We start from the raw sequence: 57,303 nt of genomic DNA on the forward strand, positions 1-57,303 counted from the left end.
TTCGACATCGAGTTTTTTGAGTTCTTCGGCGTAATTGAAGTCCTTGCCCAGCGGATTGACCTTGGTGTCATGCTGATGAAGGATGTCAAAATTCAGCGCATTGGGCCACCAATCGGTAACCGTGGTGCCCAGCGCGGTTTGACCACCGTGCATTACCGGACATTTGCCTGCTGTGTGTTTTCCGTCCATTTCTCTCTCCCGTCGTGGCTTGAGATGTTTTAAACAGCCTCTTGACCCATATCGTGCAGCCGTAAAAGCGATGCGGATTACCCTACGGCACCTTGTGGGGTACCGTATTGTATCGCCTTCTGGTTGGTGTCTCCCGAGATGTTTATGTGACCAAAACCATTGTGAATGCAGTTGTATTTCTACGCTAGGATTTCATCTTCAAAGGTAATGATCAACTCAGAGAGTGCAACAAGACAAGGCCCTTAAATTACGTTCTGACCGTTTTTGCCGTCAGAAACACAAAGGTACCGGTGGAGAATGGATAGGTAAAATAGTTATTTTTGTTATTTTCGATAGTTTCAGTCGATGATTTGCATGGTGGTGTTTGGTGTTGCCTGAGCCCCCGTGACTTTTGGCCCAAAGTGGGTAGACTGCGGGTAACGCCTTTGCCAGTCGGGCTTTTTTCATTTGGGCTTTTTTCATTTTCCATTGTGGCAGGTCGCCGGTTTTCGGCGTTACGCCACACAGAACGGATCGCGTATCAAGCATGTCTCATTCTTCCAAGGGTGCCATCTATATGGCGGCAGCGGCCAATCTTTTGATTGCTGTGGCCAAGTTTGGCGGGGCGGCGATTACCGGCTCGGCCGCGATGATGTCAGAAGGCATTCATTCACTGGTCGATACCGGCAATCAGGGGCTTTTGCTTTTGGGGCTTAAGCTCTCGGCCAAGGAGGCGGATGAAAAACACCCGTTTGGCTATGGCAAGGAAACCTATTTCTGGTCGTTCCTTGTGGCGGTGATGATTTTCGGGCTGGGGGCCGGTGTGTCGATCTGGGAAGGGGTGGATAAGGTGATCCATCCCCATGCGCTTGATGTGCATGTGGTAGCATCGTTTTTCGGGGTTGATATCCGCACCTATCACGTGGTGTTTTCGATCCTTGTGATTGCCATGGTGCTTGAGGGGGCGGCATTCCGCACCGCCTATCGGACCTTCCGCGCACAGCACCCCGATATACCGATCCTAAAGGCGGTCCACAGCAGCAAGGACCCGACCGTATTTGTCATACTATTTGAAGATTCTGCGGCCTTGCTGGGGCTGGTGGTGGCGTGCGTTGGTATTGCGGCGGCCTATGGTTTTGATATGCCCGTGCTTGATGGGCTGGCGTCTGTTGTGATCGGGATTATCTTGGCCGTTACCGCGTTCTTTTTGGCGGTTGAATGCAAGGGGCTTTTGATCGGCGAAAGTGCCAATGTGCCGAGCCGTAAAAAGATCGACAATATTGTCTCGGCCATTCCCGGTATTTTGCAGGTCAATGAGATCATCACGCTGCATCTTGGGCCGCAAAGCCTGATTGTCTGTATCAGTGTTGATTTTCGCGACAGGCTGACCTCGCCAGAGGTTGAAGCAGCCGTGTCGCGGCTTGAAATCGATATTCGCCGGGCGGTTCCCGAAGTATCCAAGGTGTTTATCGAGGCGCAAAACTGGCTGTCGCATCAGGACCTGCTTGATCAGGTGCGTGCGGCCAAGGAAACCCAAAATACGGGCCACCCGGCATAAAGCCGCCGGGGCGGATTGACCAAAGGTCTGGCAAATTGTATGAGGAATAAAATCAAGCAACGATATCACCGGGACAGAACAGGTAGGGAGCCGCGTCACCAATGGAACAAAAGACCTTGCCAAGCTGGATCGCGGTTGACTGGGGCACGTCCAACCTGCGGGTTTGGGCGATGGATGATAGCGCTAACATCCTTGCCACCCAAAGCAGCCCGCTTGGCATGAATGCGATTGCCGGTGACGAAAAACTGTCGTTCGAAGGGGTTTTGATCGACCTGATTGATCGGTGGTTGCCCACAGATGTGCCCGATGGGCAGGCGATCCCGGTGGTGATTTGCGGCATGGCCGGGGCCAAGCAGGGCTGGCGCGAAGCGCCGTACTGCGAAGTGCCAACGGCACCGGCTGATCTGGCGATGGGGGCTGTTCGCCCGGACGTTGCCGATCCGCGTATTTCGGTGTCCATTCTGCCCGGCCTGTGTCAGCGCGGCGATGCCGATGTGATGCGCGGCGAGGAAACCCAGCTTGTCGGCTTTATGGCGCTGCATCCTGATTTTTCCGGCTGGGTCTGTTTGCCCGGGACCCATTCAAAATGGGCGCGGTTGTCGAATGGTCAGATTACCGCGTTTCGCACCTATATGAGCGGCGAGGTCTTTGCTTTGTTGTCGCAAAATTCGATCCTGCGCCATTCGGTGGATGAGACGTGGGATGATGGGGCCTTTGCCGATGCGGTACTGGCCGCCAAGGCCCAACCCAGCGGGTTTCTCCATAGCCTGTTTACGGTGCGCGCCGGTGCCCTTGTTGCCAAGGACGGGGCGGTCGTGCCGCCGGGGGCGTCGGTTCTGTCCGGGGCTGTGATCGGGGCGGAAATTGCCGATGTGCTCGGCCTGCTTAAGGCGGGTGACGAGATCGCGCTGATCGGGGCGGGCAAGCTGGCATCGCTGTATCAGGCGGCCTTGCTGGTTCACCATCATAAGGCCATCCCGATGGATGGGGCGGCGATTACGCTGGCCGGGTTGACCCGTGCGCACCGCGTTGTCATCGGATAAGCCGTTATTACCAGGTCGCGATGACCAGATACGGGCTCAAAAGGGCCTGAAACAGAATTACAGCCCGGTTGACGGGCGTTACATACAGGATGACAGACATGGCATATCCGACATCGGTCAATGATCAGATCACCGACGCAGCAACGCCAAACGGCCATCGCAAACTGATTGCGATCCTGCGCGGCGTGACACCAGACGAGGCGGCGGATATGGCGCGCGCACTGGTTGCCGCCGGGATCACCATGATCGAGGTGCCGCTGAATTCGCCAGAACCCCTTAAAAGCATTGCCCTGATGAAACAGGCGGTTGGCGATGCGGCCCTGATCGGGGCCGGGACGGTTTTGACCGCCGAAGATGTGGCCGCTGTGAAGGCCGCCACGGGGGAGTTCATTGTCTCGCCCAATTGCGATACCGACGTGATCAAAAAGACCAAGGAACTCGGCATGGGATCATGGCCGGGCGTTTTGACCCCGACCGAATGCTTTGCCGCGATCAAGGCCGGGGCCGATGGGCTTAAGATTTTCCCCGCCAGCATCATTGGCGCGGATGGCATCAAGGCAATGCGCGCGGTTTTGCCCGCAACCATGCCGGTCTATGCGGTCGGCGGTGTTGGCACAGATGATTTTGGTACCTATGCCAAGGCGGGCTGTGACGGATTTGGCCTTGGATCAGGCATCTTTAAACCCGGCATGACGGTCGATGATGTGTCCAGGGCGGCTGTTGCCTATGTCGCGGCCCATGACGCGGTGTTTGGCGCCTGAGGACCAATGCGTTTATCTCTGGATTTAAATGAGGGGCGTTTCGGTCAATCACCGACTGTATTTAATTGCTTGTAACTGTGGTTGGGATGTAGGAAATTAGCAGCGTTCCTGTTGACGGAAAAAATTCCAGCATGTGACATCAAATGCATCAACCGGATCCACTCTTTGGGGGAGGAGTGTCTTTTCCGGGGAAACAACAGTGAGCTATCTTCTCAATCATCAGGTGTTTGCATCACAAGACCTGCATCAAGCCCGTGATGTTTTGTCCCATCTGAACAGTATTGACGCCCTTGATGTGATCGGTACGAACCGTGACGTGGATGTTGCCATCCATTTTGCAGAGCTTGCAGATATTGGGCTGATATATGCGTCATTTGGCACCGGGCGCATTCATATCAAAACACCTTCTATTGACGAAGAAGACCTGTTTTTCATGTTTGTGACTGGCGGTTCTGCACAGGTACGCCATGGGGAGCATGAATGCAATATTTCGCCTGACCTTGGGCTGATCCGCAATATGCGTGTGCCGTTGTCCGCGACTGAGGACAACTTTTCGACACTTGGGACGCAATTGTCGATTTCTGTGCTGCGGGCACATGCGCAAGCCTTGACGGGACAAGATATCATCCACAATGATTTGGTTTTTGGTCCAGAACTTGACTTGAAACGACCCGAAACGCAGCACGTCCGCAATACGCTGCAATATGTGGCAAATGCACTGGATGGGCCGCTCACACAGTTTGATAACTCCCAGATCCGCTCCGAATTGCGTGATATGCTTTTGACCAATATCTTGATGTTGCTGCCAAATTCATATTCAGACGTGCTCAATGGCAAGCCCGCAGGAGTGGCGATGCCCCATTACGTCAAACGCGCGCGGGACTATATTCACGCCCATGCGGCGCAATCTATTGGTCTGCAAGAACTTGTGGCATATGCGGGCTGCAGTTATCGCACCTTGCAATCAGCATTCGGAGAGGCATTCGGCATGGCCCCGATGGCCTATGCACGAATAGTGCGCTTGACCGGGGCGCATAATGACCTTCTGACTGCCCAACAAGGCGATACTGTTGCAACCATCGCCCGTAAATGGGGGTTCGGGCATGTTGGCCGGTTTTCCGGGATGTATGCGCGCCAATTCGGTGTTGTTCCATCCGAAACCCTGCGCCGACGTTTGTGAAGTATCGGCTGTCTGGTTCCGCGGCCATTTCGATCTTGCTGTACCGTGTTTTCGGGGATAAACGCACTTTGTCATGAACGGCGTTTGACCCGGCGATCAAGTGCGGGCTAAATTCCTGCCATTGTAAGAATTCCAAAAATGGGAGGATCCATTGGATCTGGGAATTAAGGGCCGTAAGGCGATTGTATGTGCTTCGTCCAAGGGACTAGGTCGTGGTTGTGCGATCAAGCTGGCAGAGGCCGGTGTTGATCTGATCCTTAATGCGCGGTCCGAAGGGCCGTTGAATGAAACGGCGGAATATATCCGTGATACCTATGGCGTAAAGGTCACGACGGTTGCCTGCGACATCACCACCGAAGAAGGCCGCAACAAGGTTCTGGCCGCCGTTGATGCACCCGATATTCTGGTCAATAATGCCGGTGGTCCGCCCCCCGGTATCTGGTCCGATTGGGGACAGGCCGAGTGGGAAGCTGCGGTTCAGTCAAACATGCTGACCCCGATCTTGCTGGCCACAGCAGTCCTTCCGGGCATGATTTCGCGCCAGTGGGGCCGGATTGTCAACATCACGTCAGGGTCGGTTAAATCGCCAATTCCGCATCTGGGTCTGTCGAACGGTGCACGTGCCGGGTTAACCGGTTTTGTCGCCGGGACGGCCCGCCAGGTCGCCAAGGATGGGGTGATCATGAACAACCTTTTGCCCGGTCAGCATGACACCGATCGCATTAATGCCCTGATGACCAACAAATCGAAAAATGAAGGCATCAGCCTTGAAGACGCACGAACCAAAACACAGGCTGGTCTTCCGACCGGGCGTTTTGGTGATCCGCTTGATTTCGGGGCGACCTGTGCCTTTATGTGCAGCGAACATGCGAAATTCATGGTCGGGCAGAATGTGTTGCTGGACGGCGGGGCCTTCAATTCCACCCTTTAGGTGTATTGATCTTCGCTTCGTAGCGGTCTGCAAATGGCCGCTTTCTGTGCTTCCAGTGCTCACGTACGTTACGTACGCTTAAGCGCCGGTTCTCGAAAGCGGCCATTTTCGACACACTACAAAACGAACCTCAACACACCTAACGCTGATGATTTCGATGTGCTTGGGATCGGCAGATGGCATCCTTTACCTTTGTCTATGTGCTGCGCGAGGTGGGATTTGATCCGGCATCAAGTCGTGGCAAACTGCCGCGTACCTATGTCGGGTGGTCCACCGATGTTGCGGTCCGCCTTGCGACGCACAACAGCGGCAAGGGGGCGAAAACCACGCGGGGTCGACAATGGGACCTTGTGTATGTTGAACGCTTCAGGACCTTTGGTCAGGCGATGAGCCGCGAATGGCATCTCAAGCGCGATCGCAAGCTGCGCAAGATGTTGGCGGGTGGATAAAGTCACTGGCTTTATCTCGGTATTTTTGACAGGAACTTTGACAGGACCGTTGTTGAAAACAGGGCTTGCATCATCGCGCCAAGTAACAGATATCTGCTTGCAAATATGTTTTAAAACCGGGGTGACACCAGATCATGGCAATCGTTCGCAAAAATCCACTTAAACTCAATAAACTGCAGCTCCGCACGCTTGTGCTGGCACAGATCGTCGCACGCGATGAAAATTCCGGTCAGATCGACGCGGCAACTGGCGAAGGCACGCTGTTGCGTGTGCCTCATGCGCATGGTGATCATGTCCATGTCGGGCAGTTCACCGTTGCCGCACGCGATGCCAGTGGCTTTGATAACCCCGCCGTCTGGGTTGTGCTGACCCGTAAAGGTCTGGTCAAGGAAGGCTATCCGGGCAGCATCGTTCTGACCAAGGACGGCATGGAATATGATACCGGCCTTGGCGATCATTTCCTTGAAGAAAGCGATCACTAAAACAACACACGTTTAAGCCTGAACGACAAAGCCCCGCATGTGCGGGGCTTTTTGTTGGGCTTTGATGGAAAAGTTACTTTTGGTGAATGAACTTTCCATCGCGAATGGTCACGAAATAAATGTCCCGGTTGCCATCGCCGAACTGGTCAAACATTAGTTCCTGATTAAGGCCAGGGTGCGGTGGCATGGTCACCAACGCATCAGAAAGGCGTTGATCGGGATGTTTGGTTTTGAGCGCCGCAAACAGCACGGTCGCCGCATCATACGTTAAAACCGCAGTATATCCAGGGTGCTCATCAAACATTGCGGTATAATCCGCAACGAATTTCTGAAAACGTGGATTTGAGTCATAGCGATCATAGGCCTGAACAAGTTCCATGCCCTCGACGGCATCCCCGCCCATATCAATCAGTGTTTCCGATCCGGCCCATTCGGCCGCAGACAGCGCAATATCATCGGAAATCTTGCGGATTTCCTTGGATAAACGCGCACTGTCAGCACCATTGGTAATCAAAATGATGCCATCGGGGTTCTCGGCCAGAAGCTTTTGGGCAATGCCGGAAAGCGGTGTGTCATCGACATTGATCCAGACCTTGGAAACAACCCGGCCATTAAGCGCGTCAAATTCCAGCAGAAATTCGTGGTACCAGCTTTCGGTGAAGGCTTCGTTCTCACCGTCAAGCGCGATGGAAATGCGTTTGCGATCATGATCAATATTGTGACGCGCATAGGCACGCGCATTCTGAGTAGTGGTCGAATTCATGCGAAACAGATTGTCACGAAAACCCGCGAATTCAGCCGCCGATACAGTCGGCGAGATCGTGACGATGTTAAGCTCGTTAATCACCGGCAGCATGGCCATCCCGATGGAGCTTATGATCGGGCCGACGATGGCATCAACACCAAGTTCCTTGAATTCCCGGACATGTTGTTGGGCGACATCAGGGCTTTTTTTATCGTCGCGCGGGATGATTTCGATCATCCGGTCGTTGATGCCCCCCGCAGTGTTGATTTGTTGAGCGGCAAGTTTCAACGCATTAAGCGATGCGGTCCCGGTGTCTTCGCCCGCGCCGGATAATTCGGCAATAAACCCGATTTTAACCGGCCCGGATTGATCGCAGGACGCTACGAAAAAACAGCCGATAAACACAGTAAACAGACTTCTGATAAACGTCATTCGGCGCCTTGCCTTATTGATTGATTGTTGCTTTTGTCATCATCAGGAAACGGGTTTTGTCAGACGCACTAAGTTTGAGCGGGCAGGCAGATATCTTTGGATATGGCGTTGCGGCGGCTGTGCTTCAACGGGGATGTGATGTGAAATTAATAGGTCCTTGACCCTACCCAAAGTCGCGCCGGGCTTGTAAAACACGGCCAAAGGTCGTCATCAGGCAAAGTGCGCCAAAGACCGCCGCAATTTGGGGAAACCATTTCGGAAAAGCACACATCAGACACAGAACAAAAATGGTTTCACTGCCTTCGGTAATGCCGGTCAGATAATAGAAACTCTTCTTTCCCTGTTTGTCGTGATTGCGATCCTGTTTGGCGGCAACGATGGCATAGGCCAGAAAACTTGATCCGGTGCCAACGAAGCAGAAAATCAGGAAGGCCGCCATCAACGCATGCTCAGGCCGCCCGATGGCAAAGGCCAAAACGATCCCGGAATAAAACAGAAAATCGGCAACGATATCGTAATAGCCGCCAAGATCACTTTCCTGACTTTTGGCCCCCGGATGGCGCGACCGGGGCGCTGCGTTGCGGGCAACCGCCCCATCCAGACCATCCATGATCCGGCTGGCAAGGATCAGGCCAAGGGCGACGTAATCAAGCTGAAGGGTAAGTGCACCGGCAGCAAGCAGGCCGAGGAAAAAGCCAAACCCGGTGATGACGTTTGGCGTAATACCAGTTCCCGAAAGGGTTCTGGCAACCGCATTAAGCGGCCTATCAATCAGCGGGCGCAGGCGGGCATCAAACATAAGCGGATCATCCGGTTAAACCATTGCGGCGGCAACTATATGCCGAACGTCCGATAAATGAAAATCACCAGATTACAAATCCATCAATAGACATGCGGGCGTCCCGGTTTACTGGCCCGCCGGGATCAGATTGTAATAGGGGCTATCTTCCAAAACAGCTTCATCAACCTGAATGAGCTTATTTTGGCGAATGACGGCCTGGACTTCCTTGACATACACCTCGCCGCGTTCGGAATAGCGGATCAGGGTTTCGGCCAGTGCCATGCCCGACAGCGGCTTGCTTTCCGCGATCATCTTGGCACGCAATGTGCGGAACTCTTTATAAGCCGATCCGGTGTTGAGGTTCATCATATAGGCGCGTACTGACCCAAAGGGTGTTTTGAACGCGGCGATTTTATAATCGCCCAGATGGCTGCGTTGTTCTTCGGGCGTGATGCCTTCCCCGTCATAGGTCCACTGCCCGAACAGCGCATTGCCATGGGCGGCAAACCGCGATGTGCCCCAGCCACTTTCAATCGCCATCTGCGCCATGGCAAGCGATGCCGGAACGGGGCCGATACGGTTTTCAAGTTCGGCTATGGTCGCCGGGTCGTCCGGGGCGGAGGAAATGCGATACTGGCTGGCGAGCTCGCCAATGACAGCGCTATCATTGTTGGAAATGGCGTCTTTCAGGGCTTTTTGCTGAAAGGCGATTTCTTCATTTGCCAGCAATGTCAAAGGTCCAAGCGTGCGGAAGAAAACGCGCTTTTTGGCCGCGACTGTCAGTTGATCGGCAATGTCATCGCGCCATGCCTCTGGGATGGTTTGCAAAAACAGGCGCGGAATGGTGCGCTCCCCGGCGTCCCAGCTTTCCGGCGTGTATCCAAGATCGTTATAGAAACTGTCAAGCTGTTCATAGCCGTGGAGTTCCACACGGATGATATCCGTCGGCGCAGGAACGGGCAGGGTAAGATCGGCGTGGGCAAGCTTTGCACCGCCGGCTGCGATACAGGTCGCAAGGATGGCAGCACTTCCACATTTACGCATGACGGTGTGATACTTCAACATGCCGCGTCTCCTGCTTTCGATGTGTCGTCCAAAGGTGTTTGAAACAAACATACCACTTGGCCACCGGTCGGGTCGATTAATTCCCAAGGGTGGCGGGTATTTGTCATATTCGGCGAAGGAGATGGGCCACGCAAATAGCAGGAGCGTCACCCACATCAGGTTGCAGAAGCGCTTAACCTTGAATGATCTGGGTGACGATGGCGTGCAGGCAGGACACGGGTTACCGGCGCAGGTCTTGCAGACGCTGGCGCTGCGCGCCGTTTTCATCGAAGTTATCGGGTGACATCCATGCCTCAAAACCGGCACGGATGGCCGGCCATTCTTCGGCTGTGATCGAAAACCATGCGGTGTCGCGATTTCGGCCCTTATAGACCATGTGGTTTCGGAATGTGCCCTCATAGGTAAAGCCATAGCGCGCCGCCGCCGCCCGTGACGGGGCGTTCTGATCATCGCATTTCCATTCATAACGCCGATACCCCAGCTCATCAAAGGCACGCTTCATCATCAGATACATCGCCTCTGTCCCGCCGATGGTCTTTGATAGGGCCGGGGCATAGTTGATATTGCCAACCTCAACCACGCCATTGGCGGCATCAATCCGCATGAACGCAGCAACCCCGACGGCGCGGTTTGTCGTCTTGTCGATGATGGCATGCAATATTGGATCTGCATTGGCAGTCATGCCGTCAAGCCAAGCCTTATACGCGGCAAAATCGTCAAACGCATTGGTCGGAAGATAGGTAAAACGCGATCCATCCGTAGCCTTGCTGTTGGCATCAAAGAGCTGCTGAGCATCACGGGCAACATCAAGCGGGCTGACTATCACGTGGCGTCCGGTCATGTCGGTCCGCGGCGGCAGGGCACAGCCCGCCCAGTTGTCAATCGGCTGGCCAACGGGTTTACCAAAGTCATCTTTGTGGGGCGCGGTCATCGGGGAAGTGTCCTGTGTGTGCTAATCAAGGGGCCAGCATGGCCAAAACTGGCCCTATATAAAAGAGCCAGTTTTGCAAAATGAATGGGGCCAATCTTGTGGGGGCGCACCAACAGAAAACCCGGCATTCGAAAATGCCGGGTTTTTTGACGTTGGATCTGATCAGCGATCAGATCGAAAGATCAGATATCGGGATACCACGCACCCAGAACGCCGAATTCTTCGAGTTTGGCAACGATGATCTCAGCAGCCTGTTCGGCACTTTGATCCGCCGTGCTTACTACGATCTCAGCATTCTCCGGCTTTTCATACGGGCTGTCGATACCGGTAAAGTTGGCGATTTCGCCCGCACGGGCCTTTTTATAAAGGCCCTTCACATCACGCTGTTCACACACCTCAAGCGGGGTGTCGATAAAGACTTCGATAAACTCGCCGTCTTCGAGCAGGCTGCGTGCCAACTGACGTTCGCTTTTGAACGGTGAGATAAAGGACACCAGCGTAATCACGCCCGCATCAACAAACAGCTTGGCCGTTTCGCCAACACGGCGGATGTTTTCCACCCGGTCCGCATCGGTAAAGCCAAGGTCCTTGTTAAGACCATGGCGGACATTGTCGCCATCAAGGGCATAGGTATGCTTGCCCATGGCATGGAGCTTTTTCTCCACCATGTTGGCAACGGTTGATTTACCTGCACCCGACAGACCCGTGAACCACAGAACGGCCGATTTCTGGCCTTTCTGATAGGCACGCGCCTGTTTGTTGATGTCCATTTCCTGCCATTTGATGTTGGTCGCACGACGCAGCGAATGGTTGACCATGCCCGCACCAACAGTCGCATTGGTGAAGCGGTCAATAATGATGAAACGCCCGGAATGACGGTTGTCGTCATAGGGGTCAAAGGCCAGTGCCTTATCGGCCGAAATATTGGCAATCCCGACTTCATTGAGCTCAAGCGTCTTGCCCGCCATATGTTCGAGCGTATTGACATTGACCTTGTATTTAAGGTCGCTGATCTGCGCATTGGTGACCTGTGCGCCCATCTTGATCAGATAGGGACGACCGGGCAGCAAATGATCATCATGCATCCAGATGATGCGTGCTTCGAACTGATCGGCAAATTCCGGTTTGGCGTCGGCTTGGGCCAAAACATCGCCGCGCGAAATGTCGATTTCGTCGGCAAGGGTCAGGGTCACGGCCTGACCGGCAATGGCCTCATTAAGATTGCCGTCAAAGGTCACGATCTCCTTGACCGTGCTGGTCTGACCCGATGCGGTGACAATAATTTCATCGCCCGGTTTGATCGTGCCCGATGCAACGGTGCCCGAAAAGCCCCGGAAATCAAGGTTGGGACGGTTGACCCACTGAACTGGCAGGCGGAATGGCTTTTCAATCGCATCCTGTTCGACCTGAACGGTTTCAAGGTGTGCCAGCAACGTCGGACCGGAATACCACGGGGTGTTCGGGCTGGCCTCGATCATGTTATCGCCGCGAAGGGCTGATAACGGAATGGCGGTGATGGAGGCATAGCCAAGGTCTTTGGCAAATTCCTGATACTCGGCAACAATACGATCAAACGTCGCCTGATCATAATCGACCAGATCCATCTTGTTGACCGCCAGCACCACATGCTTGATGCCAAGCAACGAGGTGATAAAGCTGTGACGGCGCGTCTGGGTCAAAATGCCCTTACGCGCATCAATAAGGATCACCGCGACATCGGCGGTCGAGGCTCCGGTTGCCATATTGCGGGTATATTGTTCATGGCCCGGCGTATCGGCGACAATGAATTTGCGCTTGTCGGTCGAGAAAAAGCGATAAGCCACATCAATGGTGATGCCCTGTTCGCGTTCGGCCTGCAACCCGTCAAGCAGCAGCGCAAAATCAATCTCGCCGCCCTGCGTGCCGACCTTGCGGCTATCGGATTCAAGGGCCGCCAACTGATCTTCAAAGATCATCTTGGAATCCCAAAGCAGACGGCCAATCAGGGTTGATTTGCCATCATCGACACTGCCGCAGGTGATGAAGCGCAGCAGGCTTTTTTCTTCCTGAGATTTCAGGTAGCCGAGAATGTCATCGGCAATCAGGTCGGATTGATGCGCCATTAGAAATACCCTTCCTGCTTCTTCTTCTCCATCGACCCGGCTTCGTCATGGTCAATCATGCGACCTTGACGTTCGCTGGATCGGGTCAGCAGCATTTCCTGAATAATATCGGGAAGTGTCGTGGCTTCTGACTCAACAGCGCCGGTCAGTGGATAGCAACCCAATGTGCGGAACCGAACCGATTTCATTTCGGGTTTTTCACCGGCACGAAGCGGCATGCGGTCGTCATCAACCATGATCAGCGTGCCATCCCGCTCAACCACCGGCCGTTTGGCCGAATAATACAGCGGCACAATCGGGATTTGCTCCAGATAGATATATTGCCAGATATCAAGCTCGGTCCAGTTCGAGATCGGGAACGCACGAATGCTTTCCCCCTTGTTGATTCGGGCGTTATAGATATCCCACAATTCCGGGCGCTGATTTTTCGGATCCCAGCGATGGGTTTCGGTGCGGAAAGAAAACACACGTTCCTTCGCACGTGCTTTTTCCTCATCCCGGCGTGCCCCGCCAAAGGCCGCATCGAACTTGTATTTGTTCAGCGCCTGTTTCAGCGATTGGGTTTTCATGACATCGGTATGCAGGCTGGACCCATGGGTGAACGGGCCAATGCCCTGATCAACACCGTCCTGATTGATATGCACAATCAGCTCAAAGCCGTATTCCGCCGCGACTTTGTCGCGAAATTCGATCATCTCGCGGAATTTCCACGTGGTATCGACATGCATCAACGGAAAGGGCGGCGGGGCCGGGTAAAAGGCCTTGCGCGCCAGATGCAGCAAAACCGATGAATCCTTGCCGATGGAATAAAGCATCACCGGGCGTTCAAACGATGCTGCCACCTCACGGATGATATGAATACTCTCAGCCTCAAGCTGGCGGAGATGGGTCAGATTAGGCTGCATTCTCTTTCCTGACGATTAATCAACACAAATTTATGTGTTTATAATTGTATTTCACTTAGCTTTGATGGGTAATATGGAATGACCCGTAAGGCAAGTGTGATTTATATATTTACACAAATTTTTGTAGTCAGACTAAATTCAACATTGAAATATGTGTTTAATATGTCGGAAAGAAGGCTGCAAGTTTAATCGTTCATGCTGGGGGCGAGTTGAGCTTATGGGCGCTTCTGCCGGTTAGTTGCCTTGTTGACTGTGAAAGACGCACCTTGCGCGAATATGCGCAACTGCTGTGCAGAGTTGTATCTTCCGAAACTTGATAGACTAGAGCACAGTGCGCCCGAACACCCGGCTGGGGTGATGTAAGGCGATTTTTGAGGTCACAGTGTTTCGCGTATGGTTCCGGTTTACACAGGCGTCGGGTCTGTTTTTCTCCTCCATGTTTACCGCACGGCTTGCCGATCAGTTTCTTTTATTTGTTGTGCCGCTTGTGGTTTATCAGACAACCCAAAGCGTTTCGCTGTCGGGGCTTGCCTATGCGGTAGAAACATTGCCGCGTGTTTTGTTCTATCCTGTGTGTGGGGTTCTGGCTGATCGGTATGCGCCCTTGCGCCTAATGCAGGTAAGTCAGATTGGCCGTGCTTTGATCTGCGTTTTGGGGTTGATCGGGTTTTCGTTGTTTGGCGGGCTTGGCTGGGTGGTTGGGGTATCCGCCCTTTGCGGGCTTTTAACCACGCAGGGTTTCATGGCGCGTGAGGTCATGCTGCCGCAGATTTTTGCCCATGCGCGATTTGAAAAAGTTCAGTCGATTTCGCAAAGCGTCAATCAAACCAGCATCGTTGCCGGGCCGCTTCTGGCGGCAAGCCTATTTGCAATCAGTGATTGGCAAACAGTTGTCGTGATTGCCGCCATCCTGTTTGTCTGTGCCGAGATTTCCATGATGATCTGGCGACGGGCCAACAGGACGCCGATTGTGGCAACGGATGACCGCAATGCGTCATGGATCGTTCCATTTAAGACGGCATTTTCACATCTGGTTTATCTGCCAGGGTTAAAGCGGGTGATTGCACTTACGGCGAGTGTGAACCTGATTTTCGGTGTTACGCTGGCAACGTCTGCGGCCATGGTTACCGGGCTTTATGCACAAAGCGAAGAACACTATGCCCTGTTACAAACCGTTGGGGCGGTGTTTACGATTGTTGTCCTGATGATGGCTGGTGCCAGTCGCCTTTCGATTGGCATGATCGGATTAGTATCGTTTTCCGGTGTGTTGATCGGTGGCATTGTCACCGCGATCAGCCCGGATTACTGGCTTTATATGGTCGGCTTTGCAATCGTTCTGGGCTTTGACGGGATGTTCAATATCTATATCCGTACCGTGCGACAGAAAATCATCCCGGCCAAGGATTACGGCAAAACGACGGGGGTGATTATCCTGTTTAACAATCTGACCCAGCCATTGGCAGGCGTTCTGGTTGGGCTAACAACCAGTGTGGCGCAAACGGGGGGACTGATTCTCGGTCTATGCATTGTGACGGCGCTCGGCGGTCTTTTACTGTCCCTGCCTCGGCTTTTTGCCCGAACGACTGGTTGATGCCTTTAATGTCGGATTATGGTTTTAAGCCAGTTGGTTAGATGATGTGAGGTTGCGATCTTGGCTTATATTTTCACGCATATTTTTGTAGTAATACTCAATTTAACATTGAACCTGAGCTTTTGGGGCGGGCATACCCCTGACGGATAGGTGTGACAGGTGTCACAGGAAAGCCCGGGCGCTCAAAAGTAGTATTAGGTTGACGTAATTCACATCTATCGGGCTTGGGGGACATGCATGAAATTCGACATCAGTATCTGGGGTGAAGCTTTAGAAGTCATACGTCGAAACTTGGTGGTTTTTCTTGTTGCTATCGGCACGCTGTGGCTTGTTGATATCACAATCTTTGCGATCAAACCCGAAGCCCAGTCGCCTGCATATCTTTCGTTCATCGTGGGCATGTATCTGGCCATAGCCTGTCATGCGACAATTCTGCGGAATGTTCAGGGCTTCAAGGTATTCAATAGTCTGGAAAAGAAAGCTTATACAAGGTTCTGGCTGCGTGCCGGTGCGATTGCTCTTCTGAGTTTTATTCCAACTTTCGTTCTGTCCATTGCTATTTTCCAGTCACTCGACCTTAAAGCGGCAGGAGGAGACGTCGGCTTCATTCTTGCTATGCTGATTGGGGTGATCCTTTACGGTGGGCTCAGCCTGGCTTTGCTAAGTCTGGCCGGAACGTGGCTACCCGCTGCGATCATGGGCGATGGTTCGTCACTGAAGCGCGCCTTTGCGCGGGGGCGAAAAACTGTGGGGTATTCCGCATCCCGTCTGATCATTGGACCGGGGGCGAATGTTGTACTGTTTGCCATCAGCATCTTTGTTCTGCCGCCGCAAATTCCCGAAGCCATTCGAGCATATACCTTCCATGTCGGCAGCTTTCAGTTCATTCCTCTCGATATTGTTTTGAACGGGTTTGGCAATGTGGTTTGGGCGACCGGAACGGTCTTGATCGCTGTTGTGTTGTCGCGCGCCTATCTGCTTGGTGAAGAACGTTGTAAAAACAATGACGTTACAGGTCAGGAACAGATACCGGAACTGCAGAGGGCAGATTGATGCGTTCGTTAAATAATGGGGGGCTTTTTTCCGATTTGGCGCTGCTTCTAGCAGTCAGTTTCCCGGTTTGGTTGGTTCTTTTTGCAAGTGAATTTGTTCTCGGAGAATTTGATCATGTAACAGGTCAATATATCGCTTATCCGTGGGTATATACTTACATTATCCACGGCTTGTTCTGGTTCTTGGCTATGCTGGCGATCCTTAAAGGGCAGCTATTTGTTCCGGTCTCAATGTTGAGATGTTCGGTCGGTGCTTTGTTTGCGGGTTTTCTGTTGGCCCTAAGCGTTGACGTTCTGGTGCGGTTTTTGTTGGTCGGTTATCAAATTCTGGTCCCCCCACTTCCCGATATATCGAGAGTTCTGCTTGAAATTGATCGAAGTGCGACGCTTTTATTCTTCGCCAATATAATTACCAGCAATATCGGCAGTGTTTTGACGATCCCGGTTTACCTATTTCTTGGAACATGGGTGGGAGCGTTCCTAATGAAAGGTAATCGTTCGCCTAAGATGATGATTCGCCGCGGGGCTGCTGCGAGTTCGTATTTCTTACCAAGGTACGTTCTGATTGTTGGGGGACTGTACCTGATATCCGTGGGATCAATCTGGATGGTGAATTTTATACCTTTCCCGCGCGAAATGTATGTTGACCCAATCTATAGTTTTGAGGTCGCCGGGCGGAATTATCATGTCATCAACACTGGCTCCACTCTGGTTGCTACGTTCTTGCTCGAGCTGAAAACAATGATGCTTGGGGTTTTGCTTGCACGCGCCTACTTCGTAGGGGAGGCGCGCTTGGCCGAGAGCAATGGGCGTGATGCACAACTCCCGGATGCGGGGCGAGCCTAATATGGAACATGGTTCTGACGCGACGCATTGGGATCAGAAACATTCCGGAATATGGAAAGAGAGCTATGCCGCTTTTCGCCAAAACTGGCGCATAGCGTTGATTTTGGTGCTGGCGGAGGCCTGTCTGAAAGTGCCACTTTCCATGATGACCGGGGTGGGCGTGGATTGGGTGAAGCTGGTCATTTTTGGCGCTCTGCAAATTTTGGTTTTGTATGTCGGGTGTGGATGGGTTCTTTACGGTAACATCAGGTTTGAGTTGTCAAAGTTACTGAAGTTTGCGCTCAGAGCCTTGATCTTACAGCTGTTGATCATTCTTCCTGCTCAGCTTTATTTCGTGGTTGATGTTGGTTCCATTGCCTTGCTTCCCAGTCATGTCGCAATTGTTTCGCAAGGAGATGAGGAAGTTAGAAAGTCCATCTATTGGATCAAAGTCTTGACGGAGTGGCCGTTAAAGTGCGCGGTGACCCTGTTGTTCGCAACATGGCTACCCGCTGCTTTAACCTCAGGCAGCGATGGAATTGTTCAAGCTTTGCGACGGGGAAGGCGCACGATCTGGTATGTGGCGTCCCGGTCCTTGATTGGTCCTGTTCCGTTCTGGATATTATTTTCCTTCCTCGCAGTCGTATCTGGCGATGCCGTGATTGACCTTCTCATTACATTGGGCGGCGTGGGGGAAGGGATGTATCGGTGGTTCTCGATTGGATTTGTGATGGGACTTGTCGGAAGCATGGCGGGAATTTGGATAATGCTGATGATCGCGATCATTGTGTCGCGCGCTTATCTGCAAGCCGAAGACCAGCATAGAGCGTCCTGTTGAGGGCTGCTCTGGTCGATCGCACAAGGAAGGCTGTTGGTAATTTTATTTCAAAATTAACCTCCATAAGAAAATAAACTTGATTTAGGTCAGTGTTCCTTGCCAAATATGGGCAGTAAGGCTGACCTAAAGAGAGTTGCCATGACCGTCCAGTGGAATGATTTGATTGTGCGCGATGCCCACGCACTGACCGCATCGGAAATCCGTGATTTGCTCAAAGTGGCGGATCGGCCGGAGATTATTTCATTCGCGGGCGGTGTGCCTGATCCGGCCCTTTTTCCGCTTGATGCTTTTCGTACGGTCTATGACGATCTGACGCAGGACGACGCGGCTGGTCGACGCAGCCTGCAATATTCCATCAGCGAAGGTTTGCCCGCCCTTCGGCACTGGATCGCCGATGACCTTGCGTCAAGCGGGGCTGTGCGCAGTATCGACAACATCCTGATCACCAATGGCGCGCAGCAGGGGCTTGATATGCTCGCCCGGTTGTTGTTGGAGCCGGGCCGCGAAATCATTGTGGAAAAGCCAAGCTATCTTGGCGCGATGCAGGCCTTTTCGATGCGTCGCCCAATCTATGTCGGGGTGAATATGGATGTGGATGGTCCGGTGATTGCCGAACTTGATGCGGCCTTTGCCGGTGGTGCGCGCGTGGCCTACCTTGCGCCGGATTTTCAAAATCCGACCGGGCGATCCTATACGCTGGAACGCCGTTTGGCCGTGCTGGAAGTCGCACGTAAATATGGTGCCGTGATCCTTGAAGATGCCGCCTATTCCAAACTGTCTTATGAGGGCGATGTTTTGCCTTCCTTACTCGCCCTTGATGACATCGGGGATGATCAAAACGCTGGCACAGTTATTCAACTGGGCACGTTTTCCAAAACACTTGTGCCCGCCTTGCGTATTGGCTGGGTCTGTGCGCCGCGTCCGGTGATTGAACGGTTGGTTTTAATCACGCAGGCTGGTAACTTGCACGTCTCGACAATCAATCAGGAAGTCGCATTGCGCGCGGCCCGCAAACTGTTCCCCGATCACCTTGATACAGTACGCGATGCCTATCGGGCAAAGCGCGATACCATGCTGGCGGCCATGGGTGAATTTATGCCAGGTACCGTGTCTTACACCCGGCCCGAAGGCGGCATGTTCATCTGGTTGACCTTGCCTGAAAACATCGACAGCCGCCAATTGCTGGAGCAGGCTTTGGAGGATGCCAAGGTTGCCTTCGTCCCCGGACAGGCGTTTTTCTGTGATCATTCCGGGCGCAATACCGCGCGGCTGAGTTTTGCCACCGAAAAGCCGGACCGCATCCGTGACGGGATCGAACGCTTGGCATTGCTGATCAAGCGTGTGCACAATCAGTAACGCGCGATCAACGAAGTCCGGAGGATCAAAATGAACATTCAGCGCAACGCGTCAAAACCCACCGTCAAAGGAAACCCGGATTATTTTACCGGGCACGTGCGCCTTGATAATCCGTTTCAAACAACTGATCCCGCACGGGTTGGCGGAGCCACGGTCACGTTTGAGCCGGGTGCCCGCACCGCATGGCACACCCATCCGCTGGGCCAAACCATCATTATCACCAGTGGTCTTGGCTGGGTGCAGCGCGAAGGCGGCCCCCGCGAAGAAATCCGCCCCGGCGATATCGTCTGGTTCGAACCGGGTGAAAAGCACTGGCACGGGGCGACCGACACAACCGCCATGACCCATATCGCAATTGCAGAGGCGTTGAATGGCGTAGCGGTCGATTGGCTCGAAAAGGTTACAGATGACGATTATCTGACCGAGCGCGGATAATCATATCCCCCGATTGAAAAGCCCGGCAGCAGGACAAACTCTTGCGGCCGGGCTTTTGCTGTTTTGGAAGATGGCCTGTTAAGCTTGCCCCATCATCGCCCTAAGTAAAAGCGACGCCGCGCCCAGCACAAGGATGCTGCCGATATAAAGGCCAGCAAACCACAGTATCCGTCGTGCTTTGGGTGATTTGACCGTAAACATCAATGATACCCCTCATCCCCGACCTTGCCGCGAAACACCCAATAGGCATAAGCGGTATAGGCAAATATCACCGGCAACAGGATCGCTGCCCCAACCAGCATGAATGACAGGCTGTTGTCCGGGGCAGCTGCATCGCGGAAGGTGATCATTGGCGGCACGATGTTGGGATAAAGCGTGATGCCAAACCCAAGGTAGCACAGGAAAAAGATACCAAGCGTGATGCCAAAAACCGTCTTTTCCCGGTGCGATACCGCATGCCAAAGCCAGAATAAAAGGCCCGCTGTAATCAACGGAATTGGGGCCAGCATCAACATGTTGGGCATGTCAAACCAGCGCGTGGCATAGGCCGGATTGACATAGGTGGTCATCAACGACACCACACCAAGATTGGCGGCCATCCAGATCACGGCCGGTTTGGCAAGGCGGCGCAGGCTGCCCTGAAAATCGCCTTCCATTTTCATGATCAACCAGCCGGTACCAAGAAGCGCATAGCCCACCACAACGGCGGTGGCACAAAAGATCGAAAACGGGCTCAGCCAATCCATCGCCCCGCCAACAAACAGGCCATTTTCAACCGCAATGCCCTCGATAAACGCACCGAGCATGGCACCCTGCATGGCCGCAGCAATGATGGACCCGGCCGAGAAGGCAAAGTCCCAGTGTTTTTGGTGGTTCTGGCTTTTGAACCGGAATTCAAATGCCACCCCGCGAAACACAAGGGCCAGCAACATGGCAAAAACCGGAATGTAAAAGGCGGTCATTAGCAATGAATAGGCCTTGGGAAAGGTGGCATAAAGCCCGCCACCGCCCAGCACCAGCCAGGTTTCATTGCCGTCCCAGATCGGGGCGACGGTATTCATCATCCGGCCACGTTTTTTGGGGTCCTTGATGACGGCAAATAGAATACCGATGCCAAGGTCAAAACCATCAAGCGTGACATAGGCAAACACCGCAACCGCAATCAAAAGAACCCAGATAAGCTGATAATCCATGATTATTCTCCTGCCTGCGGGGGATTATGGGCGGCTATTGGGCGACCACCAGCACGAAGGATTTCACCCTCCGGCACATGGGCATCTCGTGGATCATGGTTCATGGCACGCAGGATATAGGCCGTGCCAACCCCAAAGACGATGGTATAGACAATCACAAAGGCTATCAGTGATCCGGCAATGGCGGTCGGCGCAATTGGTGATCCGGCATCCGACGTGCGCATCACCCCATAGACCACCCATGGCTGACGCCCGATTTCGGTGGTGAACCAGCCTGCCAGAATGGCGATAAAGCCACTTGGCCCCATGACAAGGGCAAAGCGATGCAACCATACGCAGCTAAACAGCGTTTTGCGCAACCGGGCAAACAGGCTGACCACGCCCAGCAATGCCATCAAAACCCCCATGCCGACCATCACGCGGAACGTCCAGAAAACGATGGTCGCATTGGGGCGATCTTCGGGGGCGAAGTCCTTTAACCCGGTAATCTTGCCGTCCCAGTCATGAGTCAGGATCATCGACCCCAGTTTGGGAATTTCCAGCGCATATCTGGTTTCCTCGGCCGCCATGTCAGGCCAGCCAAACAGGATCAACGGCGCGCCATTCTGGGTGTCAAAATGGCCTTCCATCGCGGCAACCTTGGCGGGTTGATGTTCAAGGGTATTAAGCCCGTGCATGTCACCGGCCACGATCTGGATCGGGGCGACGATGGCCGCCATCCACATCGCCATGGAAAACATGATGCGTGCCGGGCGGTTTTGCCGATCACGCAGCAAATGCCATGCGCCAACCGCACCAACCACAAGGGCGGTCGTCAAAAAGGCGGCAAGAACCATATGAACCAAACGATACGGGAAACTTGGGTTAAAGATCGCATCCCACCAACTGGTCACAACCGCACGGCCATTTTCGATCATGTAGCCATCGGGCGTCTGCATCCAGCTGTTGGCTGATAAAATCCAGAACGCGGAAAACAGCGTGCCAATCGCGACCATGGTTGTCGCGGTGAAATGCAGTTTTGGGCCGACACGGTTCAACCCAAACAGCATGATGCCAAGGAAACCGGCCTCAAGGAAAAAGGCGCTGAGCACTTCATAGGCCATCAACGGGCCAATGACCCCGCCGGTGAATTCCGAAAACGGTCCCCAGTTGGTGCCAAACTGATAGGACATCACAATGCCCGACACCACACCCATGCCAAACGCCAGGGCAAAGATTTTCACCCAGAATTTATACAGCGCAAGATAGGCGTCATCACGGGTGCGCAGCCAAAGGGCCTCAAGCACAAACAAAAAGCTGGCAAGCCCGATGGTGAACGACGGGAATATGATGTGAAATGAGATGGTAAAGGCGAACTGAATACGTGCCAGTATTTCTGCATCAAGCATGAGCCATGGTCCTTCAATTGGGTTCAGAACCTAAGCGAAGCCACCCAACAAATCCGCGTCTCCTGAAGGTTGCAGGGCGCTCTTTCGCGACCGGGATGTGCGACGCGTCGGCATCAACTGTCCCGGGGTTTGTTCCGTTAGAAAGATCGATAAAATCTTACGTGCACTGCCGCATTGCGAATGCGCAATTTACACTTGGAAAAATGTGAATAATTGCGTGGGGTTGGGCAGCAAAGTTCTGAGTTTAGTCGAAAATATTTTTGTTACGCTTCTAAAAATCGCTTATGAGTTGTACCTTATGTTGATCGCCTGAAAGTAGGGGGAGCTTGTGGTTGAATTAGAACATCCAGACGCTGGTGTATCGACTAGCTCACCGAAGTTTGAGCGATGGGTAATAACCGAGGGGATATCTCAAGTTCGCAAGAACTTCGGTGTTGTGGCGTTTGCTTCATTGTTGCACTTCTTGATCAGTACTGTGTCGGACCTGCTACAGCTCGAGGGTGCAACATTGCAGCAACTGATGAGTGGTTCTAGGATCCGTTACGTCTTGCTGGAAATGTTACTGTCCGTTATCGGTATCTTTGCGGTTGTACCAGTATTGATGGCAACTCATATATCTCTCTTGAAGGGTGTCAGCAATTGGCGCGCAATTGCCTCAAGGCCCTTCAAAGAATGGGACAGGTTTGTTGGGGGGATCGTCTTTTGGGCAATGTGCGGTGCACTCATAATGTTGCTTCCGGCAGTGTTTCTTCCTGATCAAGCTTTCTTAGGCGTCACAGATCGATCTGTATTGAACGATGAATTGAATGAAAATCAAAAAATCGGTTTCTTGATGTCCTTGTCGGCGCTCTCTGCTACCGCATTTGCAGTTTTCTCGATTTTGATCGCAACCTGGATGCCTGCAATCATTAATGAGGGTTCCACCTCACTGCGCCGCGTTATTGTTCGCGGCAAAACAACGTTTTGGTATGTTCTCTCCCGTTTGATCATTTTCATTTTGTTCACCTTGGCCGTCTCGGCATCGGTATTGGCAATTTTGACACCAATTCTCCAAGCTGTGTTGCCTATGTTGGAAAATCCAACTCTTCTGGTGTTCATTGTGAATGCCGTTGGAACCGCAATCATTACAAGTTGCTTGGTGCCTGTTTTTTCTGTGATTTGTGTACGAGCGTATATTTTAGGTGAAGCGCGTCTCAATGCCTCTTCATCGGTTGATGTAGAAGCCGAAATTCCAGCAGAAACTAAAAGCTAGCTTTTAGTTTTGCCCCTATTGTTTGCTGGTGTTTTCTGCTCAGTGCGACATTGCGAATGTGCAATTTACATTTGGAATATTTTTAAATCGTCAACCTCAAGGTATGACGACCACCTTCGTACCTACTCAATGGAATGGTTTAATATCAAAAGGATAGGTGTGATATTCGTCATAGGCTGGGGTGGGCGGAATTTCTAAAGTAGATGCTCAATTGAATATTGAAGCCAAAGCAGATAGGTGGGCGGGGTAGCGCTTTGATAGAAGACGCAACCGAAAAGTTTCAGAGTAACTTGTGGAAGCAAAGCTTAATCGATCTGAGAAGATTGATTGTGCCGCTACTGATTGTCGGGTTTGGCGTTTCGCTTGTGCAATTGGCTCAGTACCTGAAACTGTTTTCTGTTCTCGGCGATTGGCGAGATTTTTTCTTTGAAGGAGCTCAGTGGGCGATTTGGATTGCCGCCGGGTATATGGTTCAACGGAACGTTTTGGCCAACGATCCGAGTAAAATTGATGTTCCTCAGGCGCGTCTTGTAACGGGAATGAGATATTTCTGTGTTGTTGGTCTCGTTGTGTTGGTCTCCTCTGTCCCTGCACAACTGATTTATAGCATACTCTTTCAAGCGTCTATGCACAGCGCTGCTCATCTGGCGATGGCGGGGATGGGCGGTGGAGGAATGATATTCGGGGTTCAGGTTCTAACAGGGGTGATTTTCTTGCTCGGCTTTGCCTTTACTGGCGGCTTTGTTGGCGCTTTTCTACCTGAGCTGGTTTTGGAGGGCAAAGCACCAATGCGTCGTATTCTTCGTCGCTCCTGTGCCTCGTGGGGATATGTTGCGCCGAGAGTTGTGGGGGGTGTCGTCGTGGGCTTTGTTTTAAAAATCTTTGTTACAGGGGTTTGTATATGGGCGTTGCAACCAACACCCATATACAAACCCTTCGGGCTCGATATCTCATGGCAAGGTTTTCTCATCGCCAACGTTCAATTGCTTACCAAAACTTATTTGGTTGTTTTGCTGATCAACGTATGTACACGAGCTTATCTGTTTGATGATCGACACGCTGGAAAATCGGTGACAGTTGAAAAACTTGGTCCGAAATTACCCATCGCCTGAAGCGTGATTCTCACGTCGCAATAGACAAAAAAGTCTGCAGCGTATTGGGTTCCAACCTCAATCGTTAGCAATACACAGCTTCTCCAGCGCCAGTGAACTTTGCGTCTGTTTACGTTCCTTGTGGCGCAGGACCATGAATTTGCGCGGTGGGATGTGAAACCCTGCGCGCGCAAGGCGGCCTTGGGCAATCAGCGAACTGACGGCAAATTGCGATACGGCGGTGGCACCTGATCCGCTTTCAACGGCGGTAATAATCGCCTCGTTACTGGGCAGGACAAGCGCGGTTTTAAGCCGCGTCGGATCCACGCCAAGTTCGCGCAAGGCGCTTTCAAATTCCGATCTTGTACCCGATCCGGCTTCACGCAAAATCCAGTTGGTTTGCGTCACCAATGCTTGCGCGGTGAGCGGGCGGCCATCGGCCCACGGGTGCTTTGGGCCGACGACAATGACAAGGGCGTCTTCGGCAACTTCGCGCTTGGCCAGCGCCGGCTCGTCAATGTCGCCTTCGATAAAACCGATATCAGCCGCCCCGCCGCGCACTGCATCCGATACGGTTTTGGTGTTGCCAATCGTCAGGTGAATTTCAATGCCGGGATACTGGTCATGAAATTTCATCAGGAACGGCGGCAGCCAGTAACTGGCAATCGTCTGACTGGCATAGACATTCAAATCACCACGTTGCATGCCGCCCAGTTCGGCCAAGGTCAGTTCGGCAGCACGTGCACGGGCCAAAGTTGCCTTGGCTTCATCCAAAAACAGCCGCCCGGTTTCGGTCAGCTCAATCCGCCGTCCAACCCGGTTAAACAGCGCCACGCCATAAAACCCCTCAAGGTTCTTGATCGCCGAACTGACCGCCGATGGGGTCAGGCCAATCGCCTCGGCCGCGCGGGTTAAATGTTCGCGCTCCGCAACCGCGACAAAGATATGGAGTTGTTCAAGCGTCATCATGGCATTGGCCTGTTCGATATCGTGTTTGAATACAATCATTCGATTTTATCGAATGAAATATGAATTTTTATTCGATGGAAGTAAATGGTTGAACATGTGATTTTCGGCTTGTCCCTAAATCACAGGTAAAACATGTTTTTTAACGCCCGCATCAAACCGATCCTGCCCGGACTTATGCTGACCCTGCTGGTTGCCTTTGTGGCCAAGTTGGCAGAGCATGCCGAGCATGTCTTTATGGGGCGTGGCTGGGTGGAAAGTCTGGTCTTCGCCATTTTGATCGGGGTGGTGGTGCGGTCGATCTTTGGCTTGGCACCCGTGTTTTGTGCTGGGGTACAGTTTTGCGCCAAGACCGTGCTTGAGGTCGCGATCGTTTTGCTTGGTGCGTCCATAAGCGCACAGGCCATTGGCAATGCGGGCGGGGGATTGATTGCGGCGATCATTGCAACGGTTTGCATTAGCCTGTTTGTCAGTTTCCACATTGGCCGTGCACTTGGCCTGTCAAAGCAACTGTCGATGCTGGTGGCGTGCGGCAATTCGATTTGTGGTAACTCGGCAATTGCCGCAACCGCCCCGGTGATTTCGGCAAAGTCTGATGATGTTGCCGCGTCGATTGCCTTTACCGCCGTGCTCGGTGTGCTGTTTGTCTTTGCCTTGCCGTTGGTTCATGTCGCGCTTGGCTTGTCGCCAGCACAATACGGCATCTTTTCCGGGCTTACGGTCTATGCCGTGCCGCAGGTTCTGGCCGCAACCGCACCGGCGGGTGCGCTTGCAGTACAGGTTGGCACATTGGTCAAACTGATCCGGGTTTTGATGCTGGGGCCGGTGATTTTTACCTTGGCGTTGATCGGCGGACGGGCGCGCGAAACCAAGCTTCCCATCGCGCAGGTTGTGCCGTGGTTCATCATTGGCTTTATCGTGATGATGGCGTTTCGTTCGTTCGGGATATTGCCCGACATTGCATTGGCACCCATGCGCACGGCGTCTTCTTTCTTGACGATCCTTGCCATGGCGGCATTGGGTTTAAGTGTCGACATCAGAAGCGTGATGCATGTTGGTGGTCGGGTCATTGCCACAGCCATTCTGTCCTTGCTGGTGTTGTGTACGCTTGGCTTGCTGGTGTTAACAATCCTGACCTGATAGCAAAAAGGGCCGACGCCGTTTAAACCGGCGTCGGCCCTTTGCTTGTTCATGTCGCAGCTACACCTGCCAGATTATTGCATGTAGGTGTTGCTGTCGTTCATGACGATGATCGAAGATGCAACAAGCTCGCGTTCTGTGAACAACCCAGCGGCGTCCATTTCCCCGGCGACCGAAATACGGTCCCCGGTTTGGATTTTCTGATGGGCCTGACCATCCGCACTATTTTCCGGTACTTCGCTGGAATCAACAGTGATGGTTGTGTGGCCCGTGGAAAGGGCTATTTCGTCTTCACGAACTTCTGTCACTTCGCCCGTAAGCGTCACCCACTCTTCACCAGTTGCAAGGCCGTTGCTGTTGACAAAGCCAGTACGGTCTTCGCCGTTGGTGTAATAGGCACCGCGCTCAGGCAGGAAGATTGACGTGGCAACGACTTGTTTGTCGGTGAAAAATCCTTCGGAAACCTCACCGTTTACCCGGACCTGATCTCCTTTCCGGACAAAGCCCTCGTCGAACCAGTCATAATCAGACATGTCGACAGCAATTTCGCCGTCGCCATAATTCATCGTGAACTGGTCACCGGTAATTTCTTTTACGGTGCCCGAAAGATGAACAGATTCCGACTCATTAAGAGTGGCGCTATTTTGCTGCATCGACTGTTGGGTTTCATCAGGGACCTGAGGATTATCTTTCTGCTGGCCTGCGGCCAAAGCGGGCGTTGCACCCAGCGTAAGTGCAGAAAGGGCGGTCAAAGTAATCATTGAGCGGCGCATGATAAATGCTCCTTTTCTCATGTTGGAATTCATATCCGGGCGCTTGGCGTCCCGGGGTCGATTTCCAATTGCAGAACACTTGCCGCCGCCTGTTTGTTCCAAATTTTTTATACCTTGCAGGGGGCATAAAAAGCAGGCGGCATAAAAAAAGCCCGCTGCCCTGGTGGGGACAGCGAGCAAGGAGGAAGATGCCACGGAAACATGAAGAGGCATCTTCTGGCATTGGTTGGATATGTCATCGGGGTAGCGATAACGTCCGCGCAATGCCGTGGGTAGGGAGAATATCCATCGTCGCAGTGTGATGTTGGCCATCTGGCGGTTCATCAAACCGGTTTAGCTGTCGATTGGTTCCTTTTCCTCGGCGGCTTTCAACGCCTGCCATTCCGCGTCGCTAAACACCCGCGACCGGGTTAAAAAGCGTTTGCCTTCCGGCCCTTCGAGCGAAAACATGCCGCCGCGTCCATCAACAACGTCAATGATCAGTTGTGTGTGCCGCCAATATTCGAACTGTGCGCGGCCCATGTAAAACGGGCTGCCGTCAATTTCGCCCAGAAGCACGTCCTGATCACCGGTTTTGAACTCACCATCGGGAAAGCACATCGGTGCACTGCCATCACAACACCCGCCCGACTGATGAAACATCAGTGGACCATGAATGGATTTAAGTTTGCCGATCAGCTCAATGGCCGCATCGGTTGCGGTGACCCTGTCAGGTATTTTGTCTGATCTTGTCATCTTCACCTCTGTCTTTCGGAAAGGTGACCGGACGCGGAATGGTGGTTCCGCGTCCGGCTGGGAATAAACCCCTTAGATCAGAAGAAGCCCATCGGTTTGGGATCGTAAGACACCAGAAGGTTCTTGGTCTGCTGATAGTGGTTCAGCATCATCTTGTGGTTTTCACGCCCGATGCCCGACTGTTTGTACCCGCCAAAGGCCGCATGGGCCGGATAGAGGTGGTAACAGTTGGTCCAGACACGCCCGGCCTTGATATTGCGGCCAAACCGATAGGCACGCGTGCCATCACGGGTCCACACACCAGCCCCCAGGCCATAAAGCGTATCATTGGCCAGATGAAGGGCCTCGGCGTCATCCTTAAAGGTGGCGACCGATACCACCGGGCCAAAGATTTCCTCTTGGAAAATCCGCATGCGGTTATGGCCCTTAAAGATCGTCGGCTGGATATAGAACCCATCCGACAAATCCCCACCAAGATCGGCCTTGTCACCGCCGCACAAAACCTCGGCACCTTCTTGTTTGCCGATATCAAGGTAGGATACGATTTTTTCCATCTGTTCGTTTGATGCCTGCGCACCCATCATGGTGTCGGTATCAAGTGGGTTGCCCTGTTTGATGTTGGCAACGCGCGACAGGACCGTATCCATGAACTTGTCATAGATGTTTTCCTGAATAAGGGCGCGCGACGGGCAGGTACAGACTTCGCCCTGATTAAGCGCAAACATCGTAAGGCCCTCGGCGGCTTTCTGACGAAAATCATCGTCAGCTGCCATGATGTCATCAAAGAAGACGTTGGGTGATTTACCACCCAGTTCCAATGTCACCGGAATGATGTTTTCCGATGCATACTGCATGATCAGGCGCCCGGTGGTGGTTTCACCGGTAAAGGCGACCTTGGCAACCCGGTTGCTTTGCGCCAATGGCTTGCCTGCTTCAACGCCAAAGCCCTGCACGACGTTGAGCACACCTGCGGGCAACAAATCACCCACCAGTTCCAGTAACACACAGATCGATGCCGGGGTCTGTTCTGCGGGTTTCAGGACAACGCAGTTACCCGCCGCCAGGGCAGGGGCTAGTTTCCAGACTGCCATCAGGATCGGGAAGTTCCATGGAATGATTTGCCCGACAACGCCAAGTGGTTCGTGGAAGTGATAGGCAACCGTGTTGTCGTCAATCTCGCCAAGCGATCCTTCCTGTGCGCGGATGGCACCGGCAAAATAGCGGAAATGATCAATCGCCAGCGGGATATCAGCCGCCATCGTTTCACGCACCGCCTTGCCATTGTCCCATGTTTCGGCAACCGCCAGCATTTCAAGGTTCTGTTCCATGCGGTCGGCGATTTTATTGAGGATATTGGCCCGTTCCGTTACCGATGTTTTGCCCCATGCTTCGGCCGCGGCGTGACCGGCATCAAGCGCCTTTTCGATGTCCTCGCTTGAGGACCGGGCGATTTCGCAAAATACCTTGCCATTCACGGGCGAGACATTTTCGAAATACTGGCCTTTGGTCGGCGCGATCCATTCACCGCCAATATAGTTTTCATAGCGCGATTTGAAGCTGATGACGCTACCGGCATCATTTGGATTTTTATAGATCATTTTGGTTCCTCCGAGATCCACAGGCGATTTTTTCGCCCGTTTTTAATTGTGACCCCACCAGTCCCGCAAAGGTCGTGCCATTTGGGCGCCAGGCGGGGGATCAGACAAAAAACGACGCTTTTTCAGGTGGATGGGGAACGTCTTAAACGGTGGAGAGTGCTTAGGATGTGCCCGTTTTCTTGGCGCAGGTGGAACAAATTGTTCCGTTTATGGAACAGGTGTCATTGTGCGGTGGATTGGGTTTGAAACGGGTTGGCGTGACAGGGGGCTGATGTGGTAATATCTGGCCTGTGATCGGATGCGGCATAAGCCGCGCGCCGGAAATTCCGGGTCAAAACGCCGACGCAAGGGAGATAGCGTCTATGTCAGGAAATTTTTCCGGCGGACGGATTGAAGCCGCCTTGCAGCTAAGCGGTGCGGCGCAAAATCGGGCAGTCCTTGAAAGCTGGCAGCGGTGTGAACAACGCTTTGGTCTGGCCCACGATACATTGCGCCGTCCCGAAGTCATGCCCGAAAGCCAGACCCGGCAATTGCGTGACCGCAACGGGCGACTGTATCACCACGCCCATGATCTTGTTCGAACCCTGTATCGCAAGATTGATGCATCGGGCTATGCGGTGTTTCTGACCGACAATAAGGGTGTCATCCTTGACAGTGTGGCGGCCCATTCGTTGCTGCCAGCCTTTCGCACCAACGGCCTTTTGCCCGGTGCCGTCTGGAGCGAGGAACGCGAAGGCACCAACGGTATTGGCACCTGCATTGTCGAAGGCCGTGCGATCACCATCCACAAGGATGAACATTTCCTCTCCCAGCATTCTGCCCTGACCTGTACCGCCGCCCCGGTGTTTAGCCCCGATGGTGAAGTCTGTTCGGTTTTGGATGTTTCGGCTGTGCGCGATGATATCAAGCGCACCGATTGCCTGCGGGTGCGCGGCATGATTGCCGATTATGCCGAGGCCCTTGAACGTATCCTGTTTTTTGATGAGCGGGCAGGTGACATTATTTTGCACCTTCACCCTGAATCGCAGCATGTCGGATCAACCCGCGATGCGATGATTTCCATCGCGCCGGACGGCACGATCAGTGGGGCGACATCCATGGCGCGCCGTATCTTGCGCGCCGCCAGCAGTTCCAGCGATATTCGCGATGTCTTTGAAATGGATGTCGACAGTTTGCTGGCAAAGTTCGCCAATCAAAGTGCCGGCCGCAAACATCTTCATGCTGATATTGGGCGTGATCAGGCCGATCCTGCGATGGCGGTCAACATTGCCGGGGGCGGGGTGCTGTTTGGCAGTATCACCTTGCCCGAAAAACTGCGCCGTCAATTCGTCGGGCGGGCAACATCAATGCCCATGCCCGTCAAACCAGTGCGCGCACCCAAGCCCGAAACTGAAATGCCCGATCATGATCCGGCCTTGCGTCGTATCTTTGATATCGGATCGCGACTGCATGCGCGTGATATCAACATCCTTATGTCGGGGGAAACCGGCAGCGGCAAAGAATATCTTGCCCGTCACATCCATGATGCGGCGGTAGGCAAATCACGCAATTTCGTGGCGATCAACTGTGCGGCCCTGCCAGAAGGATTGATTGAAAACGAACTGTTTGGTCATGCCGGTGGGGCCTTTACCGGGGCGGCGCGCGACGGCTTTGGCGGGCGCATCCGCGAAGCCAATGGCGGCACGCTTTTTCTTGATGAAATTGGCGATATGCCGCTGGCAGCTCAGGGGCGGTTGTTGCGGGTTCTGGAAAACCGCACGATTGAGCCGCTCGGCAGCACAAAATCAGTCCCGGTCAATTTCCGCCTGATGTGCGCCAGTAATGTTGATTTGACCAAGGCGGTGGCGAACGGCACGTTCCGCGAAGATTTGCTCTATCGGATCAAGGGCGCACGCCTTGCGGTCCCGGCTTTGCGCGAACGCAGCGATCTTGCCGATTTGATCACCCGGTTGCTCGGTGGCATGGCCGCCAACGTCGCTTGTGATGATGAAGTTCTTGCCATGCTGATCGCGCATCGCTGGCCGGGCAATGTGCGCGAGTTGCTCAATGTGTTGCAATATGCCTGCGTCTTTGCCGAAAACGGCGTGATCCGCCGCGATCATCTGCCCGATGATTTCAAAGTCATGGCGTCAGAGGCCGATGCCAAGATGTCGCCAATGCAAACCATGAAACACGCCGAAGAGGTGGCCTTACGTCAATTGCTTGATGACCAGAAATGGCACATCAGCAACACCGCCAAATCCTTGGGGATTGGCCGCAATACCCTCTATCGTCGCATGGCGCGATTGGGCATCGAAAAGGCCTGATTCTTCTTTGATGGTTGCTGGAGTGTATCGGGGGAAACCGTTTTCTGGGTTCAAGTCGTTCTTTACAGAAGGTTTTCATTGTAGAATGCACCGTTATTGTTTTAAGTAACGGCAGGGTTTTACAGGATTATTTTATGTGTGGAATTGCCGGTTTATGGCTATCTGGGCAAGGTGACGCCAGCCGATTGCACGATACTGTTTCGCGCATGAATGCCGCGTTGCATCACCGCGGACCTGATGGCGGTGATGTCTGGTGTGACACGGAAAACGGGCTGGCCCTTGGTCAGCGCCGCTTGGCAATTATTGATCTTTCCGATGCCGGTAAACAGCCAATGCATTCGGCCAATGGCCGCTATGTCATGGTCTATAACGGCGAGATTTATAATACCGAAGAACTGCGCCAGAAACTTGCCAGTGCAAATATCGCATGGCGCGGCCATTCTGACACCGAAGTCATTGTTGAATGCATTGCCCATTGGGGCGTGCGTGAAACGGTCAAACGTCTGATTGGCATGTTTGCCATCGCCCTTTGGGATCGGAACGCCCAAAAACTGACCCTGGTGCGCGACCGTTTGGGGATCAAACCGCTTTATTGGTCGCGCTATGACGGCAATATCGGCTTTGCGTCCGAGGTCAAAGGGTTGCTTGCGGGCAATGCAATTTCGCGTGAGGTCAATCATTCCGGGCTGGAGGCCTATTTACGGTTTGGCTATGTCCCGTCCGGCCATTCGATCTATGCCCACGCCAAGATGCTCAAACCCGGTCACATTCTTGAAATTACCGGGCATGATCAGGCATCCGAGTTTGCCTATTGGTCGGTCGAGGATGCCGTGCTTAATGGTCAAACCCACGCCTGGAGTGGGGACGATCAAAGTGCGATTGACGCCCTTGAAGATTTGCTGCGCGATGCGGTTTCGCGCCGCATGGTGGCCGATGTGCCACTCGGCGCGTTTTTATCGGGCGGCATTGACTCATCGACCATCGTCGCCCTGATGCAATCAGTCTCAGACCGGCCGGTCAAAACATTTTCGGTCGGGTTCGAAGACGCGGCCTTTAACGAGGCGGCCTTTGCCGGTGAAGTGGCGCGTCACCTTAAGACCGACCATACCGAACTTTATGTCACCCCGCAGGACGCACTTGATCTGGTGCCAAAGCTGTCGGAAACCTATGACGAGCCATTTTTTGACAGCTCCGCCATCCCGACCTATCTGATTTCCGCCCTGACCCGTAAGGAAGTCACCGTGGCCCTGTCGGGCGATGGCGGCGATGAGACATTTGGCGGCTATACCCGCTATCTTTGGGCCCGCCAGCTCAGCAAGGCCGCAGGCAGCATTCCGTTTGGCGCCTCGATGGTCGCCCGTATGCTAACCATGTTATCGCCCGAACAATGGGATAATCTGGTCGGGCTGGTGCCGGGTGGGGTTGCGACCAGTGCGATTGGCGATAAAATCCACAAGGCTGCGCCGCTTCTGGCGATCAAGGACGATCTGGATCGCTATCACGCGCTGTTATCCTTGTTTGATACCGACAAATTGCTGGGCCGTCGCGAGGGCCGCAAGAAAATCCGCGTGCCGGGCGAAAAGTTCTGTCGCAACCGCAATCTTGATTACGTGTCCTCGATGCAGGTCATGGATACGATGATGTATATGGTCGATGATGTGCTGACCAAGGTCGACCGCGCATCGATGGCCAATTCGCTTGAGGTTCGCGTGCCGTTCATCGATCACCGGGTGATCGAATTTGGCTGGCGATTGCCGGCACATTTAAAACTGAACGGGTCGGTCGGCAAATATGCCGTGCGTCAGATTTTGTATAAATACGTCCCGCGTGAATTGATCGACCGGCCCAAAACCGGGTTTGGGGTGCCGCTGGCACAATGGCTGCGCGGCCCCTTACGTGAATGGATGGGCGACCATCTGGGTAATGATGCGCTCTACACGGATCTTGGGCTGGATCGCCGCTATATCGACCGCCTGCATCAGGAACATATGTCAGGTCGTCGCAACTGGGGGCATCAGCTTTGGACCATTGCCATGTTGTCTGACTGGCAGCAACGCTGGCTGACATAACCATCTGATACCCGTCCATTTCTGTTGTGCGTTTAAACCCGTCTGCCTGTCAGGCGGGTTTTGCATTTTTTCATTCGCGAAATTTACCAAAACAGGCCGATTTTTGACGCTATACGATATGTGTGTCCTCATAGGTTCCGTTCTCTCAATCGCAAAAATGTCATAATTCGAAACTTGTAAATTTTCGAAAATGAACTATTCATGGCGATACCAACCCATCAAACGCAGAGAGAACCGCAATGCCCGGCACGTCAAATTCTGGCACATCAAACTCTGGCACATCAAACTCAGGCACATCAAACTCCGGCACATCCAATTATGATCTGATCATCATCGGTGGCGGCATCAATGGTGCCGGGATTGCGCGGGATGCCGCCGGGCGCGGCCTGAAGGTTTTGCTGTGCGAACAAAACGACCTTGCCAGTGCAACCTCCTCGGCCAGCACAAAGCTGATCCACGGTGGTCTGCGCTATCTCGAACATTATGAATTCCGTCTGGTACGCGAAGCCCTGACCGAACGTGAAGTTCTGCTGGGTAATGCGCCGCACATCATCTGGCCGCTGCGGTTTGTTCTGCCGCACCGCAAAGACCTGCGTCCGGCATGGATGATCCGCTTGGGCCTGTTTTTGTATGACCATCTTGGCGGGCGTAAAAAACTCCCCGCATCCAAGGGCATTTCATTCGCGTCTCACGTCGCCGGTGAACCGCTGCGTGAGGATGTGACCAAGGGCTTTGTCTATTCCGATTGCTGGGTCGATGATGCCCGTCTTGTGGTGCTCAACGCCATGGACGCCCGTGAATGCGGCGCTGAAATCCTCACCCGCACCAAATGCGTTGGCGCAAAGCAGATGGACGGGCAGTGGAACGTCACCTTGCGCGACGCTGATCGCGATCAAGACCGCGTTGTCACCGGCAAAATGCTGATCAATGCCGCCGGGCCGTGGTGTGCCGATTTGATCAAACCCGATGGCGGCGCTGTGCAGTCCAAAACCAAGGCGAACATTCGTCTGGTCAAGGGCAGCCACATCGTTGTGCCCAAACTGTTTGACCACGACTATTGCTATATCTTCCAGAATGGCGATGGCCGGATTGTCTTTGCCATTCCCTATGAAAATGACTTCACCCTGATCGGCACCACCGATGTTGATTTTACCGGTGATCCATCAACCGTCAAAATCGATCAGGACGAAGTTGATTATCTGTGCAAACTCGCCAGCGGCTATTTCAAAAAGTCCGTCAGCACCGATGATGTGGTCTGGACCTATTCCGGGGTCCGTCCGCTCTATGCTGGCAATGGGGACGGTGAAAACGCGTCAAAGATATCGCGCGATTATACCCTCAAACTCGAAGCCAACACCGACGATGCGCCCGCTCTTCATGTCTTTGGCGGTAAAATCACCACCTATCGCAAACTGGCCGAGCACGCGTTGCAGATCATCTCGGACCAGCTTGGCCATAAGGATCAACCGTGGACGGCATCGGCACCACTTCCGGGTGGTGACTTCCCCAATGCATCCTTTGACGATGCATATGACGTCTTTGCCAAACGATATAATTGGGTGCCATCGGCAATGCTTACCCGCTTGCTGCGGCTTTATGGCACCCGGATCGAAACCATCTTAGGAACGGCAAACGCCCTTTCTGATCTTGGAACCTGCTATGGCCATGACCTGTATGAAGCCGAAGTGCGCTATCTGATCGATCAGGAATGGGTGCGCGACCTTGATGATCTGATCTGGCGCCGCTCAAAACTTGGTTTGCGGTTAACTGACGATCAAAAGGCCGTGCTGCAAAAACGACTGGCTGGCGCACAAGCCGACAAGATCGCCGCAGAGTAACTGTTACCCGGACGGCAATCGGAAAAAGGGCGTCAGCCGACAGCTTCTTCGACGCCTGTTTCCATCAGGTTTGCGCGTGTTTCGGGGGCGCTGTCATGTCTTCGCGTTCCGCCGGTGGGGTGTCGATTTCTTTTTGCATAACCGTGACATCAAGCGCGCGATAGCCCAAATGGCGATAGAAATCCTGTGTTGCCACGTTTTCCGACCGCACCATCAACTGCATCCGCCAAACCCCCTGATCGCGCAGCCAGCCTTCCCCGATGTCCATCAAGGTCCGGCCAAGGCCGGTTTTTTGTGCGGTGGGCGACACCGCCAGATAGTAAATCCAGCCACGATGCCCATCATGACCGGCCATCACCGATCCAACGATGTTATCGCTGTTATCTTCCCAGACAAACAAGGTTGCTTCGCCCGACGACAGGGCAAAACGTACATCCCATTCCGGCGGATTATACGGGCGATACAGCCCGGTATCCTGCCACAGTTTGCTAAGTGCGGGGATGTCGGCTTGGGTTGCAACCCGCGGACTGGGTTTCAGGACGGGACTGGATGGTAACTGTGTCATGGTGTGCGGCGGTCTTTATGGTGAAAAGGTCGGTCAGCATGATGTGGGCAGTGTAAACGGTCAAATCGAAATAATTCAGACATTCAAATATCCTTTTCATGATTGGCGCATGATTGCCTCATGATCTGTGGCATCAATACGCAACACATAAAAAACGCCCCTGAGGGGGGAGCCTCAGAGGCGTCGGGGACAGGTTCGGGGTATCGGTTGGGATAAAACCCCCGAACCTTGGGGTGGGGTCGATCTAAGCCGTTAGCTGATCGGGCGTCCGGTCACACGGCTCAGTTCCATTTCGCGGACAATATCGCCCGCCTTGTTGGTCACCGTCGCGACGTAGGTGCCACGATCGGTCTCGGCGATCTTGCCAAGTTTAAGCTCCCCCTGGCCAAATCGGATCACCATCGCCTGTGCCAGCGTATTCATCTGCGCGTCGGTAAACGAACGGTCAAAACGTGCCTCCTTGTCCGGGCGCGGCATCAGTTTGCGAAGCGACCGGCGCTCACCGTGATCAAGGCGTCCTTTTTTGGCGTCAAACGTGACAACGTCGACCAGATCGCCAGCACCATTCACTAGCAAAACATCAATTTTACCGGGTTCTTCTGCCAGCAACGCGTCACCGATTTTAAGGTCGCTCACATTGGACCGCAAAAGCATCGCATCAACAAGAATGCGGGCCTCGTCAACGCTAAGCGGGGTTGCACGTTCGCGGTGCTGCTTGCCAAACATGCCGCGCTTGTCATGGTCACGGTGCGCGCCATCAAAACCAAATTCCTTGAATTGGCCTTGCTCAAGCATTCTGCCGCCATGATGGCCATCACTACCGGCATAGGCCGAGGCAATCGGCATTGCGATCAAAGTTGACGCAATCAGGGCAGCGGCGATTTTAAGGGATGTTTTGCGTTTCATCGGAAACCTCGTTGGGGTGGGGGATAACGTTTGTCGAGGTCTGTTATGACGTCTGTTTGTCGCGAAATGATCCCGCAAACAGGGGAAATTGGTCGCAACAATTATCAAAACAGCCAAATGCGACAATTTGATACAAATTGAGGTTTCAGCTGTGTTCGCCAACGCGATAGGTTAGGGGGCTTAACGATTAATGATTGGCAGCGATATATGAGCGACCAGCCCCACATTCTTGTTGTTGATGACCACCGTGATATCCGCGATTTGCTTGGGCGGTATCTGCGCCAACATGAATACCGTGTCACACTGGCATCGGATGGCCGTGAATTACGCCGCCTGATGGGCGATAACCTTCATCCTGATCTGATCGTGCTTGATTTGATGATGCCCGGCGAAGATGGCTTAAGCCTGTGTCGCTGGCTGCGCGAAAATCATGATGTGCCGGTGGTTATGCTGACCGCCCTTGGCGAAGAAACCGACCGGATCATTGGGTTGGAAATGGGGGCCGATGACTATCTGGCCAAACCATTTAACCCGCGTGAACTTCTCGCCCGGATCAAGGCCGTGATGCGCCGCGCCCAAAGCCTGCCCGTCGGGCGCAAGGGACCATCGCCAGTCGGTGAGATTGGCTTTGATCGCTGGGTGCTGGACCGGACCCGTCATGAATTGCGCGATGACACAGATGTTGTCTTGCCGCTCAGTGCCGGGGAATACGGCTTGCTCTGTGCCTTTGTCGAACATCCAAATATGGTTTTGAACCGTGATCAGCTCCTTGATCTGACGCGCGGGCGTGATGCCATTCCGTTTGATCGCAGCATTGATAATCAGGTCAGCCGCCTGCGCAAGAAAATCGAAATTGATGCGAAAAACCCGACCCTGATTAAAACCGTATGGGGTGGGGGATATATGTTCACCTGCGAGGTGACAAAGATATGACCCGCCGCCTGATCACGCGCCTTTGGCCCAGAACCCTGACCGGGCAACTGGTGTTTTTGCTGCTGGGCGCGATCATTCTGACCCATGTGGTTTTGGGGATCATGCTGGCCGAGGAACGGCGCGATGCGGTTGCCTCGGAACGTCGGGGCAATGCGCTTCTACGTGTGTCGGCACTTTCACGCATTTTAACCACAACACCGTCGGAAAACTGGCCGGATGTGTTGCGTGTGGCGCAATCGCCTCAAACCCGTCTGCGTCTGGTTTTAACATCAGACGTCGTGAACTCGGATGATCTGGTATCTCAGGGATTGACCGAACGTCTGAATGCTTTTTTGGCAACGTCACCCGACGTACAGGCGAATGTTGATATTCTGTCCGAAGATGCCTGTTGGGCGGAAAAGCATCGTCTGCGTGACGTGCGTGAGGAAAAGTTCTCCGACAGTGAAATGCCGGGCAAAAAGGACGTCTCCCCCCATAGGGGCGTGCACGATATTTTCGAAGAAGCGATTGAGAAAAAGCGCCGAAGCGATAAACCGGATTTAAAGAAAAGTGATCAACGCGCGCATGGCAAAAACATTGCCCCATGGGCATTGCGCTATCTTGACCGGTTTGATTGTCATGGCGCACCGGTGATGCAGCTTGCCGTGCCGATCTTTTCAACTTTACCCGATAAGATCACGGACGATGGCCAGCCCAACATCTGGCTCGAAGCGATGATTGGCGGGGTGACACCGCCGCCACGGTTTGTCTTTGATAATGTGATCCGGGTTGTGATGTCCGCTCTTGTGATTGGGATCATCACATTCTTCCTGGCCCGGCGTATTTCGCGGTCATGGGCGGTGTTGACCCGGGCGGCTGACCGGGTCGGGCGGGGTGATTATCCCGAACCGGTTCCAGAAACCGGACGACTTGAAATTCGCCGTGCTGCCAAGGCGTTTAACCGCATGACAGCACGTCTAAAACGGTTTGTCGAAGACCGCACCAGAATGCTGGCGGCGATTTCGCATGATTTGCGCACGCCGATAACATCCTTGCGATTGCGCGCCGAATTTGTCGAAGACCCGGAAAACCGCGCACGGATCATTGAAACCCTCAATGAAATGGAACAGATGGTCGAAGCGGCGATGACCTTTGCGCGCGAAGAAACCGCCAACGAGGCAACCCGCAAAATCGATATCGCCGCGCTGGTTGAATCCGCGGTCGAAGATTTGGCCGAAACCGGGCGTCCCATCGCATTCTCGGGCGAGGTCACCCCGCGTATTTACCCATGCCGTCCGCTATCGATAAAACGTGCCTTTGGCAATCTGGTATCCAACGCACTTGAATATGGTGCCACGGTCGAAGTCGCCATACAGGATGCCGATGATGACGGCCTCTGGATCGAGATATCTGACGATGGGCCGGGCATTCCAATTGATCAACGCGAACAGGTGTTTGAGCCGTTCTTCCGGCTTGAAGAATCGCGCAATCGCGACACCGGGGGAATTGGCCTTGGGATGGCCATCGCGCGCACGGCCATTCGGGCCCATGGCGGCGAAATATATCTTGAAGATGCACCGCAGGGCGGATTGCTGGCCCGTATCTATCTTCCACCCGCAAAGCTGTAAACATTATCTCCTGAATTCAGCATGTTACAGTTTTTTTAAAATTCGAACTTGCATAATTGATGACTGATGGTCATTTGTCTGGCGGGAAAGAGACTGTTTCCCAATTCGCAATTGCGAAATTGCGTTGCTGTTCTATCTAGGCAATGCGATAGTTAAGGCACGAAATCTGCGGAGCAGGCAATGAGCAACAAAAACGCATCTTCATCGGTGGTGACATCTTTACCCGGCACCAATTCGGCGCAGGCAGCGCGCGGATTTGTTCGGTCTGTCAACGACTGGGTGATGGAATGCGCGCTCGAAGATACCGACATTTCAGAGATCCTCAATGGCATGGTGCATCGACTGGTTGCGGCCGGTATTCCCATCGACCGTGTGATGGTGGCGTTCAAAACCCTGCACCCCCTATACGAAGGGGTTTCTTATGTCTGGTCAAAGGACAGCGGTTCGGTTGAACGTTCGACCCATATGGGGGTGCGCGATGATGATCCCGATTGGGCCGACAGTCCGCTTAAATGGATGTCGGATTCAGATGTCAGTTTCATGCGCCGCCATTTGATCGGGCCGGGCGCGGTTCTTGATTTCCCGATCCTTGAAAGTTTCCGCCGCAATCGCGGCACAGATTACTATGCGCTGATGACGCCCTTTGTCACTGACCGTGACAGCACGCTGGGCAGTAACCGCATTTTCATGACCTATATGACGCGCCGCCCCAGTGGTTTTTCCGACGAAGACCTTGCAACACTGTCGGGCATTCAGCGCCGTTTTGCCGTGTCGTGCAAAATGCGTATCAACCACGAAGAAACCAAAACCATCCTTGAAACCTATTTGGGATCGGATGCCGGTGGACGCGTGCGCAATGGTCAGATCAAACTGGGCGACAGCACCAAAACCCGTGCGGTGATCTGGTTCTCGGACATGCGTAACTCATCATCGGTTGCAACCCATGTTGGGGACGATGCGTTCCTGGGTGAAATGAATGATTTCTTTTCGGCAACCGCCGGGGCGGTGTTGAAACACGGCGGACAGGTTCTGCGCTATATCGGCGATGCGACACTGGCGATTTTCCCGATTGACGAAAACGAGAACAATGTCGAAACCGCTTGCGTTTCCGCCCTGTATGCCGCTGCCGAGGCACAGCTTAACATCGATCAGCTCAACGCCACGCGCGAAGAATCCGGCAAACCGCCGTTTGATTACGGGCTGGGGATGCATGTCGGGGATGTGATTTATGGCAATGTCGGGGTTCCCGAACGGGTCGATTTCACCGTGGTGGGGCAGGCCGCAAACGAAGCCGCCCGCATCGAACAATTGACCAAGCAACTGGGTAAACGCGTTCTGGTCAGCCAGACCGTCGCCAGTTTCATTTCCTGCCCGACCGAGGAAATGGGGGCCTATGAGCTGCAAGGGACCGGGGTTAGCGTCAAGCTGTTTGCCCCTGACTTCTCCGAGGCCTGCCATCGTCTTGAACTGATGCGTGCTGGGTAAGATCCCAGCCTCTCAGCATTCAGGACACTGCTGTCATCTGCCAGATGCCAGATAGCAGATAGCAGACGGCAGATGCCGTCACGCCATACTGTCAAAATCCTTCACAACACTACTTGCCGACGTCCCAACGCTTGTAAATGTTTTCTGCGCGTCGGTGACGGCCTTGGATGCGGCTTCGATGATGTCGCTGTAAGGCTGGACTTCTTTGGTTGCCAGCATCTTTTGCATGGCGACACCGGTTGTTGCCGATGCCATCGACATGATGCTGCGCATGTAATCGGTTGAATCCTGCACCGCGTACGCCGCTGCCTGCGCCACCTTTTGATAAGCAACACCATTGGCACCCGGAATGGCTCCGTTTAGAACCGCATGGTTGGTTGTGCCAACCGCCTGAACGATTTGCGGGTTCAATGCCGTGCTGAGCGGGGGCGTGCCAGATGCGGCAGGCGGGCTGTCCGAGGGGGGCGTGTCCTTGTCTGACGCATCGCCGCCTGATGCTGTGGTGGCATCCGGGGTACCGGTGCCGCCGCCACTTGCATCCTTGGTATCTTTGGCATCCTTGTTGTCTGCGGCATCAGACGTGGTCGGATCATCCGCGCCCTTGGGTTCAGTGCTGGCTGGCTTTGGGGGGGTGTCATCGTCTGCCATGAAGGACCTCATTTGCTTTGACGGGTGTTTTGCGTGTTTGTTCAATGCTGTTGGGGCACATCATCATGGCCCATCGAATGACCATTCAGAAATCACTGGTTTTTGTTGCCTCCGCCGCCCATGCCGCCGCCAGATGTATCAAGGATCATCTTACACGCGCTCGAAGTTACGGCATTGCCGATCTGCTGCAGGCCACCTTGGGTCTGCATGGCATTTTGCATCGAAAGACTGATGGAATGCGCCATGGTTTGATACACAAGCCCCATCGCCTGGGCAGGCGCTTCGCCAAGAACCTTGACGTTGGTTTGTGTCACGGCATCCGTGATTTGTGAATTTACGGGGGTGTTGTCTGCCATCTGCACGCCCTCAGTTTAAGTGACCATGGTCCGATGATGGATCGGACGGGTCATGTCATGTGCCTAGCGGCGGGTTGCTGCCAAAATGATCAGGAGTGTCAAAAGCGTATTGCTGTTGTCGGAATTTGACACTTTGTTCGTTGCCATTGCACCGGCCATGGTATTGACCGAGTAAAGCTGCATGACACCCTGGTTGGTGGCGGCCTGCGAGCAGATCGATGATTGCTGCTGGGCCTGCACCGCGTTCTGGAACAGTATGGATGTCGAGTGCGCCGCACTTTGATAGATCGAGCCCATCGCATTGGCGGGTGCGGATCCAAGAACGCTTACCGAAGTTTGCGTAACTGCATCGGTAATCTGACCGTTCACCGGGGTTGGAATAGCCATTGTATCCTCCGAATAAGCGGTCTGTCTGACCGCACACCTTTTGACGCATGATGAGAAGAATTGTGATCAAATTTCGCCAGATCGTTTGCCGATTATTTTCTGGGCGTTTGCCGATTGTCGGCTATCCCGCCTGTGCCGTGATCAAGGCGACCAGTTTCGATGTCGATGTATTGACGACTTGCTGCATGTTGCCCTGAACCAATGTGGCATTTTCCATGGCAAGTCCGGTGGCATGGGAATGCGATTGCAAGGCCATCGACACCGCCTGTGCCGGACTTTCGCCCAGAACTTTCACGTTGGTCTGGGTGACCGCATCTGTGACTTGTGGATTGACGATATCGTTCATGCTTCAAGCTCCGTCGTCAGGATACGCCGGGGGCGTTGTTCTCGTTGGTCAGGTCATCGGCGGTTTCAGTGCCTTTGCCCACAAAGCGTTCATCAAGTTGTACCCACCATGGTGGGTCGTCGTCGGGCGGGGCTTCGGGGGCAGTGTCGCCGTCATTTACGTCGGATTGTGGTTCGGATCCTTCTGCGCTGGATTGGTAGGCTGACGCACATTCAAAGGAGCCGCCGTAAAAAAATTTGGTTTGTTGTCCTGAACCGACAGGGTCGATTTCGCGCATTCCATGGTGGTGGCAAGGCTTGCCACGGCCAGTTGCTGCTGCTCGTTGACCATATTGGCAAACAGAATGCCCTGCGCCTGTGCCTGGGATAGATAGGACTGCATGGTCCCCATTGCCGGGCCATTGCCAATGACGGTGGTGTTTGTCTGGGTCACACTGTCGGTGATTTGCTCGTCAACTTCATGGGAATTGCTCATCGCTTTGATCCTTACTGGTTACGGCGATTCATGATCTGTTCGATGCCCTTGGTCATAGTGGTCATGCCAACCATCGCATTTTGCCTTTGGGCGGAAACCATATTGGCCATCAAGACACTTTGGGATTGCGACTGGCCCAGCATGGATTGAAGGGCGGCATAACTTGGCCCGACACCAATGGTCGCGACATTGGTCATCGCAACGCTGTCGGTGACCTGACTGGACACCTGACAGGGGGCATGTTCCGCGACGTACCAGGACTGTTGTGGCTGCTGTGGCTGGGTGGATTGGCTTTGATCTGCTTGCGTGCCGTCTTGTGGGGGTGTTCCCGATGGTGCCGGCATGTCCGTCTCCTTGGCTGGCGAAATGGGGACTTATCGGTATGACGTGCGCCAGCGACTTTTGTGATGGAAAAAGCCCGGCAAGCGACTGCATGCCGGGCCGGTTCGGCGGCGAAACCAATCTGGTGTTACGACACGGCAGTGCCGGTCGTTGCTTTAAGAGCCGACAACAAAGAAAGCATGTTGTCGGGCACATCGCTGTTTGCGAGTTTGGAGGTGGCAACGGCACCGGCCATGGTATCGACCGAATAGACCTGAATGACGCCCTGGTTGGTTGCGGCCTGTGAAGAGATGCCGACCTGCTGCTGGGTGCTGACGGCGTTCTCATAGAGAATGCCGTGCGAATGCGCCAGCGACTGGTACAGCGAGCCCATGGCCATGGCAGGAGCATCACCCAAAACCTTTACGTTGGCTTGGGTTACTGCATCCGTGATCATGCCATTGACCGGAGTGTTATCAGCCATTGTGTATCTCCTGGTTGCCTAAAGAAGTGCCGGAATCCGGCCCTTTTCCGCGTGGTTTGCGGGATCAGTCAGATGACGGAGGGCCAGATCGGTTGTGACGGAACTTGTGCAAAAACTTGCGGACCGCAAATTGGGGGCGCGATCCACGTAAAATCGGGCGGCCGCTGATGGAAACGACCGCCCGATTTGATGGTGACCCGTGTGTCAGAAGATCCGGAGCGGGACCAGCCTGCCATATGTTTGACAGGTAAACGGGATCAGCCTTTGGTGGCTTGAAGGGCTGTCAGAAGTGACAGCATATTGTCGGGCACGTCGCTTTTGGCAATTTTCGAGGTTGCCACAGAGTCTGCCATCGTATCGACCGAATAGATCTGGATGACGCCCTGATTGGTCGCGGCCTGCGAGGTGATGCCGATCTGCTGCTGTGCGCTGACGGCGTTTTCATAGAGGATGCCGGTGGAATGTGCGAGGGACTGAAAAATCGAGCCCATTGCCATTGCCGGGGCGTCGCCCAAAACTTTCACATTTGTCTGGGTGACTGCATCAGTGATCTGACCATTTACCGGGGTCGGAATCGCCATTGTAAAGTCTCCTTCGTGTAGGTGTGCTGTGGACTGCTTGCGGTTGTGATCCTGACGGGGTTTCGCCGTCCCGTTTTCAATCTAAAGACGCTGGGTGTTTGGGGTTGTGACGCGTCTTTTTCATTTATTTGCCAACTATTGAATGTCGGCATCCTTCAGGTGGTCACGTGCCAGTTGGACACGTTTGCGCACGGCGCAATTGCTTAAGCCCAGGGCGACCGCGATGTCGTCATAACTGCGGTCCTGAACGCAGCGCATCAAAAGCGGCTTGCGCAGTTTTTCAGGAAGGGCACAGAGGACAGTTTCGAGCTGGTCGAGCTTTTCGTTGGTTAAAAACGATTCTTCCGGGCTTGGAATAACCGGCGGGCTGATCGGGGACACCGGAACATCCGCACCGCCGTGGGTTTCTTCCTTGTATTCCGCCTTGCGCCGGTTTTGCCGATGCAAATCAATACAGGCGTTATGGACAATCCGCGAAAGCCAGGCGCGGTGATTGCGGATTTCATCCATCGAGGCTTCGAACTTGGTCGATGCCTTGACCATCGCCTCGGACAGCGCATCCTGCGCATCATCCATATTCCCCGACATCAGTTTCAGGCACTGCTTAAGCAGGACGTCTTGCTGATCAATCCACAGCGGCCAGAAATTCGGCGCGGCCGGACCCAGTTCCGGATCAATCGCCGGAACGGTTTCCGGGGCCGGGGCCGGGGTTGGATCGGTATGATGTGGCTGGGGGGAATGTGGTCCGGGCATGCCCGGTGCAGGGGTCGGCATGGCGGGATAGTCAAAGCCGCCGGGCAACAACCCCCGAAGCGCATCCAGCGGGCTTATCTGTGATCCACCCTGATAACCCGGAAGGGCGCTTGCGATGATGTCTTCCGGACTTGGCCCGGAGCGCGATGGCTCCAGCCCCGGGAAACCGGCAAGCGGATTAAAATCTGCGGGATAGCCGGGCGGCGGGCCCTGGCGGTTGGGCGCACCATTGAGCGCCGGTGACGCGGCCGATGACGCGGCGGGTGACGCAGTTTGTGCCTGTGCGACAGATGCGCTGAAATCGGGTGTCGCATCGCGCTGCCCAAAAGCTTGGGCCGGATCGCTTTGTCGCGCGGCGTCGACCGCACTGCCATCCTGCGGAGGATCTGCCGGGGTGAGTTGAGAAAGATATCCCTCGGCAACCCGCACACGTTGTTCGGGTTTTAACCGTGACCAGATTGACGTGACATTGTCGCCGTCGCCCAGAGCCTGATTTAAGGTATCTTCAAGGCTGCGGGCAAACCGCAATTCTGCCTCTGTGAAGTTCACCTCGTCCTGTTGAGTATTCTTTTCGTTCTGCACTATGGATCCCTCCAGTTGACAGATTGCAACCTTAGGCTGATTAAGTTTTGCAGTAACTAGTATGACGTACTATTCGAATGATTGTGAATAAAAGTATTTACTGCAATCAATGGTTGTGAATCTGTGCTCGTCAAAGTGTCCCCGGCCCGCGTGGGACGGGGGTGGATCAATGCTGGAATTCGTGGGACGCAATCTTGGATCTGGTCTGGTGTGGCGGCCAAAATCCTAAAGTCATGGTAGCGGGCGACAGCGGTTTTCCGTATCTCAGTGAGCTGCACGATCACCAATAACCACGGTCTTGGCCCTTGGGCCGATCCGTTCTGTTAGGGCGGATTATCCTCTGCTGAGGACAGCGTACTATCTTGAGAATCGGTTTTCTTTGATGTGTCTGCCTTATTGGCAGCGGTGCGTTTTGCCCCTTTTGGCGTGCTCTTGGCCTGATCTGCTTCCGTGTCGTCTGGTGTTTCTGTCGGCAGGGATTGCAAAATTGCGGCTTCAACCCGGGCGGCAAGGATCTGCATGCGCTGGTCGACTTCTTTGTTGATGATATTGCGGATCTCGTTGGCAATATCGAACATCACCTGATGGGCGCCGCCACCAGCCGGGCTGCTGCCCATGTAGGGCGCGCCTTGTGGCTGGGGTTTTGCTTGCTGGTTGCCTGCCGGGGCGGCTTGCGTACCAGTTTGCGTCCCCTGTTGCGTCCCCAATGGCGGCTGCGGCGCGGTGGCACCGGCCTTCACATCCTGTGCATGTGAACTGATGGTATAACGCTGATCAAGAACCTGCGTGCGTGCGCGTTCAGCAGCCTGCGACATCGCCTGCTGGGTGGCCATATATTCCTGATTGAACGCCTTTCTGACCGCATCCTTGCGGCTGCTGGCGGTATCAATGCCTGACTGTCCCGGACCCGACATCAGGAACCTCCCTTGTTGGTCGTGCTTGAACTGGCTGATTTCCCCGTTCCGCCCTGCGTGGTTTTGGCACCACCCCCGCCGGATTTCGGACCGGACGGCTGGTCTTTGCCATCATCATTGCTCTTGCTATCGCCATTGTCCGAGGTGTCCTGCGTTGGCGTTGGGGGGCTTTGATCGTCGCCAGAAGACGGGGTTTTGGCGGCTGACGGGGCGGGCTTGGCATTGGATGCGACAGCCGGGGCCACAACCGGGGCCGCCTTGGACGTGTCTGACGTGCTGTCGCCGTCCAGGCAAAACCCATATCCCGCCAATTCGTCTGGGGTCGGGGCGGTGGCAAGCCCGGTCAGCGTGGTTTCAAGACGCCCGTTGGCATTGGCGATCATGCTGGCCGCACGGCACGCACTGTTATCGCTTTGCCCGCTGCAATTTAAAATCGCGGTTGGCGTGCATGATTTGCTTGATGTCAGCAACTGGGCGGTGACATTAAAACTGACTTCCTGATCATACTGCACAAGGATCACGAGGCCCGCCCCCTTGTCGCCTTCGCTGGGTGGGGTGATTTGCATCCAGAACGGAATGGCATGGGTCGGCGATATCGGAATGGTCCCGCGCAAGGTCGGGCTGGGCAAGGTGCCGACATATTCCAACTGGGCCGGAACCGCAGGACGATCGGCAAAGATCAGGCGGATCAGGGCAAGGTTCGGTGTCGTGCCGCTGGGAACATCGCCAATCGTTTGTTCAAGATGAAGCGCATAAGCCCCCCCGCCATAGGTCGCCATTTCCGAATAGGGTTCCTGCGCCTGATCGGTCACTGTTGTGTCAAACAACAAGGCGCGCAAATGCGACGGCGATGTCTTGGGCACGGCAATTTCCAGTTCGGATTGAACACCGGCATTCGCCCCAACATTCAGGCACCAGCCCCCAAGAAGCGCGGGCGTGTCGAGTGCGACCAGTTTGGCACTGATGGCGGTTTGCGCGCTGGTGCGCCCGGCCGCCAACGGCAGGCATTGCGCAAGATCAATTGTCCAGTCGGGAACATCGGCATCCTGACTGTCCTTGCCTTGCAGCTGCGGCATGGCGGTGCGGAACATGTCATCGCCGATCACCGCCCCGGCAAGATCGGTTTCACTGCCGTCCGGGCGGGTGGTGATCAGGCGCCACTGTGCGGCCGCACTGTCATAAGAAGGGGTGCTTGAGGCCTCGGAAGACTGGGTCATATCAGGTCCCTTTTGCTGATCTGCGCGGGTTTGGGGGGGTGACTGCATGGATTTGGCCAGAACGCTGGCCGGGTCGGGGATATGCCCGTCAAGCCCGGCCTGATTTGCGCGGGAATCGGGCGCATTTGGATCGCGATCAAACAGGAATTTCTGAATGATCGAAAACGCGGTTTCCTGCGGTTCCGCGTCAAATCCATATATGGGCTGGTGAACCTGCGTACCGCTGTCTTGCGGCGTGCTGCCACTACTGGCCGGGCTGGTGGCCGGGTCGGGAAAAAGCGAACTGCTGTGCAAAAGCCCCGGTGCCAGCTCCTCAAGCCCGTATTCACGGCACAATGCCGCCATCACATCAAGCGCATCCTGATGTTCGGGCGGTAAGCTCGCATAGGGCGTAGCTTTATCGGTGCCTTGGTCGGTGGTTTTGTCGGTTGGTTGAGCCGTGGGCTTTTGACTGTCTGTCATGCACGCATCCCCAGTGTGGCCATTGAGTGTGGCCCTTGAGTGTTGCCCTTGCAGAAGGCGACATGATCGGGTCAGTACGGTCGCCCAGACTGTCTTCCATGATCTGCAAGGATTTAAACGGTTCCGTGCAAATTGACGTTTCTCGGTGGGGTTGTGTGAAAACTTTAGCTACTTGAGATATGAACTAAGACACACAAAACCCCGAAGGGCGATAAAGCCCAACGGGGTTTTGTGTGGTTCAAAATGGTGCTGGCGATAGGATTCGAACCTACGGCCTACGCATTACGAATGCGTTGCTCTACCAGCTGAGCTACGCCAGCACGACTCATTTTGTGGCGCGGAAAATACGGTCAAACATCCGGGTTGGCAAGTGGTTTATTGTTCTTTCTGCGAACAGGGGCCTGACAAACGCCATGTCTTTAAATCACGACGGTTCAATATAATATCACATTGACCGTGCTGTAATATGTGGCTTAGATGTGCACCGTCTGAAGTGCAGTTTTTGGGGGATCGGGTATGTGTCGCTGGCTGAGTTATATTGGGGATCCGGTTTATCTCGAAAAACTGGTGTTTGAACCGCGCCACTCACTGGTCGATCAAAGCCTGCATGCCGAACAGGCCAAAACACCTACCAACGGCGATGGCTTTGGCATTGGCTGGTACGATGACCGCCCGACACCGGGGCTGTACCGCGAAATCCTGCCAGCCTGGAATGACCCGAACTTGCGGTCGCTTGCCCATCACATTCAGTCGGGCCTGTTCTTTGCCCATGTGCGCGCCTCAACCGGCACACACACCAGCCGGTCAAACTGCCATCCGTTCGCCCATGACAAATACCTGTTCATGCACAATGGTCAGATTGGCGATTACCCGCTGGTCCGCCGATCACTCGAAGCCATGATTGACGATGAACATTACGCCGCCCGCCAAGGCTCCACCGACAGCGAGTTGATCTTTTGCCTGATGCTGACCTTGGGCTTGGTCGAAGACCCGCACCGCGCCATCCGCCGCACCATCGAAATCGTCGAAAATGAAATGAAAACCCGTGGGGCGACCGCTCCGTTTCGCTTTACCGCCTGTCTTTCAAACGGCAAAAGCATCTGTGCCATCCGCCACGCCAGCGATGACAAACCGCCGTCGCTCTATTGGCGCAAACGCAACGGCCATGTGATCATTGTGTCCGAACCCCTTGATACAGACGCTGACAGTTGGGCGGCAGTGGCCCCGAACCATACCTTACATGTCGATGGTAACCTGGTCGTCACAGAAGAAGCGACGTTGAGTTAAGCTGTGGCGCGCTCAAGTTTGTTTCTAATGAAGTCTTCTGCTTGCTGCTGCGCTTCGTCTAATTGGTCACGCCAATCATCGTCGGCGGTCAGCGGGTCATAAATCACTCGCGAGATTTCTTCCATCCTATCGGTCATCAATTGACGGGTACGCTCATCGGTTTCAGGATTTATCGCAGAGAGGTATTGGTCAATGCGATAAAGTAGCTCATTTGCCATTTGATCTATTCTAACCAGATGTTGCTCAAGGCCGTTGCCCCAATTTGCTCTGGCTTCGAGGCGACTAGCTTTGAGCTCTTTCTCCGCGTTATAGTATCTATCTCCCCGGTTCTTGTAAGCGTAGGCCACGCGGCGATAGTCCGCTTTTGTATGACCAATTTGGTCTACGGTTTCCTGAGGGATATCTTCCATCTCATATGGAGCTATTGCAGGAAATCTAAGTTCATCAATTGTTTCACGCAGCTTGTACAGATTGACTAAAATTCGGTGCGATAGTTCATGTTTGATTTTCCATTCGGTTTCTTTGCGCCAAGTGCTTAAGCCTTTCCAAGCGGTAAACGCACCGCATACGGCAGCTAATGCCACAACAATATTGCTGATGTCCGAAATTAGATTTCCCATAGCCGTTACCTGTTTCAAGCGCAGCGCTAAATAGACGACACAGATCGTTATCTGTTGAAATGTAATGCTGAACGAATTGGTTTGCGTAGGATAGTTTTTATTTGTGCGTCTTTGGTTTGGTAGCTCTCAGAGATATTAACTCACCACCACAATCTGACTGCGCGCCTTAACCAACGCACGTTGCAACGCATCCCCCGGCGCGGTATTCAGCAACACGGTTTGAAAATCGCTGGCATGCCCATCGCGGCACAGCGCCTTGCGGCCCATTTTCTTTTCATCGACCATCAGGATCGCATGATCGCAGCACGATACAAGTGCGCGGCGCGCGCGGACTTCATCCATGTTGAAATCAAGCAAATCGCCGTCATCACTCATCCCCCCGACACTGACAATCCCGAAATCCGCGCGCATGCTGGCAAAGAAATCGGCACTATCGGCCCCGATAATATCAAGATCGCGGGTGCGCACCGTCCCACCCGCAAGGCGCAGGGTCACGTTGGGCGCGTTTTGCAATGTCATCACCACATGCAGATTATTGGTCAGCACGGTTAAATTGCGGTGCGATGACAAATACTGTGCCGCCAGTTCGGCGGTGGTGCCTGTGCCAATCGCAATCGTGCAGCCCTCCGGGATCAGTTCGGCGATCTTGGCTGCAATCGCCTGCTTGCCGGTTCTGTTCCAGACTTCACGTTTTTCATAGGCCGAATTATCCGGGTCGGGGGCAGGGCCCGCCAACCCGTGGCGACGAAACACGCGCCCCTGTTCCTGCAAATCACGCAGGTCCGCCCGGATGGTCTGAACCGACACATTAAACCGGCGCGCAAGTTCCTCAACCGCCATAAAGCCACAGGACTTTACAAGGGCAACAATGCGGTCGCGGCGACGGTCAAGCGGCACGGCATCAGGGATTTCAATCACATCATATTCTTTCGTTCGAAAGGAATGGTTTCGTTTCTGACCTGAGTATAGACAGGCCTGATTGTGGCTGGAAAGCCCGTTACACCTGTTGAAACATTTAATTCTTGGTGTTGTCACACAACTGTTACGGAAATCCCGATAGCTTCCGGATCGAACAGTTTTCGAACGAAACCTTAGATCAACGGGTTTCATTATTTTCGATCAAGGGATGTCAAACATGCGTAACGTTCTTCTTGCTGCGGTGGCGACTGCCACAATGATGTTGCCGGTTGTTGGCCAGGCGGCCGAAAAACTGGTTGTTTACACCAGCCAGCCGACCCAGGATGCCCAGACCACGGTTGATGCCTTTATGGCGGCCAACCCGGATGTTGAAGTTGAGTGGGTCCGCGATGGCACCACCAAACTGATGGCCAAACTGCGCGCCGAAATCGCCGCAGGCGACCCGCGCCCGGATGTCCTTCTGATTGCCGATACCGTAACGCTCGAAGGCCTCAAACAGGAAGGTCAGCTTCAGGCCTATAAATCGCCCGAAGCCAGTGCCTACGAAGATGCGCTGTATGACGGCGAAGGCTATTATTATTCGACCAAACTGATCACGACGGGCATTGTTTACAATACCGCAGTCAAAGCCCCGAAATCATGGGCTGATCTGTCTGATGCGGCGCTGAAAAATCAGATCGTCATGCCAAGCCCGCTTTATTCCGGTGCGGCCCTTATTCACCTCTCGACCCTGACCGAGAACAAAGACCTTGGCTGGGACTACTATCAGGCACTGGCCGCCAATGATGCCCGCGCACAAGGCGGGAATGGTGGCACGTTCAAGGCCGTTGCATCGGGTGAAAAACCTTATGGCGTGGTTGTCGATTTCCTTGCCATCCGTGGCAAAGCCAAAGGATCGCCGGTTGATTTCGTCTTCCCGACCGAAGGTGTCACCTATGTGACCGAACCCGTCGCGATCATGAAAGAAGCCAAGAACGTCGATGCGGCGCATAAGTTCGTTGATTTTGTCCTCTCGGATGCCGGTCAGAAACTGGTGCTTGATATGGGCTATATCCCGGCCCGTAACGACATGGATCTGCCAGAAGGCTTCCCGGCCCGCAAAGACATCAAACTGATGGATTTCAACCCGGCGATTGCGCTCGAGCAGGCCGACGCCAACAAAAAGAAATTCGCAGACATCTTTGGGGCTGAGTAATGCAGGCTGTAAGTCGCCTTCGCGGCTTTTGGCCCGGCATGATCACAGCCCGTTCAAACAGCAACCGGTCTTCGGACCGGTTGCTGTACTGGTTGTTGGTGCCGGTCTTTGTCGTGTCCATCCTGCCGATTGTCCGCCTCGGGTTTGAGGGCGTCATGGTCGGCGGCGTGCCGTCCTTTGACTATTTCCGCGATGTTCTGGGCAATGGATCAACGTGGCAGGCCACGGCCAATAGCCTCTATACCGCCGGTCTTGGCACGATCATTTCCCTTTTGATCGGAGGGTCCTTTGCCTTTCTGGTGGCCTTGACCGATGTGCGCGCCAAGGCCGCCTTGGTGTTTTGTTTCATGATCCCGATGATGATCCCGCCGCAAATCACAGCGCTTAGCTGGGTGCAACTGACTGGCCCCAGCAGTGCACTTTTAAATGCGTTTGGCATCGCCCCGGCGATGGGATCGCCCCAGCCGCTTTATTCTGCCGAAGGCATCGCATTGCTTTTGGGCATTCAGCATGCCTCCATCGTGTTTTTGACCCTGCGCGCCAATTTGCGCATGCTTCCGCGCGAACAGATCGAAGCCGCCCGTTTGGCCGGCGCACGTGGTGGACGGTTGTGGTGGCAAATTATCCTGCCCCTGACCAGTCCCGGCCTGATTGCGGGTACCGCCATGGCGTTTGTTACGGCGTTGGGCAATTTCGGCATTACCGCGATGCTGGGCATTCCGGCGAATTATGCGACCTTACCGACCCTGATTTATCAAAAACTGGCCGGTTTTGGCCCGTCGGTTCTGGGCGAGGTTTCGGTCCTTGCCATGCTGATTGGCGCGATTGCGATTTGCGGGGTCGCCCTGCATCACCGGCTGTTGTCCAAACGCGATTATCGTTTGATGGGGATGGTCGGGCGGCCGCTTGATATTCGTCTGGGCGCGCGCCGTCCGATGATCGAAGGCATTCTTTGGACCGTGCTTGTCGCCATTCTGGTCGTACCTTTGCTGGCCCTGATTGCAACCTCGCTGGTCCCGGCCTTTGGCGTGAAACTGAATTTCGATAACTACAGTTTCGCGGCCTTCCGCGAAGTCCTGTTTGTTCAGCCCTCAACCGCACGCGCCTTTCAAAACAGTTTCATGCTGTCGGTCGGGGCGGCGGTGACACTGGTTCTGGTGTGTTTGCCGCTGGCCTATGTGATGGTGCGCCGTCCGTCGCGTCTGACCAAACTGATCAATCTTCTGGTCGAAGTCCCCTATGCCTTGCCCGGTGTGGTTCTGGCGATTGCCTGCATCTTGCTGTTCATCCGCATTCCGCTGCTTGATGTCAGCCTGTATGGTACGCTTGGCATCATTTTCATTGCCTATCTCGCGCGCTTCCTTGTGATTGCGTTGCGCCCGGTGATGAACAGCTTTAGCCAGCTTGACCCCGCCCTGGAAGAAGCAGCCCAGGCCTGCGGTGCCGGACTGGGTCGACGCCTGCGCGACATTCTGTTGCCGCTTGCCGCCCCGTCGGCGGCCGCCGGGGCGCTCTTGGTATTCCTAACCGCATTCAACGAATTGACCGTATCGGCCCTGTTGTGGGCGTCGGGCAATGAAACGCTGGGTGTTTTGATTTTCAATCTTGATGACAGTGGCGACACCGTTCTGGCCTCGGCCGTGGCGGTTATGGTCGTGCTGGTGGTGATTGCGTTGATGAGCTGTTTTCAGCTGGCATCGCGTCGTTTGCCCAAGGGAGTTGTGCCATGGCAGACATAAATCTTTCGCGTATTACCAAATCCTTTGGCGATTATCGCGCGGTCAATCAGGTCTCGCTTGATATCGCCGATGGTGAATTTGTCGCCCTTTTGGGGCCATCGGGATGTGGCAAAACCACATTGCTGCGTCTGCTCGCCGGGTTTGAAGAACCCGACGGCGGGGTGATTTCGCTGGGCGGGCAGGTGGTTGCCGACCCGCAAAGCAACATCATGGTCACCCCGGAAATGCGCAATCTGGGCATCGTGTTTCAATCCTATGCCCTGTGGCCGCATATGTCGGTGGCGCGCAACGTTGGTTATCCGCTCGAAGTACGCGGTTTGGGCCGCGCTGAACGCGATCATAAAATCAAGGCCGCCCTCGATACGGTTGCCCTTGGCCCTTATGCGGATCGAAGCCCGACCGAACTTTCCGGCGGCCAACGCCAGCGTGTGGCACTGGCGCGCTGTCTGGTGATGGAACCGCGTGCGGTGTTGCTGGATGAACCGCTGGCCAATTTGGACGTGCATTTGCGTGAAACCATGCAACAGGCATTTCTGGATTTTCACCGCCGCACCGGGGCGACGATGATTTACGTCACCCACGATCAGGCCGAAGCCATGGCCATGGCCGACCGGATTGCGGTGATGGATAAGGGCCATATTCGCCAAATGGCCGCCCCTGAAACCCTGTACCGCGAACCTGCTGATTTGATGGTGGCGGGCTTTGTCGGGGCGGGTGCGGTTTTGCCGATCAGCAACGTGTCGATCACCGATGATCGAACCTGTTCGGTGCGGCTTGGCGACACGGATGTTGCCGCGCGCATCTGTCCGAATTTCGTGCGCAATCGGGCCGCGGCACATGCCGGACAGGCGGGCATTTGCCTGCGCCCCGAAGACGTCTGGGTCGATGATGCCGGGGCGCTGCGCGGGTCTGTCGAAGATTGCGTTTATCTCGGCGGGCGGTTCCGCTTATCGGTGCGGATCGGGCAGGATCGTGATCATGTCTTGCCGGTCTATGCCAATCGACGGGCGCGCATTGGCGAAAACGTCGGATTAAAAGTATCCGATGGCTGGGTGTTTGACCGCATGCAAGGTGAGGCCGCCTGATGTCAGCCCGGATGCGTATTCTGTCTGGCTTGGGTGAAAAAGGCCCGGCCTGCTTGCGGCTTGAATTTTTTAACCGGCGCTGGCTGCTTGATTGCGGCGTTGGCCCGGAAAGCGATCAGGGATTTGATCCGGCGTGGCTGAACAAAGTTAACGCTGTTTTCATTACCCACGATCATATCGACCATATCGGGGCGGCCGATGAAATCGTTGCCGCTGGCTTGCCGATTTACTGCACCGAAGTCACCGCGAAATCATTGCCCAAGGGGGCAAAGGTCATTCCACTGCCGCCCCATGGGGAAATACAGGTCGATGGCGTGACGGTGACCACCGGGCGCACCGGCCATTCCTTTGGCGGGGTGTGGCTGCATTTCGAACTGGGTGGCGGGGTGTTGTATTCCGGCGATTTTTGTCAGGAATCCGATTACTTCCTCTATGACACGCCGCCCGATGCGGCCACCGTGTTGCTTGATGCCTCCTATGGCATGGAGGGGCTTACCCAGAATGTGCGGATCGACAGCCTTTTGACCACCATGACCAAACTTGATGGTCAAATCCTGTTTCCCGTACCCCCCAGTGGCCGGGCGGCGGAAATGGCCTTGTTGTTTGAACGCAATGGTCTGACCGACTGGTCGATGGATGATCGGTGTTATGGACAGGTCAAACAGGTTCTCGATGCCCGTGGCAGTGATTATGTCGACGGCGATGCGATCCGGCGGTTGCGGTTGCTCAAAGACAAGGCAAAGCATTTTAATCCCGATGCCCGGTTGCTGCTCTGTCACGCGCCCTGCGCGACCTTTGGCAAGGCCCGCGAACTGATTGACAGTTGGGGCGATGCCGGGCGGCTGGGATCAAGCGCGCATGTGATCTTTACCGGCTTCATGCCGCTAAACGCGCGCAAAATGGTCGAAAAGGGCCATGCCCATTTCCGGCGCTGGAACGTGCATCCGTTATCCCAGCACGTTGTGAATGTCGCCAATGACTGCCACGCGATGCAGGTCGTGCCGCTTTTTAACAGTCGGCCAGAGGACTTTGGTCTTGTCGACGGGTTCGACGGGCGGCTACAGCTTGCAGATCGGTTCTATTTATAATGCAGATGCTTTTTCAAAGGGATGATGCCGGGTCATGATCTATGCCGCTGAGAAGTTCGATTTTCCCAAGGTGCCGTTTGTTTTCATCCGGCACGGGGAAACCGATGCCAACCGGGCAGGCATCATTGCCGGATCGACCGAACCGCCCTTAAACGAGACCGGCCGCGCGCAGGCCGCCGCAATTGCCGACCTGATGGCGCTCGGCACATGGCAGGCGGTTTATGTCAGCCCGCAAGACCGGGCGCGCACAACGGCGCAATTGGCTTTGCCCAGCCATCAGGCTCATGTGCTTGACGGATTGCGCGAACGCCATTGGGGCGATCTTGAAGGCCGCCCGATTGACGAGCTCTGCCCGCGCTTTGACACCCCGC

57 protein-coding genes and 1 tRNA gene (2 of these 58 running past the window's edge) are annotated in these 57,303 nt (G+C 54.3%); 28 read left to right on the plus strand and 30 right to left on the minus strand.

Annotated elements, in window-relative coordinates:
• Positions 1-189, minus strand: the beginning of a protein-coding gene (gene katG / locus K355_RS0100535; RefSeq protein ID WP_022730155.1) for a catalase/peroxidase HPI. The gene continues 1,995 nt to the left of window position 1, outside the view; 189 of the gene's 2,184 nt are visible here — the first part of the coding sequence; the start codon lies at positions 187-189; its stop codon lies beyond the left edge, outside the window.
• Between the two features lie 526 nt (positions 190-715).
• Here katG and K355_RS22770 point away from each other — a divergent pair.
• The 7 genes from K355_RS22770 to K355_RS0100575 all read left to right on the plus strand — a co-directional run bounded on the left by K355_RS22770 (position 716) and on the right by K355_RS0100575 (position 6,572).
• Entirely contained in the window at positions 716-1,726 is a 1,011-nt protein-coding gene (locus tag K355_RS22770; protein ID WP_022730156.1) for a cation diffusion facilitator family transporter, read from the plus strand.
• A gap of 101 nt (positions 1,727-1,827) precedes the next feature.
• Positions 1,828-2,769: a 2-dehydro-3-deoxygalactonokinase gene (locus K355_RS0100545; protein ID WP_022730157.1), complete on the plus strand. Its 942-nt coding sequence runs from the start codon at positions 1,828-1,830 to the stop codon at positions 2,767-2,769.
• Positions 2,770-2,867: 98 nt separating this feature from the next.
• Positions 2,868-3,530: a 2-dehydro-3-deoxy-6-phosphogalactonate aldolase gene (locus K355_RS0100555; RefSeq protein ID WP_022730159.1), complete on the plus strand. Its 663-nt coding sequence runs from the start codon at positions 2,868-2,870 to the stop codon at positions 3,528-3,530.
• A gap of 199 nt (positions 3,531-3,729) precedes the next feature.
• On the plus strand, positions 3,730-4,710 hold the full coding sequence (locus tag K355_RS24910) for a helix-turn-helix domain-containing protein (protein WP_022730160.1): 981 nt from the start codon (positions 3,730-3,732) through the stop codon (positions 4,708-4,710).
• A gap of 151 nt (positions 4,711-4,861) precedes the next feature.
• Complete coding sequence (locus K355_RS0100565; protein ID WP_022730161.1) at positions 4,862-5,641, plus strand: SDR family oxidoreductase; 780 nt, start codon at positions 4,862-4,864, stop codon at positions 5,639-5,641.
• Positions 5,642-5,817: 176 nt separating this feature from the next.
• A complete protein-coding gene (locus K355_RS0100570) occupies positions 5,818-6,090 on the plus strand; it encodes a GIY-YIG nuclease family protein (protein ID WP_022730162.1) in 273 nt (90 codons plus the stop codon).
• Positions 6,091-6,224: 134 nt separating this feature from the next.
• Positions 6,225-6,572, plus strand: a complete 348-nt coding sequence (locus K355_RS0100575) for a hypothetical protein (protein WP_022730163.1) — start codon at positions 6,225-6,227, stop codon at positions 6,570-6,572.
• A 73-nt stretch (positions 6,573-6,645) separates the two neighbouring features.
• Here the strand turns inward: K355_RS0100575 and K355_RS0100580 are convergent, their stop codons facing one another.
• The 6 genes from K355_RS0100580 to cysD all read right to left on the minus strand — a co-directional run bounded on the left by K355_RS0100580 (position 6,646) and on the right by cysD (position 13,521).
• Positions 6,646-7,749, minus strand: a complete 1,104-nt coding sequence (locus K355_RS0100580) for an ABC transporter substrate-binding protein (RefSeq protein WP_022730164.1) — start codon at positions 7,747-7,749, stop codon at positions 6,646-6,648.
• A gap of 163 nt (positions 7,750-7,912) precedes the next feature.
• Positions 7,913-8,548, minus strand: a complete 636-nt coding sequence (locus K355_RS0100585; protein WP_022730165.1) for a CDP-alcohol phosphatidyltransferase family protein — start codon at positions 8,546-8,548, stop codon at positions 7,913-7,915.
• Between the two features lie 108 nt (positions 8,549-8,656).
• Entirely contained in the window at positions 8,657-9,595 is a 939-nt protein-coding gene (locus K355_RS22780; RefSeq protein ID WP_022730166.1) for a glucosaminidase domain-containing protein, read from the minus strand.
• Positions 9,596-9,815: 220 nt separating this feature from the next.
• Complete coding sequence (locus K355_RS0100595) at positions 9,816-10,526, minus strand: GNAT family N-acetyltransferase (protein ID WP_022730167.1); 711 nt, start codon at positions 10,524-10,526, stop codon at positions 9,816-9,818.
• Positions 10,527-10,708: 182 nt separating this feature from the next.
• Positions 10,709-12,628, minus strand: a complete 1,920-nt coding sequence (cysN, locus tag K355_RS0100600) for a sulfate adenylyltransferase subunit CysN (RefSeq protein WP_022730168.1) — start codon at positions 12,626-12,628, stop codon at positions 10,709-10,711.
• Positions 12,628-13,521 (minus strand): sulfate adenylyltransferase subunit CysD, encoded by an 894-nt coding sequence (gene cysD / locus K355_RS0100605; protein WP_245562905.1) that lies wholly within the window; start codon positions 13,519-13,521, stop codon positions 12,628-12,630. The genes cysN and cysD overlap by 1 nt, the downstream gene beginning before the upstream one ends.
• 394 nt (positions 13,522-13,915) lie before the next feature.
• Between cysD and K355_RS0100610 the strand changes: the two genes are divergently transcribed.
• The 6 genes from K355_RS0100610 (at position 13,916) to K355_RS0100635 (ending at position 19,630) form a co-directional block, all read left to right on the plus strand.
• Positions 13,916-15,124 (plus strand): MFS transporter, encoded by a 1,209-nt coding sequence (locus K355_RS0100610; RefSeq protein ID WP_022730170.1) that lies wholly within the window; start codon positions 13,916-13,918, stop codon positions 15,122-15,124.
• A gap of 237 nt (positions 15,125-15,361) precedes the next feature.
• The gene (locus K355_RS0100615) at positions 15,362-16,177 is read left to right on the plus strand and encodes a hypothetical protein (protein WP_022730171.1); all 816 of its coding nucleotides are present in this window, start codon (positions 15,362-15,364) and stop codon (positions 16,175-16,177) included.
• Entirely contained in the window at positions 16,177-17,022 is an 846-nt protein-coding gene (locus K355_RS0100620) for a hypothetical protein (RefSeq protein ID WP_022730172.1), read from the plus strand. The genes K355_RS0100615 and K355_RS0100620 overlap by 1 nt, the downstream gene beginning before the upstream one ends.
• Before the next feature lies 1 nt (position 17,023).
• Entirely contained in the window at positions 17,024-17,839 is an 816-nt protein-coding gene (locus tag K355_RS0100625) for a hypothetical protein (RefSeq protein WP_033368355.1), read from the plus strand.
• A gap of 138 nt (positions 17,840-17,977) precedes the next feature.
• On the plus strand, positions 17,978-19,195 hold the full coding sequence (locus tag K355_RS0100630) for an aminotransferase-like domain-containing protein (RefSeq protein WP_022730174.1): 1,218 nt from the start codon (positions 17,978-17,980) through the stop codon (positions 19,193-19,195).
• 30 nt (positions 19,196-19,225) lie between these two features.
• A complete protein-coding gene (locus K355_RS0100635; protein WP_022730175.1) occupies positions 19,226-19,630 on the plus strand; it encodes a (R)-mandelonitrile lyase in 405 nt (134 codons plus the stop codon).
• Positions 19,631-19,708: 78 nt separating this feature from the next.
• Here the strand turns inward: K355_RS0100635 and K355_RS26270 are convergent, their stop codons facing one another.
• The 3 genes from K355_RS26270 to K355_RS0100650 are packed head-to-tail and all read right to left on the minus strand — an operon-like array spanning position 19,709 to position 22,211.
• Complete coding sequence (locus tag K355_RS26270; RefSeq protein ID WP_022730176.1) at positions 19,709-19,831, minus strand: DUF2474 family protein; 123 nt, start codon at positions 19,829-19,831, stop codon at positions 19,709-19,711.
• On the minus strand, positions 19,831-20,823 hold the full coding sequence (gene cydB, locus K355_RS0100645; RefSeq protein WP_022730177.1) for a cytochrome d ubiquinol oxidase subunit II: 993 nt from the start codon (positions 20,821-20,823) through the stop codon (positions 19,831-19,833). Before cydB ends, K355_RS26270 begins: the two co-directional genes overlap by 1 nt.
• Before the next feature lie 2 nt (positions 20,824-20,825).
• Entirely contained in the window at positions 20,826-22,211 is a 1,386-nt protein-coding gene (locus K355_RS0100650; protein ID WP_022730178.1) for a cytochrome ubiquinol oxidase subunit I, read from the minus strand.
• Between the two features lie 328 nt (positions 22,212-22,539).
• On the opposite strand from K355_RS0100650, the gene K355_RS0100655 reads away from it, so the two are divergent.
• Entirely contained in the window at positions 22,540-23,463 is a 924-nt protein-coding gene (locus tag K355_RS0100655) for a hypothetical protein (RefSeq protein ID WP_022730179.1), read from the plus strand.
• A 254-nt stretch (positions 23,464-23,717) separates the two neighbouring features.
• Positions 23,718-24,575, plus strand: a complete 858-nt coding sequence (locus tag K355_RS0100660; protein WP_147250380.1) for a hypothetical protein — start codon at positions 23,718-23,720, stop codon at positions 24,573-24,575.
• Positions 24,576-24,632: 57 nt separating this feature from the next.
• Here the strand turns inward: K355_RS0100660 and K355_RS0100665 are convergent, their stop codons facing one another.
• Positions 24,633-25,562: a LysR family transcriptional regulator gene (locus tag K355_RS0100665; RefSeq protein ID WP_022730181.1), complete on the minus strand. Its 930-nt coding sequence runs from the start codon at positions 25,560-25,562 to the stop codon at positions 24,633-24,635.
• Positions 25,563-25,655: 93 nt separating this feature from the next.
• On the opposite strand from K355_RS0100665, the gene K355_RS0100670 reads away from it, so the two are divergent.
• On the plus strand, positions 25,656-26,660 hold the full coding sequence (locus tag K355_RS0100670; RefSeq protein ID WP_022730182.1) for a YeiH family protein: 1,005 nt from the start codon (positions 25,656-25,658) through the stop codon (positions 26,658-26,660).
• Between the two features lie 74 nt (positions 26,661-26,734).
• Here K355_RS0100670 and K355_RS0100675 read toward each other — a convergent pair whose 3' ends face one another.
• The 3 genes from K355_RS0100675 to adh all read right to left on the minus strand — a co-directional run bounded on the left by K355_RS0100675 (position 26,735) and on the right by adh (position 29,766).
• Positions 26,735-27,745, minus strand: a complete 1,011-nt coding sequence (locus K355_RS0100675) for an OB-fold nucleic acid binding domain-containing protein (RefSeq protein ID WP_147250379.1) — start codon at positions 27,743-27,745, stop codon at positions 26,735-26,737.
• A gap of 21 nt (positions 27,746-27,766) precedes the next feature.
• Positions 27,767-28,168: a DUF779 domain-containing protein gene (locus K355_RS0100680; protein WP_022730184.1), complete on the minus strand. Its 402-nt coding sequence runs from the start codon at positions 28,166-28,168 to the stop codon at positions 27,767-27,769.
• 77 nt (positions 28,169-28,245) lie between these two features.
• Positions 28,246-29,766: an aldehyde dehydrogenase gene (gene adh, locus K355_RS0100685; protein WP_022730185.1), complete on the minus strand. Its 1,521-nt coding sequence runs from the start codon at positions 29,764-29,766 to the stop codon at positions 28,246-28,248.
• Positions 29,767-30,128: 362 nt separating this feature from the next.
• Between adh and K355_RS0100690 the strand changes: the two genes are divergently transcribed.
• The 3 genes from K355_RS0100690 to glpD all read left to right on the plus strand — a co-directional run bounded on the left by K355_RS0100690 (position 30,129) and on the right by glpD (position 35,979).
• On the plus strand, positions 30,129-32,072 hold the full coding sequence (locus K355_RS0100690; RefSeq protein ID WP_022730186.1) for a sigma-54-dependent Fis family transcriptional regulator: 1,944 nt from the start codon (positions 30,129-30,131) through the stop codon (positions 32,070-32,072).
• A 134-nt stretch (positions 32,073-32,206) separates the two neighbouring features.
• Positions 32,207-34,141 carry an asparagine synthase (glutamine-hydrolyzing) gene (gene asnB, locus K355_RS0100695; protein WP_022730187.1) on the plus strand — a complete coding sequence of 645 codons (1,935 nt, stop codon included), beginning with the start codon at positions 32,207-32,209 and terminating at the stop codon, positions 34,139-34,141.
• A gap of 239 nt (positions 34,142-34,380) precedes the next feature.
• Positions 34,381-35,979, plus strand: a complete 1,599-nt coding sequence (gene glpD, locus K355_RS0100700; RefSeq protein WP_022730188.1) for a glycerol-3-phosphate dehydrogenase — start codon at positions 34,381-34,383, stop codon at positions 35,977-35,979.
• A 64-nt stretch (positions 35,980-36,043) separates the two neighbouring features.
• Here the strand turns inward: glpD and K355_RS0100705 are convergent, their stop codons facing one another.
• Together K355_RS0100705 and K355_RS0100715 are read right to left on the minus strand one after the other, a co-directional pair.
• Positions 36,044-36,544 carry a GNAT family acetyltransferase gene (locus K355_RS0100705; protein ID WP_022730189.1) on the minus strand — a complete coding sequence of 167 codons (501 nt, stop codon included), beginning with the start codon at positions 36,542-36,544 and terminating at the stop codon, positions 36,044-36,046.
• A 252-nt stretch (positions 36,545-36,796) separates the two neighbouring features.
• Positions 36,797-37,450 carry a hypothetical protein gene (locus K355_RS0100715; RefSeq protein WP_022730191.1) on the minus strand — a complete coding sequence of 218 codons (654 nt, stop codon included), beginning with the start codon at positions 37,448-37,450 and terminating at the stop codon, positions 36,797-36,799.
• A gap of 207 nt (positions 37,451-37,657) precedes the next feature.
• On the opposite strand from K355_RS0100715, the gene K355_RS0100720 reads away from it, so the two are divergent.
• The 3 genes from K355_RS0100720 to K355_RS0100730 all read left to right on the plus strand — a co-directional run bounded on the left by K355_RS0100720 (position 37,658) and on the right by K355_RS0100730 (position 41,475).
• Positions 37,658-38,383 carry a response regulator gene (locus tag K355_RS0100720; RefSeq protein WP_022730192.1) on the plus strand — a complete coding sequence of 242 codons (726 nt, stop codon included), beginning with the start codon at positions 37,658-37,660 and terminating at the stop codon, positions 38,381-38,383.
• Positions 38,380-39,990, plus strand: a complete 1,611-nt coding sequence (locus K355_RS0100725; RefSeq protein WP_022730193.1) for an ATP-binding protein — start codon at positions 38,380-38,382, stop codon at positions 39,988-39,990. The genes K355_RS0100720 and K355_RS0100725 overlap by 4 nt, the downstream gene beginning before the upstream one ends.
• A gap of 180 nt (positions 39,991-40,170) precedes the next feature.
• Positions 40,171-41,475, plus strand: coding sequence for an adenylate/guanylate cyclase domain-containing protein (locus tag K355_RS0100730; RefSeq protein ID WP_022730194.1), 1,305 nt, complete (start codon positions 40,171-40,173; stop codon positions 41,473-41,475).
• A gap of 78 nt (positions 41,476-41,553) precedes the next feature.
• On the opposite strand, the gene K355_RS24915 is transcribed toward K355_RS0100730, so the two are convergent.
• From K355_RS24915 to K355_RS0100790, 12 genes are all read right to left on the minus strand, one after another.
• Positions 41,554-42,123 (minus strand): hypothetical protein, encoded by a 570-nt coding sequence (locus K355_RS24915; RefSeq protein WP_022730195.1) that lies wholly within the window; start codon positions 42,121-42,123, stop codon positions 41,554-41,556.
• A gap of 92 nt (positions 42,124-42,215) precedes the next feature.
• Entirely contained in the window at positions 42,216-42,479 is a 264-nt protein-coding gene (locus tag K355_RS0100740) for a RebB family R body protein (protein WP_022730196.1), read from the minus strand.
• Positions 42,480-42,542: 63 nt separating this feature from the next.
• Positions 42,543-42,866, minus strand: coding sequence for a RebB family R body protein (locus K355_RS0100745; RefSeq protein ID WP_022730197.1), 324 nt, complete (start codon positions 42,864-42,866; stop codon positions 42,543-42,545).
• A 121-nt stretch (positions 42,867-42,987) separates the two neighbouring features.
• Complete coding sequence (locus K355_RS0100750; RefSeq protein WP_022730198.1) at positions 42,988-43,212, minus strand: RebB family R body protein; 225 nt, start codon at positions 43,210-43,212, stop codon at positions 42,988-42,990.
• 156 nt (positions 43,213-43,368) lie between these two features.
• The gene (locus tag K355_RS22785; protein WP_022730199.1) at positions 43,369-43,686 is read right to left on the minus strand and encodes a RebB family R body protein; all 318 of its coding nucleotides are present in this window, start codon (positions 43,684-43,686) and stop codon (positions 43,369-43,371) included.
• Positions 43,687-43,697: 11 nt separating this feature from the next.
• The gene (locus tag K355_RS22790; RefSeq protein WP_022730200.1) at positions 43,698-44,030 is read right to left on the minus strand and encodes a RebB family R body protein; all 333 of its coding nucleotides are present in this window, start codon (positions 44,028-44,030) and stop codon (positions 43,698-43,700) included.
• Positions 44,031-44,155: 125 nt separating this feature from the next.
• Entirely contained in the window at positions 44,156-44,491 is a 336-nt protein-coding gene (locus K355_RS0100765; RefSeq protein ID WP_022730201.1) for a RebB family R body protein, read from the minus strand.
• 257 nt (positions 44,492-44,748) lie between these two features.
• Positions 44,749-45,072, minus strand: coding sequence for a RebB family R body protein (locus K355_RS0100770; RefSeq protein WP_022730202.1), 324 nt, complete (start codon positions 45,070-45,072; stop codon positions 44,749-44,751).
• 135 nt (positions 45,073-45,207) lie between these two features.
• Positions 45,208-46,407 (minus strand): RNA polymerase sigma factor, encoded by a 1,200-nt coding sequence (locus K355_RS0100775; protein WP_022730203.1) that lies wholly within the window; start codon positions 46,405-46,407, stop codon positions 45,208-45,210.
• A 323-nt stretch (positions 46,408-46,730) separates the two neighbouring features.
• Positions 46,731-47,321, minus strand: coding sequence for a hypothetical protein (locus K355_RS0100780; protein ID WP_022730204.1), 591 nt, complete (start codon positions 47,319-47,321; stop codon positions 46,731-46,733).
• Positions 47,321-49,000: a hypothetical protein gene (locus K355_RS0100785; RefSeq protein WP_022730205.1), complete on the minus strand. Its 1,680-nt coding sequence runs from the start codon at positions 48,998-49,000 to the stop codon at positions 47,321-47,323. Before K355_RS0100785 ends, K355_RS0100780 begins: the two co-directional genes overlap by 1 nt.
• A 244-nt stretch (positions 49,001-49,244) precedes the next feature.
• Positions 49,245-49,320: transfer RNA gene (locus tag K355_RS0100790), tRNA-Thr, on the minus strand.
• Between the two features lie 196 nt (positions 49,321-49,516).
• On the opposite strand from K355_RS0100790, the gene K355_RS0100795 reads away from it, so the two are divergent.
• Positions 49,517-50,287, plus strand: a complete 771-nt coding sequence (locus K355_RS0100795) for a class II glutamine amidotransferase (RefSeq protein WP_022730206.1) — start codon at positions 49,517-49,519, stop codon at positions 50,285-50,287.
• Here K355_RS0100795 and K355_RS0100800 read toward each other — a convergent pair.
• Positions 50,284-50,907: a hypothetical protein gene (locus K355_RS0100800; RefSeq protein ID WP_022730207.1), complete on the minus strand. Its 624-nt coding sequence runs from the start codon at positions 50,905-50,907 to the stop codon at positions 50,284-50,286. The two genes, K355_RS0100795 and K355_RS0100800, sit on opposite strands and share 4 nt — an antisense overlap.
• Positions 50,908-51,042: 135 nt before the next feature.
• Positions 51,043-51,825: a DeoR/GlpR family DNA-binding transcription regulator gene (locus K355_RS0100805; protein WP_022730208.1), complete on the minus strand. Its 783-nt coding sequence runs from the start codon at positions 51,823-51,825 to the stop codon at positions 51,043-51,045.
• A 217-nt stretch (positions 51,826-52,042) separates the two neighbouring features.
• On the opposite strand from K355_RS0100805, the gene K355_RS0100810 reads away from it, so the two are divergent.
• The 5 genes in view from K355_RS0100810 to K355_RS0100830 are tightly spaced (at most 34 nt apart) and all read left to right on the plus strand, a layout consistent with a single transcriptional unit that may run on beyond the window.
• The gene (locus K355_RS0100810) at positions 52,043-53,020 is read left to right on the plus strand and encodes an ABC transporter substrate-binding protein (protein ID WP_022730209.1); all 978 of its coding nucleotides are present in this window, start codon (positions 52,043-52,045) and stop codon (positions 53,018-53,020) included.
• Positions 53,020-54,759: an ABC transporter permease gene (locus K355_RS0100815; protein ID WP_022730210.1), complete on the plus strand. Its 1,740-nt coding sequence runs from the start codon at positions 53,020-53,022 to the stop codon at positions 54,757-54,759. The genes K355_RS0100810 and K355_RS0100815 overlap by 1 nt, the downstream gene beginning before the upstream one ends.
• Positions 54,747-55,844 (plus strand): ABC transporter ATP-binding protein, encoded by a 1,098-nt coding sequence (locus tag K355_RS0100820; protein WP_022730211.1) that lies wholly within the window; start codon positions 54,747-54,749, stop codon positions 55,842-55,844. Before K355_RS0100815 ends, K355_RS0100820 begins: the two co-directional genes overlap by 13 nt.
• Positions 55,844-56,932 (plus strand): MBL fold metallo-hydrolase, encoded by a 1,089-nt coding sequence (locus K355_RS0100825; protein WP_022730212.1) that lies wholly within the window; start codon positions 55,844-55,846, stop codon positions 56,930-56,932. The genes K355_RS0100820 and K355_RS0100825 overlap by 1 nt, the downstream gene beginning before the upstream one ends.
• 34 nt (positions 56,933-56,966) lie before the next feature.
• Positions 56,967-57,303, plus strand: the 5' portion of a protein-coding gene (locus tag K355_RS0100830) for a histidine phosphatase family protein (protein WP_022730213.1). 254 nt of this gene lie beyond the right edge of the window; only the first 337 of its 591 coding nucleotides appear in the window; it begins with the start codon at positions 56,967-56,969; its stop codon lies off the right edge, out of view.

The organism is Thalassospira lucentensis MCCC 1A00383 = DSM 14000, assembly GCF_000421265.1.
Lineage (GTDB): Bacteria > Pseudomonadota > Alphaproteobacteria > Rhodospirillales > Thalassospiraceae > Thalassospira > Thalassospira lucentensis.

Excerpts from the sequence above, each read along its gene's own strand:
- K355_RS0100675 (WP_147250379.1), bottom strand. The coding sequence starts at position 27,745 with ATGGCCAACATCACACTGCGACGATGGATATTCTCCCTACCCACGGCA.
- K355_RS0100745 (WP_022730197.1), bottom strand. The coding sequence starts at position 42,866 with ATGGCTATTCCAACCCCGGTGAACGGTCAGATTACCGATGCAGTTACG.
- K355_RS0100780 (WP_022730204.1), bottom strand. The coding sequence starts at position 47,321 with ATGTCGGGTCCGGGACAGTCAGGCATTGATACCGCCAGCAGCCGCAAG.
- K355_RS0100825 (WP_022730212.1), top strand. The coding sequence starts at position 55,844 with ATGTCAGCCCGGATGCGTATTCTGTCTGGCTTGGGTGAAAAAGGCCCG.
- cysN (WP_022730168.1), bottom strand. The coding sequence starts at position 12,628 with ATGGCGCATCAATCCGACCTGATTGCCGATGACATTCTCGGCTACCTG.
- K355_RS0100620 (WP_022730172.1), top strand. The coding sequence starts at position 16,177 with ATGCGTTCGTTAAATAATGGGGGGCTTTTTTCCGATTTGGCGCTGCTT.
- adh (WP_022730185.1), bottom strand. The coding sequence starts at position 29,766 with ATGATCTATAAAAATCCAAATGATGCCGGTAGCGTCATCAGCTTCAAA.
- K355_RS0100650 (WP_022730178.1), bottom strand. The coding sequence starts at position 22,211 with ATGCTTGATGCAGAAATACTGGCACGTATTCAGTTCGCCTTTACCATC.
- K355_RS0100810 (WP_022730209.1), top strand. The coding sequence starts at position 52,043 with ATGCGTAACGTTCTTCTTGCTGCGGTGGCGACTGCCACAATGATGTTG.
- K355_RS0100670 (WP_022730182.1), top strand. The coding sequence starts at position 25,656 with ATGTTTTTTAACGCCCGCATCAAACCGATCCTGCCCGGACTTATGCTG.
- K355_RS0100795 (WP_022730206.1), top strand. The coding sequence starts at position 49,517 with ATGTGTCGCTGGCTGAGTTATATTGGGGATCCGGTTTATCTCGAAAAA.
- K355_RS0100680 (WP_022730184.1), bottom strand. The coding sequence starts at position 28,168 with ATGACAAGATCAGACAAAATACCTGACAGGGTCACCGCAACCGATGCG.
- K355_RS0100690 (WP_022730186.1), top strand. The coding sequence starts at position 30,129 with ATGTCAGGAAATTTTTCCGGCGGACGGATTGAAGCCGCCTTGCAGCTA.
- K355_RS22790 (WP_022730200.1), bottom strand. The coding sequence starts at position 44,030 with ATGCCGGCACCATCGGGAACACCCCCACAAGACGGCACGCAAGCAGAT.
- K355_RS0100720 (WP_022730192.1), top strand. The coding sequence starts at position 37,658 with ATGAGCGACCAGCCCCACATTCTTGTTGTTGATGACCACCGTGATATC.
- K355_RS0100580 (WP_022730164.1), bottom strand. The coding sequence starts at position 7,749 with ATGACGTTTATCAGAAGTCTGTTTACTGTGTTTATCGGCTGTTTTTTC.
- K355_RS0100585 (WP_022730165.1), bottom strand. The coding sequence starts at position 8,548 with ATGTTTGATGCCCGCCTGCGCCCGCTGATTGATAGGCCGCTTAATGCG.
- K355_RS0100770 (WP_022730202.1), bottom strand. The coding sequence starts at position 45,072 with ATGGCGATTCCGACCCCGGTAAATGGTCAGATCACTGATGCAGTCACC.
- K355_RS0100575 (WP_022730163.1), top strand. The coding sequence starts at position 6,225 with ATGGCAATCGTTCGCAAAAATCCACTTAAACTCAATAAACTGCAGCTC.
- K355_RS0100705 (WP_022730189.1), bottom strand. The coding sequence starts at position 36,544 with ATGACACAGTTACCATCCAGTCCCGTCCTGAAACCCAGTCCGCGGGTT.
- K355_RS0100765 (WP_022730201.1), bottom strand. The coding sequence starts at position 44,491 with ATGGCTGATAACACTCCGGTCAATGGCATGATCACGGATGCAGTAACC.
- K355_RS22785 (WP_022730199.1), bottom strand. The coding sequence starts at position 43,686 with ATGAGCAATTCCCATGAAGTTGACGAGCAAATCACCGACAGTGTGACC.
- K355_RS0100800 (WP_022730207.1), bottom strand. The coding sequence starts at position 50,907 with ATGGGAAATCTAATTTCGGACATCAGCAATATTGTTGTGGCATTAGCT.
- K355_RS22770 (WP_022730156.1), top strand. The coding sequence starts at position 716 with ATGTCTCATTCTTCCAAGGGTGCCATCTATATGGCGGCAGCGGCCAAT.
- K355_RS0100625 (WP_033368355.1), top strand. The coding sequence starts at position 17,024 with ATGGAACATGGTTCTGACGCGACGCATTGGGATCAGAAACATTCCGGA.
- K355_RS0100630 (WP_022730174.1), top strand. The coding sequence starts at position 17,978 with ATGACCGTCCAGTGGAATGATTTGATTGTGCGCGATGCCCACGCACTG.
- K355_RS0100740 (WP_022730196.1), bottom strand. The coding sequence starts at position 42,479 with ATGGCAGACAACACCCCCGTAAATTCACAAATCACGGATGCCGTGACA.
- K355_RS0100570 (WP_022730162.1), top strand. The coding sequence starts at position 5,818 with ATGGCATCCTTTACCTTTGTCTATGTGCTGCGCGAGGTGGGATTTGAT.
- K355_RS24915 (WP_022730195.1), bottom strand. The coding sequence starts at position 42,123 with ATGGCAGACGATGACACCCCCCCAAAGCCAGCCAGCACTGAACCCAAG.
- K355_RS0100635 (WP_022730175.1), top strand. The coding sequence starts at position 19,226 with ATGAACATTCAGCGCAACGCGTCAAAACCCACCGTCAAAGGAAACCCG.
- K355_RS0100750 (WP_022730198.1), bottom strand. The coding sequence starts at position 43,212 with ATGAACGATATCGTCAATCCACAAGTCACAGATGCGGTCACCCAGACC.
- K355_RS0100815 (WP_022730210.1), top strand. The coding sequence starts at position 53,020 with ATGCAGGCTGTAAGTCGCCTTCGCGGCTTTTGGCCCGGCATGATCACA.
- cydB (WP_022730177.1), bottom strand. The coding sequence starts at position 20,823 with ATGGATTATCAGCTTATCTGGGTTCTTTTGATTGCGGTTGCGGTGTTT.
- K355_RS0100715 (WP_022730191.1), bottom strand. The coding sequence starts at position 37,450 with ATGAAACGCAAAACATCCCTTAAAATCGCCGCTGCCCTGATTGCGTCA.
- glpD (WP_022730188.1), top strand. The coding sequence starts at position 34,381 with ATGCCCGGCACGTCAAATTCTGGCACATCAAACTCTGGCACATCAAAC.
- K355_RS0100785 (WP_022730205.1), bottom strand. The coding sequence starts at position 49,000 with ATGACAGACAGTCAAAAGCCCACGGCTCAACCAACCGACAAAACCACC.
- K355_RS26270 (WP_022730176.1), bottom strand. The coding sequence starts at position 19,831 with ATGTTTACGGTCAAATCACCCAAAGCACGACGGATACTGTGGTTTGCT.
- K355_RS0100820 (WP_022730211.1), top strand. The coding sequence starts at position 54,747 with ATGGCAGACATAAATCTTTCGCGTATTACCAAATCCTTTGGCGATTAT.
- asnB (WP_022730187.1), top strand. The coding sequence starts at position 32,207 with ATGTGTGGAATTGCCGGTTTATGGCTATCTGGGCAAGGTGACGCCAGC.
- K355_RS22780 (WP_022730166.1), bottom strand. The coding sequence starts at position 9,595 with ATGTTGAAGTATCACACCGTCATGCGTAAATGTGGAAGTGCTGCCATC.
- K355_RS0100730 (WP_022730194.1), top strand. The coding sequence starts at position 40,171 with ATGAGCAACAAAAACGCATCTTCATCGGTGGTGACATCTTTACCCGGC.
- K355_RS0100555 (WP_022730159.1), top strand. The coding sequence starts at position 2,868 with ATGGCATATCCGACATCGGTCAATGATCAGATCACCGACGCAGCAACG.
- K355_RS0100545 (WP_022730157.1), top strand. The coding sequence starts at position 1,828 with ATGGAACAAAAGACCTTGCCAAGCTGGATCGCGGTTGACTGGGGCACG.
- K355_RS0100595 (WP_022730167.1), bottom strand. The coding sequence starts at position 10,526 with ATGACCGCGCCCCACAAAGATGACTTTGGTAAACCCGTTGGCCAGCCG.
- K355_RS0100725 (WP_022730193.1), top strand. The coding sequence starts at position 38,380 with ATGACCCGCCGCCTGATCACGCGCCTTTGGCCCAGAACCCTGACCGGG.
- K355_RS0100665 (WP_022730181.1), bottom strand. The coding sequence starts at position 25,562 with ATGATTGTATTCAAACACGATATCGAACAGGCCAATGCCATGATGACG.
- K355_RS0100615 (WP_022730171.1), top strand. The coding sequence starts at position 15,362 with ATGAAATTCGACATCAGTATCTGGGGTGAAGCTTTAGAAGTCATACGT.